This window comes from Veillonella sp. (assembly GCF_041333735.1).
Classification (GTDB): domain Bacteria; phylum Bacillota; class Negativicutes; order Veillonellales; family Veillonellaceae; genus Veillonella.
Genome location: NZ_JBGKFB010000001.1, coordinates 1,831,543 through 1,889,213, shown reverse-complemented (window position 1 = coordinate 1,889,213; position 57,671 = coordinate 1,831,543). Strand labels below are relative to the sequence as shown.

The window sequence follows — 57,671 nt, the reverse complement described above, 5'->3', positions numbered from 1 at the left end:
ATTACAGGAAGCTTATGAACATGCTCAAAAAATAGATAAGGCAATTGAAGCAAAATATCCCTATGCTTTTGATGAACGGTTTGGTTATTTAACGGCTTGCCCTACTAATGTAGGCACCGGTTTGAGGGTGTCTGTAATGTTACATTTGCCAGCATTGACCATATCTGGACGAATTACACGCCTTATTCGTAGCATTATTCAATTAGGCTATTCTGTACGCGGATTATATGGGGAAGGCTCCGAAGCGTTAGGAAATATTTACCAAATTTCTAATCAACGTACTATGGGTGTCAGTGAAGAGGATACCATCGAGCAATTGACGAAGATTGTAGAAGGTATTATTGCAGAAGAGAGAAAATCTCGTCAGTCATTATTACATAATGATAAAGAAGGCTTAGAAGATGTATTGTGGCGCTCCTATGGGGTCCTACAGAATGCACGCCGTGTAAATGGTAAAGAGGCCTTAACAAATCTTAGCGATATCCAATTAGGCGTTGACTTAGAGATTTTACCTTCTTGGGGTAAGGATTCATTTAATGAGTTAGTCGCCATAACTAGACCTAATTTTCTTTCTAAATATGCAGGAAATGATGATCTAACAGATATCGAGCGTGATAGCTATCGGGCAAAGGTAATCCGGCAAAAGCTTTCACATTAATATAAATTTGGAAAACCAATTACATATAATAAATTTACACATATAACTATGTGTTGATAATAGATGGCTTTAATCGGATCTGATTAAAGCCAATATAATATAATATATTCGAGTTGACTGTAGAATTTGTTTGTTTAGTTAATAGCTATTCCAATGGTATGTCCTACCATTGTTTACATATATTTGAAGAGAAATAATTACAATTTACATAGATAGATGAGGTGATATTATGATGCAACGATTTACAGACGATGCACAGCGTGTCCTTTCCTTTGCTCAAGAAGCAGCGCTAGAACTAGGGCATGACTATGTAGGCACTGAACATGTACTCATCGGACTTACAAAGGTTAAAAATGGTGTTGCTGCTAAGGCTTTAGAAGAGCTTGGTATTGTTACAGAAGATATTTTTGAAGCTGTAGAAGAACAAGTTGGTCGCGGTAATAAAAAAGCAACATCTATATATATGACTCCTCGTGTTAAGCATGTACTTGAGTTAGCTGTTCAAGTAGCTAATCGCATGAATCATAATTACGTTGGTACTGAGCATATTCTACTCGGTTTACTCAGCGACGGCGGTGGTGTTGCAGTTGGAATTTTACGGGCTATGAATATTCGTACCGACGATATAGTAGAAGCGATTCGTCATATTCTTGGCTCTAGTACTAATGGTGATGATGGTAGACAAGAAGGAGCGAATAACAATTGCGATTTAGGTGACTTAACCGATTTTGCTACAGATTTAAATGAGTCTGCGAAACAAGGGAAAATTGATCCTGTTATTGGTCGCGATACTGAAATTCAACGAGTTATTCAAATTCTTAGCCGTAGAACTAAAAATAACCCAGTGCTCATTGGTGAACCTGGTGTAGGTAAAACAGCCATTGCCGAAGGTTTGGCTCAACGTATTGTCAATGGTAATGTGCCAGAGATTTTGCGCAATAAACGCATTATTTCTCTAAGTATTAGCTCTATGTTAGCTGGTGCAAAATACCGTGGCGAATTTGAAGAACGATTAAAAAAAGCGATTGATGAAGTTCAACAACATGAGGATATGATTATCTTCATTGATGAAATTCATACATTAGTTGGAGCTGGTGCTACTGAAGGTGCTATGGATGCAGCAAACATCTTGAAACCGGCTTTGGCACGCGGTGAATTCCAAGTTATTGGTGCTACAACCCTTGATGAATATAAAAAACATATTGAAAAAGATGCTGCCTTAGAACGTCGTTTTCAACCAGTTCAAGTAGGTGAGCCGAACGAAGAAGATGCTCTTGAAATCTTGATAGGCTTACGAGATCGTTATGAGGCTTTTCATAAGGCGAAAATTACTGATGAAGCATTAAAAGCAGCTGTTACCTTATCTAGTAGATATATTACAGATCGATTTTTGCCTGATAAGGCTATCGATGTGGTTGATGAGGCTGCATCTAAGGTCCGCATGAAAGTATTTTCTGCAGCACCAGATGTTAAGGCCTTAGAAGACCGACTCAATACAGTAAAGAAAGAAAAAGAAGCTGCTGTTACATCACAAGATTTTGAGAAGGCTGCTAAACTTCGTGACGAGGAGCAATCTCTAGTTAAAGAAATTGATGATAAAAAAACTGTAGCTAAAGAAGAAAGTGATCAAAAACTAATAGTTACAGAGGAAGATATCGCTGCCGTAGTAGCTCAGTGGACTGGTATTCCTGTAGCTAAAATCGCAGAAGAAGAATCAGAAACCTTGCTTCATTTAGAAGATGAATTACATAAACGTGTCATCGGTCAAGATGATGCTGTTACAGCTGTAGCAAAAGCTGTGCGCCGTGCAAGGGCTGGATTAAAGGATCCAAAACGTCCAATTGGTTCCTTCTTGTTCCTTGGACCAACAGGGGTTGGTAAAACTGAGCTAGCAAGAGCGCTTGCATCCTCCTTGTTCGGCGATGAATCTGCTATGATTCGACTTGATATGTCTGAATATATGGAAAAACATACTGTTTCCCGTTTAGTTGGGGCACCTCCAGGATATGTAGGCTATGAAGAGGGAGGCCAATTGACTGATGCAGTTCGACGTAAACCATATAGCGTTATTTTACTCGACGAAGTAGAAAAGGCGCATGCAGATTTCTTTAATATTCTATTACAAGTTCTAGATGATGGCCGTCTTACAGATAGTCAAGGGCGAACCGTAGACTTTAGAAATACGGTTATTATCATGACTAGTAACTTAGGCGCTAAAGCATTACATAAGAACTCTACAGAATTAGGTTTCTTAGCACCGAAAAAAGCAGAATCTCATACTAATGATTCTAAAACCATAGATTTTAAAGAGGCTAAGAAATCTGTTATGGATGCTGTAAAGCGTCATTTCAGACCAGAGTTCTTAAATCGTATTGATGAGATGATTGTGTTCCATCCATTAACTGAAGAGGACTTAACAAAAATTGTGACTATTTTGATGAGTGATGTAATAAAGCGTCTTGAAGAACGTGATTTACATTTAGAAATTACATCTGAGGCTATGAAGTTACTCGTTAAAGAAGGTTCTGATTTTACTATGGGGGCTCGGCCTTTAAAACGTGCTATTCAACGTTTAATTGAGGACCCTGTATCCGATCTTATTTTGAAAGGAGAGGCGATAGGAGGAAAAACTATTAAAGTAGATGCAAAGGATAACGATATTGTTGTAACGATTTAATATAAATACAAAAATAAATAGTTAATGACTACCTTTCATATAAATTATATGGCTTAAATGGTATACTATAGAATAATGATAGTAACCATGTAGTAAAATTATGCATAAAAGGTCATGAATGGTTATCATTCATGACCTTTTTTATCTTTTATAACAGTTTTGAGGTATTATGGCAAAAGCAAAATCAGTATTCTTCTGTCAAAATTGTGGAGCGGAGTCTTCTAAGTGGATGGGACGTTGTCCACAATGTGGCGAATGGAATACATTAGTTGAAGAGATTATTAAAGAAACTAAACATAGCCGCACGCCTTCACGAGGTGTGGGAAATCAAACAACAAAACCAACAGCTTTACCAGATATTGAAATTTCATCTATCGCTCGTGTATCTACAACCTTTGGTGAAATTGACCGTGTATTAGGTGGTGGGATTGTTCCTGGGGCTCTTATGCTCTTAGGTGGTGATCCTGGTATAGGCAAGTCTACACTACTTCTTCAAGTATCTCAAAAGGTAGCCGATACGGTAGGTACTGTTCTCTATGCATCTGGAGAAGAGTCTCAATTACAGCTTAAACTTCGGGCAGAACGACTTCACATCAATAGTGAACGACTACAAGTTATTGCCGATACAGATTTAGATCATATCTTAGAGCAAGCTGATGCAATGATACCATCCTTACTAGTTATTGACTCCATTCAAACCATGTATACTGGAGATATTGATGCTGCTCCAGGTAGTGTAAGCCAAGTGCGAGAATGTACATCTCGACTCCTTCGCTTCTGTAAAGAACGAAATATCCCAACGGTAATTATTGGACATGTTACTAAGGAAGGTAATATTGCAGGGCCCCGTATGTTAGAACATATGGTGGATGTAGTACTTTACTTTGAAGGTGAACGGTCTTACCAATTCCGTATTTTGCGCTCTATTAAGAATCGTTTTGGCTCTACATCTGAAACAGGTATCTTTGCCATGGTTGAGGAAGGGTTACAAGAGTTATCTAATCCATCAGCTTCCTTATTGGCAGAACGATCTGATGAGGAAAGCGGCAGCGCAGTTATGATTTATCTTGAAGGAGTTCGGCCTATTCTTGTAGAGGTACAAAGCCTTGTTGTTACGACTGCTTTTGGTATGCCTAGAAGAACTGCAATCGGTTATGACCTTAATCGTTTAATAGTACTTTTGGCAGTATTAGAAAAACGTTGTGGTTTTACGTTAGGTAATAAGGACGTGTACGTTAACGTTATTGGTGGTCTCAAGGTAAATGAACCGGCTTGTGACTTGTCTATGGCCGTTGCTATCGTATCTAATTTAAAAAATCGTATTGTTCCTACCGATATGGTCATTTTAGGTGAAGTAGGGCTCACTGGTAATGTTCGTAGCATTCCACGTATTGAACAGCGTATCAATGAAGCTAAGAAATTAGGCTTTAAAAAGTTTATTATCCCTGAAGGCAATTACAAACAAATCAAGGATAATGATAGTTCTATCAAGATTAGAGGCGTTAAATCTATTCAAGAGGCAATGAAGTTGGTATTTTCTTAATTAGGAGGTGATGTAATGATTTATCGGATATTGCGCTATGTAATAGCTATTCTTGTGGGCACAGCGGCCTATGTTGGAATGGATAGCTTAGCACCTATTATCGACCCATATTTGGTTTCTCACTTTGAGTCCTTTGGGGATATGTCATTAACCATTGCACGTATTTCAGTATTGATTTTTGGTACTCTATTAGGCGTTATTATTGGGTATTTAATTTCTTCATTTATTTTAAAGCAAGGCTTAGTCATTGCTAAACGTTTAGAACGCATTCTTACTCATATTCCAAATCAAGAATTGATTGCAGGCACCATCGGTTTATTATTCGGTCTTATTATTGCAAATTTAATTGGTGTTGCATTCAATCAAGTACCTATTATAGGTCCATATATTCCTATTATATTGAGTGCTATCTTTGGATATAGTGGCCTTAAAATTATGGCTCGTAAAGGCCCTGAAATGTACAATAACTATGTACAACAATGGAGTGGAGATGGCACTAAAAAAACAAGTCGTTTTAAAATGTTCTCTACTCATAAATCTGATAAAACTACGAGCACACCAAAACTACTAGATACATCTGTTATTATTGATGGACGTATTAAGGAACTATGTAATACAGGATTTATTGAAGGCCCTCTAATGGTTCCCCTCTTTGTATTGAATGAGTTACAAATTATTTCTGACTCTGCTGATGCTACAAAGAGAAATCGCGGTCGTCGTGGCCTCGATATTTTGAAAGAGATGCAAGATGCTAACAAGGTAGCCATTGAAGTGATAGAAGATGATTATGATGATCTTACAGAAGTAGATTCTAAATTAATGCGTCTTGCTTTGGATAAGCAGTGGAAGTTGATGACTAATGACTTCAACTTAAATAAGGTGGCTCGAGTGCAAGGCATTGAGGTGCTTAATCTGAATGAACTAGCCAATGTACTGAAACCGGCCCTCATTGCAGGCGAATGGATTCGCGTGCAAATTATGAAAGAAGGCAAGGAAGTACACCAAGGTGTTGCTTATCTCGATGATGGTACCATGATTGTTGTTGAAGATGGTAAACCTTATGTGGGGCAAACTGTAGAGGTAATGGTTACATCCATATTACAAACTAGTGCAGGTCGCATGATCTTTGCTCGTGTAGATGGAGGACAAAATGGACAAGGTAATTAGTTGTATTGTTCTCGCCGCTGGTGCGGGGCGCCGCATGGGGTATAAAGAAAATAAGATATTTATCCCTTTAGGACGATTCTCTATCATTCAGCGTACATTGCAAAATGTGGCAAATATTGAAGGTTTGAAAGAGATTATTCTTGTTGTAGCCGAAGGCGAACAAGAATATATGACAAAACATATTCAAGAGTTGGATTTGACTGTTCCAGTTCATATAGTGCTAGGTGGAAAAGAGCGTCAAGATTCTGTAGCATGTGGACTCAAGGCTGTATCAGAGGATACTAATATAGTTCTTGTTCATGATGGGGCGCGACCTTTAGCTTCTACTAAGCTGTTTAGTGATGTAGCTGAGGCGGCTAATATCCATGGTGCAGCTACTGTAGGTGTTCCGGCTACGGATACCATTAAACGGGTTGATACAGATCATAATGTTTTGGAAACATTACATCGTAGTGAGTTATATCAAATTCAAACGCCACAAGGCTTTCAAAAAGACTTGTTTGTAGAGGCTCATCAAGCGGCTTATGAAACAAAGTATCTTGGCACAGATGATGTATCTTTAGTAGAGTATATAGGAAAGCCTGTACATATAGTTGAAGGAGACTATTGTAATATAAAGGTAACAACACCGAATGATATTGCAGTAGCTAAACGATATTTAGGAATTGAGGATACACGTATGCGCGTTGGATTTGGTTATGATATTCATCAATTAAAAGCAGGTCGCCCTTGTATTCTTGGCGGTGTTCATATCGAATCTGAACTTGGTCCTGATGGTCATTCCGATGCGGATGTTCTCATTCATGCATTGATGGATGCCATGTTAGGTGCTGCAGGTTTACGAGATATTGGATATTATTTCCCGCCTGAAGATGACCAGTATAAAGGGATTTCTAGTATGCTTTTACTAGAAAAGGTTAATTCCTTATTGAAAGAACGTGGGTTACAAGCCTATAATATAGATATTATGGTTATTTCGGAGACACCTAAATTAAAGCCGCACATCGATATGATGAAGGCGAATTTACAATCTGTTTTAGAAATACCATTAGAACGTATTAGTATTAAAGCGACAACAAACGAAATGCTGGGTGCTATTGGGCGCCGCGAAGGCATTGCTGCACAAGCTGTCGTTTCTGTATATGAAGGAGAGGTATAATCATGAGTTCCATGAAAGTTCGTTTTGCTCCAAGCCCTACGGGTCCATTCCATATTGGTGGTGCTCGTTCTGCTTTGTTTAACTGGCTATTAGCACGTAAGGAAAAAGGCACATTTGTATTGCGTATTGAAGATACAGATTTGGCTCGTTCCACACGTGAAAGTGAAGAAAATATCAAAGCTTCCTTACAATGGCTTGGCATGAACTGGGATGAAGGTATTGATGTAGGTGGCGACAATGGCCCTTACCGTCAAACAGAACGTCTCGATTTATATAAAGAAGTAACACAACGCTTATTAGACGAAGGCAAAGCTTATGAGTGCTACTGTACACCAGAAGAATTAGATGCTGTTCGTCAAGAACAAATGGATCGTGGCGAAACACCTAAATATAATGGTCATTGCCAACACTTAGACGAAGAAACTAAGGCTAAATATATTGCAGAAGGTCGTAAACCAACAATTCGCTTACGCGTTCCTTTGAATAAAACATATGCTTTCGACGATATGGTACGTGGCCATGTATCTTTTGAGTCCAACGGTGTAGGTGACTTCGTTATCGTTAAATCCGATGGTATTCCTGTATATAACTTTGCAGTAGTAATGGACGATCATATGATGGGCATTACTCACGTTATTCGTGCAGAGGAACATTTATCTAATACACCACGTCAAATGGCTATTTATGAAGCTTTAGGTTGGGAAGTACCTAAGTTTGGCCATATTTCCTTGATTCTTGGTAAAGATTACAAGAAAATGTCCAAACGTCATGGTGCTACTTCTGTTGAACAATACAAACAATTAGGCTACTTGCCAGAAGCACTTGTAAACTTCTTAGCGCTTCTAGGTTGGGCTCCAGAAGGGGAAGAAGAGTTCTTTACACAAGATGAATTGATTCAAGCCTTCTCTATGGATCGCGTAGCTAAGAACCCTGCCGTATTCGACATTGATAAATTGAACCATATCAACTTCCATTACATGAAAAACTTGAGCGATGAAGAGTTATTCCATCTTTGCTTACCTCATTTGAAAGAGGTTGGTTTGGCTCCAGATAGCTTAAATCAAGCGGATATTGATTGGTTGACATTGTTATGCTCTACATTCCGTGATCATATTAGCTATGGTGCCCAAATTAAAGATCATGTAGGCATGTTCATGGGTGAAACAGTTTTCCTTGAAGAAGGTCACGAAGAGGAATTGCGTGCTGTATTGAATGAAGAAACAGCACCAACAGTTCTAGGAGCATTCCGTAATGCATTGGCAGAACTTGATGAAATTACACCTGACGTTGTAAAAGCAACGATTAAAGCTGTTATGAAAGAAACTGCTTTGAAAGGTAAATTCGTATTCATGCCAATCCGTGTGGCTTTAACAGGTCAAATGCATGGTCCAGATTTGAATAATATCGTTACATTACTTGGTAAAGAAAAATGCTTACATCGCTTAGACAATGTTAGCGCTTTAACAAAATAGTAATATAGGTTAATATAAAAGCTCTCATAGCTGAGGTTATGGGAGCTTTTTTATGTATATTGAGATTATTCAATAGAAATGCTATAATAATCGGCGTCTTTTATTTTTATTTATTATGAAAGTGAGTGCTTTTATGAGTATTATTCGTTCTCTTAATCACTTATTCAATAGCTATCTTTCATGGATCGTGCTATTGATGGCAGTGTTAGCGTATTTATTACCAACTGTATTTTCTTGGATGACACCGTACATTGCGTACATGCTTCAATTTGTTATGTTTGCCATGGGGTTAACATTAACAGCACAAGTTTTCCTTGATGTATTTAAGCAACCAATGAAGGTTATTCTTGTATCTGTTATCCAATTCTTATGGATGCCATTGGCAGGTTTCTTGGTGGCTCTTATCTTTAATTTCCCGCCGGAAATTGGTATCGGCTTCATCTTGTTAGGTGCATGTCCTGGCGGGACAGCTTCTAATGTTATGACATTCCTTGCGAATGGTAATGTTCCTTTATCTGTATCTGCAACGACTGTTTCTACATTATTGGCTCCGATTTTGACACCTTTATTCGTTGTACTCTATGCAGGTGCTACATCTTCCATTGAAATTCAATTCATGCCGATGTTTATTTCTATCGTAAAAATCGTATTGGTACCAATCATCTTGGGTATCGTATTGAATTACTTCATCGGTTCTAAAATCGAACTTGTTAAATCTGTATGTCCTACAATTGCGGCTATTGCAGTATTGTTAATCTTGGCTGCTGTAACTGCAGTAAACCAAAAACAAATTGCTGAAACTGGTTTCATCATCTTCGTAGCTTGCTTGGTACAAAATGTGAGTGGTTACGTAGTAACGTACTTCATTTGTAAGGCCCTTAGCATCGATATTTCTTCCCGTCGTGCGATGCAAATTGAAGTGGCAATGCAAAACTCTGCATTATCCGTATCTTTAGCACTTAAACACTTTACACCCCAAGCAGCAGTAGCAGGTGCAGTGTTCTCTATCATCCATAACTTTACAGGCTCTATCTTTGCAGGTATTTGCCGTAAACATGATGATCAAGAAAAATTAGAAAATGCTTAATAGGTAATACTTCGTCCTCATCTTTCAAATTATATAGTCGAAATACGCATGTATCATAGGCTAGCAGGATATGTTGAAAGGTGAGGATTTTCTTGTTCTCATTGACATTCTATAGGATAATTGATACAATATTTACATATCTGAATATAGATGATTACTAATAGCTGAGACTGAAAGAAGTACTCTACAACTAACTTTTTAGCGAGAACCGATGGTGGGAGGGTTCAAGGATAGGTAGACGAAATGCATTCACGAGCTGACACTCCGATTATAGGTAGGTTTGTCCGGTGACGCGCCGTTATGCGATGAGTGGGTACTACATTGGTACCTAACAGAGTGGAACCGCGGACCATCGTCTCTGTATGAGATGAGGGGTCTTTTTTATTTTACGAACATGGAGGCATCGGTAACGATGAGAGAAATTACAGTTTATAATACTATGACGCGCCAAAAAGAGGTGTTTAATCCTGTAACACCAGGTGAGGCAAAGATGTACGTATGTGGTGTTACACCATATAACCATCCTCATATTGGCAATGCACGTCCATTCGTAACATGGGACGTAATTCGTCGCTATATGAAACATGTAGGCTATAAAGTAACATATGTACAAAACTTTACAGATGTAGATGATAAGATCATCAATACATCTAATGGTGAAGGTGTATCCTGGGATACTATTGCAAACCGTTATATTGATAGCTATTTTGAAGTAATGGATGCACTTGGTGTACAACGTGCTGATATTTATCCTCGTGTTTCTACACATATCGAAGACATTATCGCTATGATTTCTACATTGATTGAAAAAGGCTATGCTTATGAACTCGATGGCGATGTATATTATAGCGTTGATAAATTTGAACATTATGGTGAGTTATCTGGCCGTACATTAGATGATATGGAAGCCGGTGCTCGTATCGAAGTTGATGGCCGTAAGAAAAATCCTATGGATTTTGCATTATGGAAAGCAGCAAAACCAGGTGAACCATATTGGGAAAGTCCTTGGGGTAACGGTCGTCCAGGCTGGCATATTGAATGTTCTGCGATGAGCCAAAAATATTTAGGTACAGAATTTGACTTCCATGGTGGTGGTAGCGATTTGATCTTCCCTCATCATGAAAACGAAATTGCTCAATCTGAAGGTTGTTCTGGTCAACATCCATCTGTACGCTATTGGTTACACAATGGTTTTATTACTATTAATTCTGAAAAAATGTCTAAATCCTTGAATAACTTCTTCTTGGTAAAAGATATTTTAGAACAATATAGTCCAGATGCATTGCGCTACTTCTTGTTGAGTACACATTATCGTAGTCCATTAGATTTCTCTGATGAACGTTTAGAAGAAGCAAATAAATCTTTAGAACGATTAAGCACTGCTATTGAAAATCTATTGTACCTTGAAAAATGTGAACCAGGTCCATGTGATGAAGCGCAACACTTATTAGAAAAAGCTAAAGAGTATGAAGAAGAATTCGAAGCAGCTATGAGCGATGACTTCAATACTGCGTTAGCAACATCTAGCATGTTCGGTCTTGCTAAAGAGATCAACATTTACTATCAAGCTGTAACAGGTCGTGAAGGTGTTGTTTGCCAAGAAGCTATTGCTGAAGTAAAACGTATCTTCAAGTTCATGACAGAAGTAATTGGTATTCTTGAAAAAGCATGGGAAGGCAACACAGGTGCTAACGCTGCTGAATATGAAGAATTAATGCAAGTGATCTTGTCTGTACGTCAAGCATGTCGCGATCAAAAACAATGGGCATTAGCTGATTGTATCCGCGATCGTTTGGCTGAAATCGGTATTACCATTGAGGATTCCCCTCAAGGTGCACGGTGGAAAAAACGTGAAGTTTAAACAATTTCAATTCTTAAAGAATGAAGCAATAAAAAAGTTGACGGCTCTTGAACAAGAGCCGCTTCGTTTGCGTAAACGAACTATTGAGGAGTGCCTCAGTGCAGATGCAGTTATGCTTGCCTATATTGGCGATGCCGTATACTCCATGTATGTTCGTGAACGAGTAGTACAAATGAATATATCCAAGGTACAAGTGTTGCACACCATTGTTACTGAGTTTATTTGTGCTAAGTCACAAGCGAAGGTATTGCTTGAAATAGAGGATACTTTCACAGAACAAGAACAAGCTATTGCAAGACGTGCTAGAAATAGTAATGTAAATGTGCCTAAAAGTAGTTCTGTTCAAGAGTATCGTAGTAGTACAGCCTTTGAAGCCGTACTTGGATTTCTTTATGAAACGCGTCAAGATGAGCGCTTACAAGATGTTATGAAGCAAGCCTTTTCAATAACTCTACGAGGTATGTAGTATGGATAATTATATTGTAGGTCGCAATGCGGTTAAAGAGGCCCTTAAAAGTGGTCGTTCCATCCAGCGCATTATGGTCAGTGAAGATAAGGTTAAAACAGGTCTAGCTGATATTGTTGGCCTTGCTAAATCTCAAGGCATTGAAGTGCGTCCAACACCTATCAAACAAATGAATAAATATGATTTAGAGGTACCACACCAAGGTGTTATTGCTCTTGTTTCTGCTGTTCAATTTAAGGAACTCGGTGAAGTACTACAAGAGACGAATCATGATGTCCCTTTGCTTATCCTAACAGATGGTGTTGAGGATCCACATAACATGGGCGCAATTATCCGTACTGCGGAATGTGTAGGGGCTACGGCCGTACTCATTCCTAAGCGTCACAATGCTCCTATTAATGCTACCGTAGCTAAAACATCGGCAGGTGCTATTGAACAAATTCCACTTGTACAGGTTGGGAATGTAGCTCAAACTATTAAACAACTTCAAAAACAAGGTTTTTGGGTTATGGGCGCTCATATGGAAGGTGATCGTACCTTATACGAGGCGGATATGACAATTCCTACAGTTATCGTTATCGGTAATGAAGGTAAGGGCATTAGCCGCGTTGTGAAAGAGGCTTGTGATTTCCTCGTTACCATCCCTATGTATGGGAATTTAAATTCTTTGAATGCATCTGTTGCAGCCGCCGTTCTTATGTATGAAGCGGTTCGTCAACGACAAGCGAAATAATTATGTTAAAAGATATCTTAATTGTAGATGGATATAATGTGATATTCGCCTGGACTCATCTAAAGAAATTGGCTCATGAGTCATTAGAACATGCCCGTATGGAGCTTAGAGATAGATTGTTAAACTACGGAAAATTCAAGGGATACGAAGTTATCCTTGTGTTTGATGGTAAATATACAAAGTCTGGCGGTTCTGTAGAGGCTATTACGAGCGGATTTCTTGAAGTCTATACTGAGGATGGAGAGACGGCGGATTCCTTTATTGAACGAGAGGTATTTTTGCGGAAAGGCAAATATACCAATGTATATGTTGTAACCTCTGATGGAGCTGAACAAAATCAAATTCTCGGATCTGGTGGTTTACGGATTCCAGCTCGAGAATTACAAAATATGATTCGCATGGCTAAGGAAGAGGAACGACTACAATACGCTCATGAACATAGACGAGATCAATTTAGCTTGCGACGTAATGAAGTAGGAGGTTTATTATCTCCTGAAGTAGCTGAAAAGCTAGAGAAGTTACGCCGTGGCCATTGATAGTTGAAAATCACATATACTTCCAGTATAATGAATATATTGGTTTTTCTGCTCAATTGTAAGGAGGAGCATATGAACAGCATTCATACACGCAAGTCCGATTACAATTTCAAAGAAATGACTGATGAGCAAGTTGTGGTCATAGCTCAAGAAGAGCAAAATGAGTTTGCAATCGATTATATTGTTAATAAATATAAAAACTTTGTTCGTGCAAAGGCACGCTCTTACTTTTTAGTAGGCGCTGATCGTGAGGATATCATTCAAGAAGGAATGATTGGCCTCTATAAGGCTACGCGAGATTTTAAACATGATAAGCTAGCGTCCTTTAGAGCTTTTGCAGAGCTTTGTATAACTAGACAAATTATTACGGCTATTAAGTCGGCAACAAGACAAAAACATGCGCCTTTAAATTCCTATGTATCGTTAAATAAACCGGTATATACAGAGGAATCAGAGCGTACGTTGATCGAGATGCTATCCTCAGCAAAGGTTACCAATCCTGAGGATCTTATTATCAGCCAAGAGGAATTGGATGATATTGAGCGTAATATTGGTCATATTTTAAGTGAACTCGAGTGGGAGGTCTTGGAAGGATATCTAGACGGACGTTCTTACCAAGAAATGGCTGAGGTCACAGATCGCAGTGTCAAATCTATAGACAATGCGTTACAAAGGGTTAAACGTAAATTAGAGAAGTATTTAGAACATCGGGTTTTGGATTCTCCAAGAGCCACACAGGAAGGATGACAGTCGTGACAAATTTCTTAATGATTGTAGAAGTTATTGTATCTATCTTATTAATCGTAGTAGTTGTTGCACAGAATAGCAAAAACGCAGGCATGGGTGGTGCTGTTTCTGGTGCGGCAGACTCTTCTTTTGGTGGTAAGCAACGCGGTTTAGACGCTTTCTTATCTAAATGTACGATTATATTGGGGATTATCTTTGCTGTGTTGAGCTTAGTGTTAGGGGCAATGATTAATCAATTCTAATGATGAAAGCCTGCTTTGCAGGCTTTTTCTTTTTTCAGAATAAGGAGGTGAAGATTTGAAGAAGAAAGTATTAGACTTTTATAAATCTATACAACCACATGCATATCATATTGAAGATGCTGCTATGGATAATCACATTCGAGGTGGTAAGGATCTTGAGATGTTTATTCGTTCAGCCAAAATGCTTGCTCGAGAAGGGGTGCTAACATCTTCTCGACCTGATGTATATCAATATGCAGAACAACAACATGAAGAATATGAAGGTATTTATAAGGGCTATCGTAAGTCGTATGGCTTTGTGATCATGCCTGATGATGAAGATATATATGTAGCAGAACAAAATAAAGGGACTGCTATGCACAATGATAAGGTTCGAGTTCGCGTCGTACCTTCTAACTATACAAAGCATAAACGAGAAGGCGTCATCGTTGATGTTATTGAACGAGCTAATAAAACGATTGTAGGTACCTATGACCGACAACAACATTTTGGCTTTGTTATCCCTGATGATGAGCGTATAGGGACCGATATCTTTGTAGATTTAAAATATACATTAGATGCACGTAGTGGCGCAAAGGTACTAGTCAAAATTACAAAATGGCCGGAAGGTGATAAAAAGCCAGAAGGTATTATTACTGAAATTCTTGGCTATAAAGGTGATGTAGGCCTCGATATTAACTGCATCATGGCGAATCATAAGATTCCATTTAATTTCCCAGACGATGTCATTAAAGCTAGCAAAAAAATTGATACTGTGATTCATGAGGATCCTGATCGTTGGGACCTTCGTGATGTACAAATGGTTACTATCGATGGGGAAGACGCAAAGGATTTAGATGATGCTGTGAGTGGTCGTAAATTGCCAAATGGTAATTATGAATTAGGTGTACATATTGCAGATGTTAGTCATTATGTAACATCTGGGCAACCTATTGATAATGAGGCTTACAAACGTGGTACATCTGTATATTTAGTTGATAGAGTAGTACCGATGTTACCAGAGGTTTTATCCAATGGCATTTGTAGTTTAAATGCTCATGAAGACCGTTATGCCATGACGTGTATGATGGAAATTGATCATACTGGTAAGGTTGTACATTATCGTATTCGACCATCTATTATCCATGTAGGCCGTCGTTGTAGCTATAAAGAAGTGTATAAGGCGTTGGAAGAAAATATTATTCCTGACGATTTACAAGACTTTATGCCTATGCTTCGCGATTTAGCAGAAATCTCTAAAATTCTTAATGCAATGCGTCGTCGTAGAGGTGCATTGGACTTTGATTTTCCTGAGTACAAGGTATTACTTGATCATGATGGTACACCGTTGCGCATCGTAAAACGAGATCGCACCATGGCAGAACGACTTATCGAAGAATGTATGCTCATTGCCAATGAAACAGTGGCTACACATTTAGAGCATACACACCGTACATCGGTATATCGTATTCATGAGAATCCTAGTGAGGAAAAACTAGATTTATTCCAAAAGGTGCTTAATTATTTAGGTCAAAACCTAGTTCTAAGTACTGATGGTGTGACACCACGAGATTTCCAAAAAATCTTAGATGTAGTAAAAGGGCAAGATATTGAGCAAGTAGCTCAAATTATGACCTTGCGTTCCATGCAGCAAGCTAAATATAGTACCAACAATGTGGGTCATTTTGGCTTGGCATCTACATGTTATACGCATTTCACATCTCCTATTAGACGATATCCTGACTTAATGGTTCACCGCCTTTTAAAAGCGGATATGCATTGGAAAAATGACTATTCTAAACGCGATGTAGATGAAGCCTTCTTGGTGGGGGCTGTAGAACATTCTTCTTTACAAGAACAAGTTGCTACAGAGGCCGAACGAGATACGGTAGATCTTAAAAAGACGCAATATATGGTTCCATTTGTGGGAGAAGTCTTTGAAGGAACTATTTCTAGCATTACATCCTTTGGGATGTTTGTAGAGCTAGAAAATGGTATCGATGGTCTTGTGCATATGAGCATGATGAACGATGATTACTATTTCTTCGATGAAGAACATTTTGTGCTTGTAGGCAAGAGAACAGGTAAAACCTATCATTTAGGTGAAAAGGTAACTGTTACATTAGTAAAAGCCGATGTAGAAAAGAAACAAATCGACTTTGTACTAGGTGAAGTCAATAATCTAATGGCTATACAAGAACAATTGCGCAATGGTTCTGACTATGCAACTAGTCGCGATAGCTTTGGTAGTCGTAAAGATCGTAAATCTTCAGGCAAATCCAGTAAAAAATCTTCACGACGTGATAGTAATAAATCTGGTCATTCTAGATACGATGCTTTCAGTAAAAAATCTAGTAAAGGTAAATCAAGTCGTAAGAAGTCTACTAAAACGACTAAGCGTAGTCAATCTAAGAAATCTAAAAGTAAACGTAAACGATAGAGGTATATATGGCAAAACAATCTAGTCCATCTCTTATTGCTGATAATCGTAAGGCCCGTCATGATTTTAATATTCATGAAACTTATGAAGCAGGCATTGCTTTGACAGGTACTGAAATTAAATCCATACGCCAAGGTAAACTGAACTTAAAGGATAGCTTTTGTCGTATTGATAAAGGCGAGCTTTTGTTGTATGGCGTTCATATCAGCCCATACGAACAGGGAAATCGTTTTAATCATGAACCTGAACGAACTCGCAAATTGTTGATGCATAAATCTGAAATCAATAAACTGCATGCTCAGGTTAAGGAGAAAGGATTCTCTTTAGTGCCGCTCAATTTCCATTTCAGTCATGGTTATGTAAAGGTAACCGTTGGTCTTGTAACTGGTAAAAAGCTGTATGATAAGCGTCAAGATATGGCAGAACGCGATGCTAAGCGAGATATTGCTAAGAGACTTAAAGAACAACAAAAATATTAAAATAAAGAAATCGAGTCATAATGGCTCGATTTTTTTTTGTGATATTTGTCAACTTACTCTGTATTTTTAGTTGATAAATATGTATATTGAATTTATAATGTAAACAAAGAGTCGTGTTTGTGGTTGACATTTTCTAAGTAGAGGAGAAACATCATGAATCAGAACATTCGGTACATTACTGAGGTCGCTATTTTAACTGCTATGATTACTGTATTAGGGGCTATTAAAATACCTAATGTCATTCCAGGTATAGAGTTTCAATTATCGGCCCCGTTGGCGGTAGCAATATGTGCTGTATTCGGATTTAAGAAGTATATTATTAGTGGATGTCTATCTAGTTTAATCGGCTTAGCGCTAGGTACTCAAACTATATTAAATGTTATGATTGCTATGCAATTCCGTCTTATTGTAGGTTTAATCCTTTGGATGTGCCATAATCACTTAATCGGTATTATGATTTCAGGTCCAATTGCATCTGCCTTAGCGCGGTTAACCTTGTCCGTATATATTGGTAAAGCCGCATTACCTATGGTTGCATTAGCAGTACCTGGCATGATTTTTACAGTCATTATGGCTCCAGTATTTGTAAAAGTATTCCGTAAAATTCACAGCCATGCACATCAAAATAATATTATAAAAGGTAAGGTATCATAATGAATGAATTATATAGTGTACGCATGCGTGCAGCGCAAGGTGGTCCCCATGAAAAAGGGGGCCACCATATTTCTGGTGCAGAGCGTATCGTAAAATTAGAGGAAGTTGGAGCTATAGCACAATCCTTAGCTGAACGTGCACTGCATCACAGCAAAGGAACTGCTGATTTTATAAATATTACAGTAGATTTAATTCCACAGGAGAAGATTTCCTATATAGACTGTCTAAGGGTAGAGGAACATAAAACTGGTAGCATTCCTGAATCCCATCAATTGGCAACGGAACTTTTACAAGGTACCACTATTACTGAAACTGCTGTTAGAAAAGCTATCGGTATGTTAAAAAATTTAGATAGATCCATGCGCGGCGCTATGTTAGTGGATGCTATTTCGGGTGAACGCTTAGATGAAGGCAATCGCGGTGTACGTGTGAGTCATATGGACTCCTTTGACTCTCATGCATTAGGTGACAATGAACATATGAGGGAGGCTTTAGTATTGGCCTCTAAGGTTCAATCCGCAGAGGGTGTTGTTGGTGAATTATGTTGGTCTGATGATCCAGATTATACAGTAGGCTATGTGGCTTGTAATGGTGTATATCATCGAATTCCTCATATGAAAGAATTAGGGTCTAATATAGGGGGACGGGTTTTCTTTGTACGGTCTGATATAGATAGTGAAAGTGTAATCGAGTATTTGGAGAGTGCTCCTGTACTTGTTCAACGGAGATAACATGTACGAATTTTTTAAAGAGCAATTAGATGCTAAGGAACAGAATCATAATTTACGAACCTTAAAAGAATATTGTCCTATAGATGCAGTGCGAGTTAAACGAGATGATAAAGAATATTTAATGATGGCTTCAAATAATTATTTAGGCCTTACCTTTGACTCCCGTGTAATAGAAGGGGCTCTGAAAGGAGCTCAACAATATGGTACAGGGTCTGGTGGATCGCGCCTCGTATCTGGTACGTTTCCATTATTTACTGATCTTGAAAATGAATTAGCAAAATTTAAGAATACTGAAAAAGCCCTCGTATTTAATACAGGTTATATGGCCAATGTAGGAACTATTTCTGCTATAGCTGATAAACATACCATCATTTTTAGCGATGCTTTAAATCACGCTAGTATTATTGATGGGTGTAGATTGAGTAGAGGAGCAGTAAAGGCTTATAGCCATTGTGATGTAGACGAACTAAAGTATTTATTAAAGCAAGTAGATCGTAATGCAAGAAAGCTTATTGTCACAGATGGTGTATTTAGCATGGATGGGGATATTGCACCGCTTGATAAACTATATGAATTAAGCCGTGACTATAATGCATTGCTCATGGTAGATGATGCTCATGCAACAGGAACAATTGGTAATGGTCATGGTACGGCTGCTTATTTTAATTTAGAGAAAGAGATAGATATTCAACTCGGTACATTGAGTAAATCCTTAGGATCTGTTGGTGGTTATATAGCTGCAAATAGCACTATCATAGATTATCTCGTTAATACGAGTCGTAGCTTTATATTCTCCACCGCATTATCTCCTGCAGATATAGGAGCGGCCCTGGCTGCATTACATATTCTTGAGACAGATGCATCTGTTTTAGGGCGTTTACAAGAAAATGTAAACTATATGGCAGATAAATTAACTTCTATGGGAATTGATGCGACCAATGAAACGCCAATTTTCCCAATTCTAATCGGAAGTAATGAAGATACACTGGCAGTATCTGATTATCTATATGAGTCTGGAATTATTGGAACAGCTATTCGTCCACCTACTGTACCTATTGGTGAAAGTAGAATTCGATTGACCGTTACAGCAGCTCATAATAAAGAACAAATTGATTATGTATGTCATACATTGCATAAAGCGATGAAACAATTAAATTTATGATAGTACATAATATATCTAAAAAAGATAGTATTAAAAGAATTCCATTTGATTGCTTAAGTAGTCAATATTAGATAAGTTGAGTAGTCTAACAATAGTGAATATATCTGAACTGTGAAGGTCTCATATAATTGACAGTAATACTAAATAGGCTTATAATTATTAGACCAACGCACGGGGATGTAAAGGTTTCGACAGGGGTGCGTGTGGTATAGATAGCGAGTCGGCGTTCCATGAGGCCGTTAAACGGTGGGAAAACATTTAAACGCAGAAGAAAATTTTGCATTAGCTGCATAAGCTACGTCCCTCATACTTGTGCCTACCAAGTGTGAATGGACGTCAAACCGTAGGCTGGCTTAATTCAGTTGTTCATATGAATTAGGCGAGACAATATGAACTGGGGTTGTGTAGCTTGTCTGTGAGCGGTAGCAACCTGAGATCTAAATCATAGACTGTGCTCGGAGAAGTCTATATGGCAACACTTTTGGACAGGGGTTCGACTCCCCTCATCTCCACCAAATATTAAAGCTAAAGCTAGAAGAGGCGTGATTACTGTACAAACGCAGTAGTTACCTAATCTTCTAGCTTTTTTTAGTGTTCCTATATGTTTGCTTAAATACGTATTTATTCGCTTGAAATTTCCCCTTTATTTCCCCTTTATTTCCCCTTGATTTCCCCACGGAGCACAGATATTTAATTAGAAAATGTGTACACAAAGAATCTAAAATGTCAATAATTTTTATCGTTTTGATTGTGCACAATGAATATGAATTTGATCAGATTTTATCTATGTTTTATAAAGGTGTAAGGGTATCGAAAAAATTGACTTTGTCTATAGAATCCTGTAAAATATATAAAGATATATATGTAATTATGACACATAGATGATTAGTTTCGTGTAAAGGAGTACAGATAATGAAGTTCCGTTATTCCCGTATGTTAGCGGCTCTCGTTGTATCCGCTGTAATGGTTGCTGGTTGTGGCAGTAATCAACAGCAAGCAGGCGACGTGAGTGTCAATGCATACAAAATTACTGCAAGTGATGCACAGGTAAATCAAACCTATGCTGGTACAGTAGTTGCAGAAAACTCTGTAGCTGTACATGCTCGTGTATCTGGTTACGTAGTTGAAAAATTTGTTAAAGGCGGGGAGCAAGTTGTAGCTGGCCAGCCATTATATCGTATCGATTCTCGTCAATACGAAGCTACTCTTGCTAATGCAGAAGCACAAGCTGCTCAAGCTAATGCAAACTATAAAAATGCTGAAGTAGACCTTAATCGTTATGAAACATTAGCTCAACAAGATGCTATTGCGCAACAACGTGTAGATACACAACGCAGTACTGTAGAACAAGCTAAGGCCGCTTATGAAGCATACGAAGCATCCGTAAAAATTGCTCAAGATAACTATGGCGATACAATGGTATATGCACCATACTCTGGTACATTACGTATGGATGATATCGATATGGGTACATTTGTACAAGCAGGTTCTACAACATTAGTAACTATTGATTCTATCGATCCTATCTTTGTTGAATTTAGTATGACAGAGCAAGAATATCTTGACTTCATGAAAAATCCAACTGGCGATGATTCCAATGGTCCAAATATTCAATTAAAACTTGCTGATGGTGACACTTATAACCAATTTGGTACTATTGTTCAAGCCGCAAAAAGCCTCGACCAATCTACAGGTAAGCTTGTGTTGAAAGCGTCCTTCCCAAATCCTGATCATTTGTTGTTGCCAAATATGTTTGCTACAGTAATTTCTCCTGGTCAAAAACTTAAAAATGCTATTCTTGTTCCTAGTCGCGCTATTCTTCAAATTATGGATAAAAACTTTATCTTTGTTGTAAATGCTGATGGTGTAGTAGAACAAAAAAGTGTTGAAGTTGGCGGTACAAGTGGTAGTGATACAATTATTAAAGCCGGTTTAGCACCTGGAGATACAATCATCGTTGATGGTTTAACTAAGGTTAAAAACGGTGCGAAGGTTAATGCTAAATTGCTTTCAAAAGAACAATTAAAAGCTACAAAATAGAAGGGGGCTAGATCGTGTCGAAATTCTTTATTAATCGACCTATCTTTGCCATTGTAATAGCCATTGTTATTACCTTGGTAGGTCTCATTTCTATGATGAGCCTTCCGATAGCTCGATATCCACAAATTTCTCCACCTACAGTTCGTGTAAACACTGCTTATACAGGTGCAACGGCTCAAGTTGTTAATGATACGGTAGCCAGTGTTATTGAAACACAAATCGTAGGCGTACAAGATATGGACTACATGACATCTAGTAGTTCTAGTAACGGTAGCTACTCTTTGACAGTTCAGTTCAATCAAGGTACAGATGCTGATATGGATACGGTTAATACTCAAAACCGTGTTCAAGCAGCACTTGCTCAATTGCCTGCAGAGGTACAAGCAGTTGGTGTTACAACTACTAAATCTTCTGGTGATATGGCGATGGTATTCTCCTTAAGCTCACCTAATGGTACGTATGATTCTACATTCTTAAAGAACTATGGTACCAACTATATGATGGATACCATCAAAGCTATTAAGGGTGTAGGTTCTGTACAAGAGTTCGGTTCTGACTATGCTATGCGCATTTGGTTGGATCCTGCCAAAATGCAAAACCTTGGTGTTACTATTTCTGAAGTAACGACAGCTATTAAGGGGCAAAACTTACAAGCTGCAGCCGGTACGGTAGGTCAAAATCCTACTAATGGGGAACAAGCATTCCAATATCCTATCAAAATTGAAGGTCGTCTTGTGACACCTGAACAATTTGGTAACATTGCTATTAAAAGTTCCAATGGTAAGGTGTTGCATCTAAAGGATGTTGCACGCATTCAAATTGGCGCTAAAGGGTATGACTTTATTGCTAAGTCAGCTCATAAAGAGGTAGCAGGTTTTGCTATTTCCCTTCAAAATGATGCCAATGCATTAGAAACTATTGCTAATGTTAAGAAGGTATTGGATGAACAATCTAAATCCTTCCCACCAGATATGCAATATAACGTAGTTGTAGATAATACAAAATTCGTTAGTGCCTCTATCAATGAGGTAGAGCATACATTTGTAGAAGCATTGCTACTCGTTCTTATTGTAGTGTATGTGTTCTTGCAATCTTGGCGCTCTACAATTATTCCTATGATTGCTGTGCCAGTATCCTTGCTAGGTACATTTGGGGCGTTCGTATTATTAAATTTCTCTATTAATACATTGACACTCTTTGCGATGGTACTAGCTATCGGCCTCGTAGTTGACGATGCTATCGTAGTAGTAGAGGCTGTTGAATACGAATTAAAATATAATGGCTTACCTCCTAAAGAGGCGGCTATTAAAGCGATGGAAAATGTACAAGGACCTGTAATTGGTATCGCCTTTGTATTGGTAGCGGTATTCGTACCGGTTGCCTTCATGGGTGGTATGACAGGTATCCTTTACAAACAGTTTGCTTTAACAATCGCTGTATCTGTTGTTATTTCTGCGATTGTCGCTCTTGTTTTGACACCAGCTCTATGTGCTACGATGTTAAAACCTCACACACCAAAAGAACGTGAAGACTGGGTACATCGTCAGTTAAACAAATTTAATGCAGCTTTAGAGCGTTTTAGCAATTGGTATGGTATCCAATTGGCTCGTTTAAGCCATCGTTTGAGCTTAACTGTTATTGCATTATTAATCTTTGCTGGTGGTACAGGTTTAGTATTCCACTTCTTACCAACATCCTTTGTACCTGCAGAGGATAGTGGTTACTACATGATTGCTGTTAATGAGCCACCTGGTGCTACATCTGAACGTACTATGGCGACCCTTGAAAAAATTGCCTCTTTCTTAGAAGGTAAAAATGATCCTGAAAAGCCTAAAGATGAGCAATTATTCCAAGAGGTATTTACTGTAGCAGGCTTTGACCTTTTAGGGAATGGTCAAAAATCTAGTGCTGGTGTAATCTTTGCTACTATGTCTGACTGGAAGTATCGTACAACTCAAGCAACATCTATTAATGCAATGGTTGGTCAAACATTTGGCTTTGCTGCTAAAGGCGTACCAGAAGCAACTGTAGTTGCTTTGAATCCACCATCTATTCCAGGTTTAGGGGCTACAGGTGGTTTCAGCATGTACCTTATTAACAAAGCTGGTGACAGCCCACAAGTTATGGCGGAACATGCTAATGAATTCTTAGCAGAAGCACGTAAGAGTCCAGCAATTCAATCTATTTACACTACATTTGAAACATCTACACCATCCTTACAATTTGATGTGAATCGTGAAAAAGCGGCTCAAGATGGTGTGGCATTAGCTGATATCTTTACTACATTGCAAGGTTTCTATGGTAGTATTCAAGTCAATGACTTCACTACATATGGTAAAAACTATAAAGTAGTAGTTCAAGCTGAAGACGCTTACCGTCAAAATGCAGAACAGCTTAATATGCTAGCTGTTCGTAATAGCAAGGGCCTTATGGTTCCAGTATCTAACTATATTACGAAGGAACAAACTGGCACACCATCTAGTATTACTCGTTTTGATAATGCAATGGCTGTACAAATCGGTGGTTCTCAAGCGAATGGTTATTCCTCTGGTGATGCTATTAATGCATTGAAAGAGGCGGCAGCTAAAACTTTACCAGCCGGTTATACATATGACTGGGCCGGTCAATCTCGTGAAGAGTTGAAAGCTGGTTCTCAAACCATCATGATTCTTGGTTTAGGTCTAGTATTTGTATTCTTAATCTTGGCCGCCTTGTATGAATCTTGGAAGGTTCCATTTGCCGTATTGTTCTCTGTACCATCTGGTATGATTGGTGCTTCTTTAGTTCCATTCTTGTTGAACTTTACAGGTAGATATTCCTTAGCTAACGATATTTATATGCAGATTGGTCTTTTAACCTTAGTAGGTTTGGCTGCGAAAAATGCGATTTTGATCATTGAGTATGCTAAGATTCGTGTTGACGAACGTGGCATGAACGTTGTTGATGCTGCTATCGAAGCTGCAAAAATTCGTTTGCGTCCAATCTTGATGACATCCTTTGCATTTATCCTTGGTGTATTGCCATTGGCAGTATCTTCTGGTGCTGGTTCTGGTGCTCGTACATCCATGGGTATTACTGTAGTAGCAGGGATGACAACAGCAACATTGTTTGGTATCTTTATCATTCCAATGCTGTTCATCATCATTGAAACACTTGGACCTGGTTTGTTTACAAACCGCAAAAAAAATCACGACTAATCATTTACATTAGATAATTTTGTAGAATGACAAAAACACGTCACTACTTAGTAGTGGCGTGTTTTTTTATATAATTTATGATATAATAATATAGTTAAAAATCGGATTGACGTAAGTCGATATTAAGTATGAAATTTATATAAAAGAGGTATATTATGAGTGATGTAAAAACATATGTAGCAGGTCATAAAAGCCCTGATACAGATTCTATTTGTTCTGCTATTTCCTTTGCTAATTTCTTAACACAAATGGGTACACCAGCTACTCCAGTATGTGCAGGTGAAGGAAATAAAGAAACAACATATGTATTGAATCATTTTGGTTTTGAACACCCACAAATCGTTAAGAATTGGGAAGAGTTTGCTCCAGAAGGTGGCAACTTATATTTAACAGACCATAACGAATCCAAACAAATCATCGATGGTTATAAATCCATGAATATGTGTGGTGTTGTAGATCATCACCGCATTGGTGATTTTGAAACTGATGGTCCTGTATTCATGCGTTTAGAACCAGTAGGTTGCTCCAATACAATCATTACTAAATTGTACATGGAAAACAATCAAGAAATTCCTAAAGATATTGCTGGCTTGATGTTATCTGCTATCATTTCTGATACTGTATTATTCCGTTCTCCAACATGCACAGAAACAGATAAAGAAATGGCCCATAAATTGGCTGAAATCGCTGGCGTTGACATCGAGTCTTATGGTCTTGATATGTTAAAAGCTGGTGCTGATATTTCTGATTTGACTAACGATGATATCGTTCGTACAGATATGAAAGAATTCTCCGAAGCAGGTAAAACGATTTCTATCGGTCAAATTTCTGTAATGGATACAACAGATGTATTGGCTAAACAAGCTGAGCTTGTAGCTGCACTAGAGGCTCTTCGTACTGCGAATAACTACGATGCATCTTACATCATGGTTACAAACATTCTTGATGAAAGTACTACATTGTTATTCAGCGGTGATGTAGAAGCTGTAGTAACAAAAGCATTTGAAAAAGAAGTTAAAGACAATGGCGTATTCTTGCCAAATACTATGTCTCGTAAAAAACAAATCGTACCACCAATTCTTGGTGCTATGAAATAGTATAGTAGTATACAAAGGGAAAAGAACGTTGCTTGCAACGTTCTTCTTCTCTATTTATATGATTATGAAATTATAGTATATGTAAGGGCGATAGGGGTGTTCCGATGAATTCATTATTAACAGGTTTAAATAAAGAGCAACAACAAGCCGTTCAACATACGGAAGGCCCTTTATTGATTTTAGCCGGTGCCGGATCTGGTAAAACAAAGGTTTTAACAGTTCGTATTGCACATTTATTGGCTCAAGGTGTCAATCCTTATGAAATCTTGGCGATTACTTTCACCAATAAAGCGGCAAAAGAAATGAAAAGTCGTGTAGAAGGCTTAGTAGGCGATGTAGCTAATCGAATTTGGCTCAGCACATTCCATAGCTTCTGTGCGAAATTCTTGCGTTTTGAGCTAGATAACTTCTTAGGTTATAACAGTAACTTTACAATTTATGATACATCTGACTCTCAAGCGGTTATCAAGGCTGCATTAAAGGCATTAAACCTCGATGATAAATATTATCCTGTAGGTGCTATGATCGCTGCTATCTCAGATGCAAAGAATAAATTGCTATTTGCCTCTGATTTTAGAAAGCAAGCACGGGACTTTTACCAACAAAAGGTAGCCGATGTATATGAATATTATGAACGGGAATTACGCAAAAATAATGCCTTAGACTTTGATGACCTTTTGCTGGTGGCAGTAAAATTATTACAATCTAATGAAGCTGTTCTAGATAAGTATAGTAAGCGTTTTCGTTATGTCATGATCGACGAATATCAAGATACGAACCATGCCCAATATTTATTGGCTAAATTATTAGCATCTCATTGGAAAAATATTGCCGTTGTAGGTGATGCTGATCAAAGTATTTACGCTTGGCGTGGTGCAGATATTCAAAATATCTTAGACTTTGAAAAGGATTATCCGAACTGTACATCTATTAAGTTGGAACAAAACTACCGTTCTACAAAGATTATTCTTGATGCAGCCAATGCAGTAATTGAAAATAACGAAGGTCGTCCTAAGAAAAATTTATGGACAGATAAGACAGAAGGGACTAAAATTCAGCATTTTACGGCTCAGTCTGAACATGAAGAAGCTGCTTTCATTGGCGATACTATCGCTAAAAAGCACGATATTCATGGTGTATCATATGGTGATATGGCTATTTTGTACCGTACAAATGCTCAATCTCGTGTGCTTGAAGAAGCACTCATCAAACGGGCTCTGCCATATACGATGGTAGGGGGCACAAAGTTCTACGATCGTAAAGAAATTAAGGACGTTTTGGCATATCTACGTGTGTTATATAATCCATTCGATGATTTGAGCTTATTGCGCATCATCAATGTACCTAAGCGTAGTATTGGTGCTACTACTGTAGCTAAACTACAAGACTATGCTCGTGCAAACGGCACATCCTTGTTCATGACATTAACACAATTGCATCTAGTAGATACGATTAAGGGTAAAACAAAGGAAAAGTTAGAAGAGTTTGGCATTCTTATCTTTACTCTTGTAGCTGAAATGGAAGATAAAACGGTACTCGATATTTTAGAGGCTATTCTAGATAGAACTGGTTACTTGGCTCAGTTGGAAGAAAGTACAGATCCACAAGATCAGGCTCGCGCTGAGAATATTGGTGAACTTTTATCTGTAGCTAAAGACTTCCAAGATACAAATCCAACGGGGACTGTTGAGGATTTCTTAGAGCAAGTAGCCCTCGTTAATGATGTTGACTCCTTCGAGCAAGAAGAGTCTAAAGTGACCTTAATGACATTACATGCTGCGAAAGGTTTGGAGTTCCCAATCGTATTCTTAGGAGGCTTGGAGGAAGGTTTATTCCCACATAGCCGCACCTTGATGAACCCTGAGGAAATCGAAGAGGAACGTCGTCTTGCCTATGTAGGTATTACTCGTGCTGAAAAGGAATTATATATTTCTAATGCTACTACGCGTACCGTATTTGGACGTACTAGTAGTTATTTGCCATCTCGCTTTATTGATGAAATTCCTGAAGAATTAGTAGATGGTTTACGTGCTAAACGAAAAGTTCCTGATGATATTAAGCGCCATGTACCACAACATATGAGTGTTACTAGCCGCCCTGTCACAAAACCAATTGTTCGCAATGAGGTGATTGCAGACTGGAAAGTTGGCGATACAGCTATTCATAGTAAGTGGGGCAATGGGAAAGTAATCAATGTTGCTGGCGAAGGGGCTGGCATGAAGCTAACTATTGAGTTTCCAACCCAAGGTGTACGTGTGGTAATGGCTAAATTTGCACCTGTTAAAAAGGGGTAATTGTTTTCTGTATAAAAGGATAGAAGATGAATCCGAAAGATAGAATTAAAGAGTTACAACAAGAGCTGACTCATGCGCAGTATTTATACTATGTAAAAGATGCTCCTACAATGAGTGACTTTGAATACGATAAAAAATATCGAGAGCTCGTTGATTTAGAAACAGCTCATCCTGAATATATTGTGCCATCTTCCCCAACACAACGGGTAGGCATGAAGGTGGAAGGCTCCTTTGAAAAGGTCGTTCATGGCCGCCCTATGTTGAGCTTATCTAATGTATTCAGTGCTGATGAAGTGCGTGCGTTCGCGAATCGTGTAGAAAAGGAATTGGGTCATAAGCCTTCTGCTTATGTAGTAGAGCTTAAAATCGATGGCTTAGCTGTCAATTTGCATTATGAAAATGGCATGTTTGTACGTGCTGTAACACGTGGTGATGGTCGCGTTGGCGAAGATGTTACAGCCAATGTGCGGACTATTAAATCCATTCCTTTATACCTCGAAAATGCACCTGAATTTATCGAGGTTCGCGGTGAAGCCTACATGCCTCATAGCGAATTTAAACGCATTAATGAAGAACGTGATGAAGAGGGCTTACCAACCTTTGTAAATCCTCGCAATGCAGCAGCAGGTTCTTTACGTCAACAAGATCCAGCGATTACGGCTAGTCGTAATTTAGCATTCTTTGCCTACGCAATCGGTTCTGAAGTGGGTGCCAATATTCATAGCCAAGAGGAATTATTACAAAGCTTAGAAACGTTTAAGTTTTCTGTAAATCCTCATTATCGCGTTTGTGTAACAATTGACGAGGTAATCGAGGCTATTAATTATTGGGGTGAAAAGCGTCATGAGTTGCCTTACGACACAGACGGTATGGTAATTAAGGTTAATAGTTTTGATGATCAAGAGGTACTTGGCAGTACTGCTAAGGACCCTAAATGGGCAACAGCGTACAAATATCCTCCAGAAGAGGTGGAAACCGTTCTTAAGGATATCACTATCAATGTAGGGCGTACAGGTGTTCTTACGCCAACAGGCGAGTTGGAATCCGTATTTGTATCCGGTACGAATGTAAGTCGTGTTACATTACATAATCAAGACTTCATCAATGAAAAAGATATTCGTATTGGTGACCATGTCATCATTCACAAGGCAGCCGAGATTATTCCAGAGGTTATCCGCGTAGTCCCAGAAAAACGAACTGGTTCTGAAGTGCCTTTCACAATTCCTAATACATGTCCTGTATGCGAATCGCCTACAGTTCGACGTGAAGGTGAAGCCGCTGTTCGTTGTACGAATAAACATTGTCCTGCCATTGAAAAGGAACAAATTATTCATTTTGCATCTCGCGATGCTATGAATATCGATGGTCTCGGGCCTAGCATTGTAGAAAACCTAATCAATAACAAATTAATCACCAATGTTGTTGATTTATATCATTTAACAGTAGATCAATTAGTTACTATGGATCGGATGGGTAAGAAATCTGCAGAGAATTTGGTGAAAGCCATCGCAGACTCTAAAACTCGTGGATTAGACCGCGTATTGTATGGCCTCGGTATTCGCCTAATTGGATCTAAGGCAGCCGGAACAATTGCAAGTGTTGTGAAATCTATGGAACGATTCATGACTATTACTAAGGAAGAACTCGTTGCAGTAGAAGAGATTGGTCCTACAATGGCAGATAGTATCGTTGAATACCGTCAAGATCCTGCTCATGTAGAGATCATTGAAGGTTTAACAGCGGCAGGACTTAAGATGACTGTAGATGTTGTTGAAGCAGCAGGCAACCAAATGGAAGGCGAAATCGTCGTTCTCACAGGTAAACTTGAAGTTATGGGCCGCAGTGAAGCTGGTAAGATTCTTGAAGCTCATGGGGCTAAGGTGACAGGTTCCGTCTCTAAGAAAACAACCCTTGTTATTGCTGGCGAAGACAGTGGTAGTAAGCTTACTAAAGCAAATGAATTGGGTATACGAGTTATGAACGAAGAAGAGTTTGTAGAACTCTTACGCGAACTGGGTGAAGATATTTAATTTTTTGATGGGGCCCTGTTATATTAGTGTTAACTAGTAAAAAAGAAATTACTATACCTGCTTGCTCCGTCCTACGTAATGTCGCTGCACAGGTATAGTAATTTCTTTTTATTACATTTGGTATAAAGTAGTCCCATCAAAAAATTAATTTCCTTATAAAAAGAAACCCCAATAATCATGATATTTTGATCACGATTATTGGGAAACATAATTAGAACTTTTGATGTTTATCTGGTGGATTAAAGTATTCATTATATGAATTATAAAATGAGAACATAGCAGCTGTATATGCTGGAGATAAAAGAGCTGGAGTTGTTATATTTCCAGAATAAGGTGTTGTGGATAATACGTTACCAGAAAAATCATATGTTGGCATAGAATTAATCTTATGTTTTATACCTGCATATTTTAAGATTCTATTAGTAAACTCTGCTTTGTTCTTACTTTTTTCTAAAGTTGAAGTTACATTCTGGCTGTAGTCGAAGAAATAAGTACTATTTATTTGTGCTATTGCACTTTTGCTATAATCAACTAAATATAGAGATGAGTTTATGACATAATATGGAGGTGCATATCTTATAACATTGATACTACTAATATCTACGTATCCATCTCCTCTATTATCTGCATAGATGTATTTGAATCTTGTTGGATTATCCCTTATTTCTTGAAGTGAAATGGCATTAGTGGTGATAGGAAATAGTATTAATAATATATAGAAAAAGATTTTAATCATAGGATTAATACACTCCTTATAAGTTATTAGAATTTTTGAATTTTTGATGGAATATTAAAATAAGTATTATAAGATTTATAAAACGAATACATAGCGGATTCATATGCAGGCGATAATATTTTTGGAATCTTTGCCGATTCATTTCTTAAAATTGGACCTTGATATACCTCCCCGTTATAATTAAATATAGTTATTTTATTGGTTTTATATTTGATACCAGCGTATTGTGTGACTTGACTACCAAACTCTTGCTCTGAGTGCGTTTTTTCAAGTAAAGTTGATATGTTATTGTTATAATCATAAAAATATGTATTATGCAATTCGGATAGAACATTATATTCATAAGATACTAAATATGATGTAGAGCTTATGACATAGTACGGTGGTGCATATCTAATAACATTAATAGTATCATTATCAACATATTGATCACCTGAACTATCTGAGTATACAAGTTTATATTTGGTAGGATTATTTCTTAATTCGTTTAATGATATAGCATTTGACGTAAGTGGTATTAGAATAAATAGTACTAATAATAAAAGTTTAGTCATGTATATTACCTCTTAAGCAAAGTTGTATTATATGTCTATATATTATTACTTTAATGATATATATACTAATGTAAAAATACAAGCAAAAGAACTGACAAATTTTGTTTATAATATTTATAGTTTAACATTAAGCATAGATATGTTAATTTCTTTGAAAATAACACATCTATGCTTTATAATAAGTAATTATGAAAGGATGTGTTCCGATGAAAATCAGCCAAGAGGAAATTAAAAAGATCGCCTTACTTTCACGATTGGAAGTTAAGGAAGAACATATGGCACATGTAGAAAAAGAGTTATCCGATATCTTGACTTATGTTGCTGAACTAGATGCATTAGAGCTTAATGATGTAGAACCAATGGCTCATGCAGTACCATTGAACAATGTATTTAGAGAGGATGAAACAAAACCATCCTTAGACCATGATTTAGCTTTGTCCAATGCTCCAGAAGCAGAGGATGGGTACTTTAAAGTACCTCGCGTTGTACAAGAATAGGAGGTTTCGCTGTGGCAACAATTCATGAATTACACAAGAAACTAGTGAATAAAGAAATCAGTGCCGTTGAATTGACGAATGCTGTTATTGCACATAAAGCGAAAGTGGAACCGACTGTACATGCGTACTTATCCGATTCTCATGATCGTGCTTTAGCTACAGCTAAGCTTGTAGATGAAGCAATTGCTAAAGGTGAAGCTATTTCTCCATTGGCAGGTATCCCTGGTGCAATTAAAGATAATATTTGTATTAAAGATGAACCTGCAACATGTGCATCTAAAATGTTAGAGAACTTTGTACCTCCATACAATGCGTCTGTTATTGAACGTTTACAAGATAATCAATTTGTAAGTCTTGGTAAACTTAACATGGACGAATTTGCTATGGGTGGTTCCACAGAGAACTCTGCATTAGCAAAAACGACTAACCCTTGGAATGCAGATTGCGTACCAGGTGGTTCTTCTGGTGGTAGTGCTGCAGCTGTATCTAGTGGCTCTGCAATTTGGGCTCTTGGCTCTGATACTGGTGGTTCTATTCGTCAACCAGCGTCCTTCTGTGGCGTTGTAGGTTTAAAACCAACATACGGTAATGTATCTCGTTATGGTTTAATCGCCTTTGCATCCTCTTTGGACCAAATTGGACCTATTACTCGTGATGTAACAGATGCTGCTTTAGTATTAAATGCAATCTCTGGTCATGATGCGAAAGACTCCACATCCATTCCAGGTGCTCGTGTAGACTACACTACAGCTCTTGTAAATGATGTAAAAAATCTTAAAATCGGTGTGCCAAAAGAATTCTTTGGCGAAGGTCTCAATAGCGAAGTTCGTAAAGCTATGGAAGAGGCTATCGAAACATATAAAAAATTAGGTGCTGAAATCGTTGAGGTTTCCTTGCCTAACTCTAAATATGCGTTGTCTGCATACTATATCATCGCATTGGCAGAAGCTAGTTCCAACTTGGCTCGTTATGACGGTGTAAGCTATGGAATGCGCGTATCTGCAGATAATCTTGTAGATATGTCTACTAAAACTCGTACAGAAGGTTTTGGCCCTGAAGTACAACGCCGTATCTTGTTAGGTACCTATGTATTGAGTGCTGGTTACTATGATGCTTATTATTTGAAAGCATTGAAAGTTCGTCGCCTTATTAAAAACGAATTTGACGAAGCATTCTCCAAGGTGGATTTGATTTTGACACCAACTGCACCTAATACATCCTACAAATTTGGTGAAAAAGCTAATGATCCATTGGCAATGTACTTAGAAGATATCTGTACAGTACCAGCAAACCTTGCAGGTATTCCAGGTATTAGCATTCCAGCAGGTATGAGTAGCAGCAATTTGCCAATCGGCTTACAATTGCTCGGTCCTGCTATGGGTGAAGAAACATTGTTACGTGCCGCTTTCACATTTGAACAAGCACGTCCAGACTGTCAATTAGTAGCACCAACTGGGGAGGTTTCTCTATGAGTAGTAAATACGAAACAGTCGTTGGTTTAGAGGTTCATACAGAGCTTAAGACTAAGTCTAAAATCTTCTGTGGTTGTACCACTGAATTCGGCGGCGATCAAAATACACATGTATGCCCAGTATGCTTAGGCTTACCTGGTGCTATGCCTGTGTTAAATAAACAAGTAGTAGAATTTGCTATCAAAGTAGGTTTAGCATTGAACTGTGAAATTCTAAACTTTAACAAATTTGACCGTAAAAACTACTACTATCCAGATTTGCCTAAAAACTATCAAACATCTCAATACGATTTGCCAATTTGCTTGAATGGTCATTTAGACATCGAAGTAAATGGTGAAACTAAACGCATTGGTATTACGCGTATTCACATGGAAGAAGATGCTGGTAAACTCGTTCATAGTGGTAACACTATTTCCGATTCTAAATCTTCTAATGTTGACTATAACCGTACTGGTGTACCTCTTCTTGAAATCGTATCCGAACCAGATATTCGTTCCGGCGCAGAAGCGAGAGCCTATGTTGAAAAACTACGTTCTATCTTGCAATACTTAGAAGTATCTGACGGTCGTATGGAAGAAGGTTCCTTACGTGGTGACTGTAACGTATCCGTACGTTTGCGCGGTACTAAAGAGTTTGGTACACGTACAGAAACTAAGAACGTTAACTCTTTAACAGCTATCCAAAAGGTTGTTGAATATGAAGCATTGCGCCAAGCTAAGTTGATCGAAGCTGGCGGCAAAGTAGATCAAGAAACACGTACTTGGGATGATGCTCAAGGCATTACTATTGGTATGCGTAAAAAAGACGAAGAAAACGATTACCGTTACTTCCCTGAACCTGACTTGGTACCAATTGTAATTACAGACGAAAAAATTGAAGAAGTACGTCGTGCGTTACCAGAATTACAAGATGCTAAGATTGAACGCTTTGTATCTGAATATGGCTTGTCTCGTGAAGATGCTACAACCCTTACTGTATCCCGTAAAACAGCAGATTTCTTGGATGCTACTGTAAAAGCAGGTGCCGATGCTAAGATTGTTGCTAACTGGATGCTTGGTGATTTGTCTAAGATGATTAATGAAAGTGGCTTAACATTTGCTGAATCCAAAGTAAGCCCTGAAAACTTGGCTGGTATGATTGCTCTTATCGATAAAGGTACAATCTCTGGTAAAATTGCGAAAAAGGTTATTGTATCCATGTGGGAATCCGGCAAGGATGCAGATACTATCGTAAAAGAAGAAGGTCTTGTTCAAATCACTGATACTGGTGCTATCGAAGAAATCGTTAAGCAAGTTATTGCTAACAATCCACAACCAGTGGCAGACTTCAAAGGTGGCAATGGCAAAGCTATTGGCTTCTTAGTAGGTCAAGTTATGAAGGAATCTAAAGGCCGTGCTAACCCTGGTATGGTAAATGAATTGCTTCAAAAATACTTGAAAGACTAATTTGTCCGTTAGTATATAGTCGCATAAGCAATACAAATAAAAATATCCCCTAGAGATATATGAATTTATATCTATAGGGGATATTTATTTGCATTTTTATCATAGAAATATGGTATAATAAGTTGTATAAAATTAATTATTATTTTGGTCATATAAAGGACGTAACGATGTCTGATCAACACAATACAAATAACAATCAAAATACATATAGAAATAATGAACGTAGCGATAGCTTTGGTAGTAATGCTCACTTCGGAGAGCCAAATACACGGGTATTATCTGATGATGAACGCCGTGACTTTGATGGTGTAACCATTGAAGAGGTAGGAGACTCTGTTCATGTGGACTCTACACCTAGTAATATGAACGAAGAGTATCAACGCGGTGAAGAGTACAATCAATATGGCCCTCATGTTAAGGTGTATAGCTTTAATAGTACGAGTTGGCTAAGTCGTATTGTTTTAATTATCATTCTAGCAATTGTATTAGCAGCTGTAGTATTTTTTGGTGGCATTATCCTATCTGTTGTAGGGGTTGTCATTTTAGTGGGAGCTATTGTTTCCTTTATCTTTGGCCTCTTTTAATGGTATAATATATATATTATGACTAGACGGTGGCTGAGCCATTCGATGATATAAAGGGGACCTATGAACGTAGTTTTATCCACATTAAACTCAAAATTTATACATTCCTCCCTGGCTTTGCGATATCTCAAAGCCTACGGGCAGGCTCACGGACAGGCATACGATATAGTAGAATATACTATTAATATGCCTGTTTTACATATTCTTAGCGATATTACAGAGCGCAATATAGATGTATTGGGCTTTGCTTGCTATATCTGGAACATTGAAATGACCTTACATGTGGTGGACATGGTGAAAGCAGTTCGACCAGATATTAAAATTATCTTAGGCGGTCCGGAGGTATCTTTCACTGCCGATGAAATTCTAAATCGTTGCCATGCTGTAGATTATGTTGTACAAGGCGAAGGGGAAGAAGCCTTTTATAAACTCATTAGCGCACTAACAAATGGCAAGGATGGCCTTACAGAGGAAATTGCTGGCGTTCGTGGGCGCCATATTACAGGTCAACTTATGGGATCCACTGAGGCCGTAGAGGTTAAAGATCTTAGCACTATTCCATTTCCATATGTAGAAGAGGATATGATTGATTTAGAACATAAAATTATCTACTATGAGTCCTCTCGTGGTTGTCCGTTCTCTTGTCAGTATTGCTTATCTGGCAATAAGAATACAGTGCGATTCTTCCCACAAGAGCGAACTTTTAAAGAATTACAATGGTTTATCGACCATAAGGTAAAGCAAGTTAAGTTTGTAGATAGAACATTTAACTGTGCACCACATCATCATCGTCCATTGATGGAATTTATGCGAGATGCCAATACAGAGACGAACTTCCATTTAGAAATGGAACCTGAGCTCATGACAGAATGGGAAACAAATATTCTCTGTGAAACACCACCAGGGCGTATTCAAATCGAAGTGGGCGTACAAAGTACACATAAGAAAACTTTAGATGCTATTAACCGATATAATGATTGGCCGTACATTCAAAAGGCAATTCGCCCTATTATTGAGGCGGGACGCACACATGTACATATGGATTTAATTGTAGGCTTACCTTACGAAAATAAAGCACGATTTGGATTATCCTTCAATGATTTATTTAGCTTACAACCTCATGCGCTACAAATAGGATTCTTGAAACTATTAAAAGGATCTGGTGTACGCCGCATGGAGGCATACCAATATATTAGTGATCCGTTAGCGCCATATGAGGTTTTGAGCACTCATGTATTACCATATAATGATGTACGCTTCTTAAAGCACTTTGAAGATGTATTTGAACGCTTCTATAATAGTGAGCGTTTTAGAACTGTCTTTGCCTATATTGGTAGCAAGCTTATTAAGGAACATACTGATACATCCATAACTGGTGAAGCTATAGTAACAAATCATGTACCACCAATGAAAAAGTATGATCTCACAAAAGTGGAGCCTAAAAAAGACGCTTTTTCTTATTTCTGTGAAATGACACAAGCTTGGCTCGATGCAGGTAATCACAAGATTAACTTGAAAGATATCGACCAAATAGAGTTCTTATATAATTTCTTCTTGGCTAAAGGCGACAATGTAGCGGCCGAATTACTACAGTACGATACACTTGTTAGCTATCGTGGTAAGGTTCGAAGTGAAGCCGTAGGTTTGCCTAAGCAGACAAAGGAACTTTTACAAGAAGGGGAAGCATTCTGGCGAAACGAAGAGATCGCATCTCAGTATATTCCAAACTATACATTTAAAGAATGGCGTAAGATTCGCCAACAATATGTAGAAATGCCTATGTCCAAAGATACTGCATATGTATTGGGCATAGATAATGTACCTAGTACACCATTTACAGTTGTAATTGACGTTAATAAAGAGGTTAAACCATTTATACGTCCTGAAATAGAGGCTTGTTAGTAATATAAAAATAATTTATCTAATTTTGATAGTTGAAATATTACATAACAAGTGATGATTGGTTAGTTAAATAGGAGTGTTATGACCGATACAACGAGACCAAAACGATACCGCATGGTATCTAAATACTATAAAGAAACCTATGGGGAAAAGGTTTATAAGCTGCCTGTTGCCTTACCGCTAACGTGTCCAAATCGAGACGGTTCAGCCGGCGTAGGAGGCTGTACCTTCTGCGGTGAAATCGGTGCGGGCTATGAAAATCGTCCTGCTTGGATGACAGTACGCATGCAATTAGAAGAAAACATTGCTCACATAGGTCCTAAATATAAGGCGAAAAAATTTATACCTTATTATCAAAACTTTAGTAATACCTATTTGGGTCTTGATGATTTTAATAGCTATATGGAACAAGGCTGTATCGATGAAGCTGTAGGCATTGCTATTGCGACGCGACCAGATTGTATTGCCGATGAATATTTAGACATATTAGCTGATATTAGAGATCGTTTTCAAAAGGATATTTATATTGAATTAGGATTGCAAACGGTCAATTATGATACCCTTGAGAAGATTAATCGTGGCCATGATTTAGCTCAGTTTATTGATGCTGTATTACGCATTAAGAGATACGGATTTAATGTCACAACCCATATGATTGTCAATTTACCTTGGGATACAATGCAGGATACCATCGAAGGGGCCCGTATTTTGTCAGCCCTTGGCGTAGATCAAGTAAAATTGCATGCTTTATATATCGTCAAAAATACGTTGATGGCCAAGTGGTATCAAGAGGGGCAATTTACCTTAATTAGTGCCGAAGAATATGCTGATCGGGTTGTGAATTTTGTACGTCATTTACATCCAGATATTGTCTTACAACGTCTTGTCGGGAGAGCACCTGAAGATAATACGTTATTTACGAACTGGTCCATGGGGTGGTGGCGCGTTCAAGATTTAATTGATGATAAATTAGACGAACTAGATGCTCATCAAGGTGATTTATGTGATTATTTAAACGGCAAAGCCGTTCGTAAGTTTATAGATTAGGAGGTTATATGAGCGAACAAGTTTTTACATTTCCTACATATGACCTAGCACAATCCATACTAGGTCAACATAATCGATATCTGCATATGATGCTTGAAGTCATCTCTGCAGATGTAGTGGCACGCGGTGATACTGTTGTTATCAAGGGCGATGAAAAACAAGTAGAGGCCCTGTATCGCACGCTAGAAGAACTAGTATTCCTATACCGTGAAGGCAGTACTATTACTGAGTCGCAAGTTCGTATTGCAGCCAAACTCGTAGCTAATGGCAAAGCTGATGCTGTACATACTATGTTTGAAGATACCTTATCCGTTAACATGCGCGGTAAAAATATTACGCCTAAAACGGAAGGTCAGAAATACTATGTAGATAGCATTCGTAAAAATACCATTACCTTTGGTATAGGCCCTGCTGGTACAGGTAAAACATTCTTAGCCGTAGCGTTAGCTGCATTCTATTTAAAAAACCGCAATGTAGATAAAATCATTTTGACTCGTCCTGCTGTAGAGGCTGGTGAACGATTAGGCTTCCTACCTGGTGAATTACAAGATAAGGTAGATCCTTATTTGCGACCTCTTTATGATGCATTACATGAAATGTTTGGCATCGAGCAAGTACAACGCTTTATGGAACGTGGTACTATCGAGGTAGCACCACTAGCGTATATGCGTGGTCGTACCTTAGAAAACGCCTTCGTTATTCTAGACGAAGCTCAAAATACGACGGCTGAACAGATGAAGATGTTCTTAACCCGTCTAGGTAACAACTCTAAAATGGTAGTCAACGGTGATAAGACACAAATTGACTTGCCACCACGTGTTGTGTCTGGTCTTGGCGAGGCTGAAAAGGTATTGCGTCATGTACCTGGTATTCATATGGTTTACTTTAGCGATCAAGACGTTGTGCGTCACGATTTAGTAGGTCGCATTGTAAAAGCTTACGATCAGTATCATGAACGTAAATTAGCTGGTGAGACTGCGGAAACTAACGCAGCATCTAAAGAGCATGTAGCGAAAGGATAAGCATGTATATACATATTAGCTATGATGAAGGAATTCAAGAGGATTCCAATATTGAGGCCGTTATCCGTAAAGTTTGTGATGAAGTAAGTCGCGTATATGGCCTTGAAGAAGATGAAATGAGTATTTTACTCTGCGATAATGCTAAAATTCACGAGCTTAATAAGGAATATCGCGGTATCGATAGACCTACTGATGTATTGTCATTTGCCCTTAATGAAGGGGATGATTATGAAGGCAGTGAAGAGGAACATCACTTACTTGGTGATATGATTATTTCTTTAGAGCGCACTCGTGAACAGGCTATTGAATATGGACATAGCTTTGAACGAGAATTAGCGTATTTAACGACTCACAGTTGCTTACATATCTTAGGCTATGACCATATGAACGAAGAAGATAAAAAAGAGATGCGCACTGAAGAAGAATTTATCTTAGGTAATCTCGGTTATGTGCGGGAGGATGCACCATATAATGAATAAGAACGAATATTTTAAATCTGGCTTTGTTGCCGTTGTAGGACGCCCTAATGTTGGTAAATCTACATTAATTAATGCCCTTATTGGCGACAAAATCGCTATCGTATCCGATAAGGCTCAAACAACGCGTAACCGTATTATCTGTGTATATACAGATGAGGCAAAACAAATCGTTTTCATGGATACACCAGGTGTACATAAGCCAAAACATAAATTAGGTGAATTCATGGTAGATGCTGCCATTGAGTCCTTGAAAGAAACGGAAGCTGTTTTATTTGTAGTAGCAGGCAATGAAAAACGCGGCCCTGGTGATAACTTTATTATAGAGCAATTAAAACGTGTAAAAGTGCCTGTTTTCTTAGTCGTTAACAAGATTGATACTCTAAAAAAAGAGGAGCTTTTAGAAGCCATCGTGTCTTATCAAGATGCATATCCATTTGCAGGGGTTATTCCTATTTCTGCAAAGGATAAAGAGAACCTAAATGAAGTTCTAAATGTATTAGAAGAAACATTACCGGAAGGTCCACAATACTTCCCAGAGGATATGATTACGGACCAACCAGAACGTCTTATCATATCTGATATTGTTCGTGAAAAAATCCTATTGGCTACACGTGATGAAATCCCTCATGCTATCGCTGTAGATGTAGATGAAATGAAAACGCGTGATGATGGTACAACCTATATCCGTGCTACTATTTACTGTGAACGAGACTCTCAAAAGGGCATTATCATCGGTAAGAAAGGTGCCTTGTTGAAACAACTCGGTGCTGAAGCGCGTGCAGATATTCAAAAACTATTGGCTACAAAGGTGTACTTAGACCTTTGGGTTAAGGTTAAAAAGGATTGGCGTAATAAATCCGGTATGTTATCTGAACTTGGTTATAGAAAATAATTTTTGCTATAATAAAAACTAACTTGTTTTCCCTATTGTATGAAAGGAATTAAGATGGATAGTGTAGATGGCCTGTTACCCATAGGGTTTGGTCTTGTATGTATATTTTTAATTAACTTTTTTGTGGTCGCAAAGTTCTCCTTTGCTCGTCTTCGTAAAGAGCATGTTGAGGATATGGATATCCTTTTAGAGAAGGATCGAGAGTTTTTATTAAAACTCTATCAAAACCCTGAGTATTTTTTAAATACGACGCAGTTTTTGATTTTATTCTTTATTTTGGCTCTTGCTGGTACAGGCACCTATGTATTTGATAACATCGTAGATCAACTTGTAGCAGTATTTAATGTGCATAGTACATGGATGCACTTCGTACTAGATATACTTTTATTGTTATTAATTAGCTTAATCGTTTTAATCTTTGGTGAAATCGTACCTAAAGCATTGGGCTTATCGTTCCCAACGAAGTATGTAAATACTTATAGCCGTATCGTAGTAGCGGCTGGTCGTTTGGTATATCCGTTCATTTGGATTGCTAGCAAAATTTCCACCGTTATTTTGGACTTTTACAAAACAAAATATTTAACAGAGCTAGATCTTGTGTACTCTGAAGAAGAGATTCGTATGATGATCTCTCGAAGCCATGAAGAAGGTCAACTAGACCAAGTGGAATCAGAGTTGATTGACAATGTTTTTAACTTTGTAGACCGTAGAGCTAAAGAGGTTATGGTACCGCGTCAAGATGTGGATTGTATTTTCGTTGAAGACGGTTACGATGAAGCGATGAAATTTATTCGCTCTAAAGCACATACCCGTTACCCTCTATGTGTGGAGGATAAGGATCATATCATTGGTCTAGTTCATATTAAGGACCTCATGGAACGTCCTAACCAAGCGCGTAAGGATTTGCGTAATGTAAAACGAGATATCTTAACTGTGCCAGAGGTAATGAAGTTATCTACACTGCTACAATATATGAGAACTCGTCGTATCTATCAAGCTATCGTTGTAGATGAATACGGTGGTATGGTTGGTCTTGTAGGTCTTGAAGATATTATCGAAGAGCTCGTTGGGGATATTCAAGACGAACATGAACCACACTTACCAGCTAAAATTGCTTATGCAGATGGATCCTTCGAATTTGATGGCAAGGTCCTTGTAGACGAAGTAGAAGAAATGATGGACGTTGAAATCGACGATTCCGATTCTGATACAATCGGGGGCTATGTATTTGGTCTCTTAGAACGGACGCCAATCGTTGGTGATACGGTCGATGCATTGGGATATACCTTTGAAGTAACACAAATGCAAGGGTATCGCGTATCCCGTATTAAAGTAACACCTTTACCTGAAGAGGAAACAATGGAAGAAGAACATGAAGAAGCTTAATGGTGGTTTTAATACACCTGCCATCGTCATTAGTCGAAAAAAACATAAGCTATACTCTGTATTTACTTTTATCACACCTAGCTTAGGGATTATACGTGCATCTATACCGCATAAGCGTATGATGACCATGCGTAACAGTTCCTATTTACGTCCCTTTAGTGCCATGTATATAACGGTCGTACCTGATGGTGAATATGTAAATGTTACACAAATTGATGGTTCCTATGTGGTAGAATCTTTAGATGTGAATTTAGATAATATTGCTTATGCTGCAGTGGCTAGTGAGCTTATTCAAGAACTTTTTGCTATGTATGATGTAGATCGCAAGGTATTTGATACCGTTGTAAACTATTCCAAGCAAATACGACGCCGCAATGTACAGCTAGGAACGATAATGCTAGGATGGCAATTACTATCCCTTGCAGGGGTTGTGCCTAGTGCTAATGCTTTTTCACATCAAGATGGTATTGAGCCATTCTGGATACAGTTGAAAGAAACGACAAATCTTAGCATTTCTCGTTCTGTGAAAGCTGGATTACCACAAATTCTTGGTTATCAGTGGGGCGAAGACACGCCTATAGAACTTCCAAAAACAATTTGGAAAGAACTTGAAAAGCTACTATTTGCATACTGCGAACAAGAAATCGGTAAACCATTACAAAGCGTTAAGTTTTTAAATTCCATAATTTAAAGATAGTAAAAGGCAGTTTGAGAAATCAAACTGCCTTTTGTTGATTCCAGCATGTATGTCTGAATGGGCCATTTATTATGATGAACAAGATCAAAGGTTTCATAAAGTGAAACCGTCAATGATAGAAAATATTGTTATTGAGGTAATTGACGCTGAAAAAGGTATTTATATGATTGAAAAAAGATAATGCAAATAGACAAATGTACATCTGTAATTGACACTTTTGATAACAATTATTTATAATATAACAATGTTATATTATATGTTTTTATAGGAGGTCATTATGCAGCTTTTGGGAAATCTCAAAATACATTTTCTAGCGCTCGTATTAACCGTAGTCGCTGAATTTATAGGCATAAAAAAACTAGGTCCTGTTGTATTATTGCCATTATTGTACACATTGATTCTAGGTTTATTAATTTCTATTCCTAAATTTAAAATCCTAACCATTAAACAGATGGAAAAATCTGCAGATTATATCGGTATTGCCGTTATGATCTTGATGGTAAAAGTAGGCTTAGGCATTGGTCCAAATCTTGGTATTCTTACAAGTGCTGGCTGGGCATTGTTATTACAAGAGCTGGGCCACTTCTTTGGTACTATTGTATTCGGTTTACCTGTAGCTTTATTAGTAGGTATGCGTCGCGAAGCAGTAGGTGCTTGTTACTCTGTAGACCGTGAGCCGAACGTAGCGATTATTATCGACAAATTTGGCTTTAGCTCTCCAGAGGGCCGTGGTGTTATGGGCATGTACATTTGTGGCGTTCTTATTGGCGCTATGTGGTCCTCCGTTTTGGCGGGTATGTTGGCACAATCTGGTTGGTTCCATCCATTGGCATTAGCTATGGGCGCTGGCGTAGGTAGTGCTAGTATGATGGCTGCCGCTACAGCTCCAATCATTGCAGTATATCCTGATTATGAACAACAAATTATGGCTCTTGCTGGGGCAGCAAACTTGTTAACTACTGTTCTAGGCGTATACTTTGGTCTATTTGTTTCTTTACCAGTTATGGAAAAAACATACAATTTCTTTACAGGTCGTACACGTGAACAAGATTTAGCAGAGGAGGCAGCAAATCATGAGTAAAAGCGAAAAATTAACACAATTTGTCATCGTTATCTGTATTGCTGCTATCATCACTGCAGTAGGTAATGTAATGGATGGCAAACATCTATTTAGCGATAGTTTAGTTGGCGTAGCTATTTTGGCAGTCCTAGCTACAATTGGTGCTTTGATCTCTAATTTGCCATATGCTAATAAATTGCCTATGGTATTCTGGGTATCTTTAGTTGGTGTTATTGCATCCTTACCAGGTATGCCTGGCCAAGAATGGATTATTGCTAAAACTAGCCAAGTTACATTCCTTGCAACAACAACACCTGTACTTGCTTATGCAGGTTTATCCTTAGGTAAAGACCTTGGTGCATTCCGTCGATTATCTTGGCGTATTATTCCTGTTGCACTAGCTGTAACAGCTGGTACTTTCATCTGTGCAACAGCATTAGCACAATTAGTACTTCATTTAGAAGGTTTAATTTAATACTAAATCATAATGTTAGATGTCAAAACTATGTTAAGATATAATTATAGATTTATATTTTATAAGATATCTATACATTATGATTCCATGATCGACCGTATTTTATACGGTCGATTTTATAAAGGAGATATTATGAGCCGTATGACAAAGGAAGAAGTTAAAGAACGTGTTTGTAAAGCTATTGTTGATGCACAACCACGTTTACGAGAATTAGTAGAATCTATTATGGCTGAACCTGAATTAGGTTTTAAAGAGGTAAAAACATCTAAAAAGGTTCAAGCTATGTTTGATGAACTTGGCATTTCTTATACTACAGGTCATGCACTGACAGGTGTAAAAGGTAGAATGAAAGGCCGAGATAGTAAATATACGGTTGCCATGGTTGGGGAATTAGATGCCATTCTCTGTCCTCGTCATCCTCGTGCTGATGATTTAACAGGTGCTGCCCATTGCTGTGGTCATAATGTACAAATTACCAATATGTTTGCTGTAGCTATAGGCTTACAAGCGGTGATGGACGAATTAGCAGGCGATGTTGTATTATTTGCTGTTCCTGCAGAGGAAATGATTGAAATTGATTACCGCAATAAATTGCGTGAACAAGGTAAGCTTAAGTATATGGGTGGCAAGCAACAGCTCATCTATGAAGGTGCTTTTGACGATATCGATATGGCTATGCAAATGCATGTGGAAACAGCCAAAACTCCAGCTGGTGAAATGGGGCTAGGCAGTACATCTAATGGTTTTGTATCTAAACTGATTGAATATCACGGTAAGGTGGCTCATGCGGCTCAAGCACCTCATGAAGGTATCAATGCTCTTAATGCTGCTTTGATGGGGGTTATGGGGGTTAACTCCATTCGTGAAACTTTCAAAGAAAGCGATTATTTCAGATTCCATCCCATCATTAATCAAGGCGGTACATTGGTAAACTGTGTGCCTGATTATGTTCAAGTTGAAAGTTACGTACGTGCTTCTAATATTGAAGCTATTGTAGATGGGAACCATCGTGTTAACAGAGCCTTAAAAGCCGGTGGTGATGCAGTAGGGGCTACATGTATTATTAATGACCTACCAGGCTATTTACCGATGCGTAATGATGAACGTATGAATGCTTTATTACGTGAAAATTCCAATCCTATCTTTGGTGAGGCCAATGTATACCAAGGCCCACATATTACAGCTAGTACAGACATGGGGGACATATCTCACTTGATGCCGGTTATCCATCCATGGGTTGGCTGTATCAGTGGTGTACTACACAGTGCAGAATATGAAATCTCTGTACCTGATGTAGCGTACATTAAAACAGCACAAGCCTTGGCTATGACCATCGTAGATTTACTATACGATGACGCAGCAGGCGCTAAAGATGTATTAGACAACTTTACACCAGCATTAAACAAAGAAACCTATATTGAACTCTTAGATCGTATTGCTAAGGGGGAATAAAATAAACCACCTATCGAAGATGAATTGATTATCTTCGGTAGGTGGTTTACAATTTATTTATATAACTATCATGATTTATTTAATTCTATGTTCTCATATATTATATTGGTATATTTAGTATATTTTAGAGGCGATTATGAAAGAGAATATTGCTTTACTACTAGCCATCTTGTATCTAATTTATAGATATAAGACTTATAAGAAAGTTAATAAAACAATAGAAGATAGAATAGAAAAGGTTCATAAGCCATTCTTTAAACGAGTACAGGATGCTTTGCAGTGCTCTGAAGAAGCGGCCGAGAAGGTCGGATTAACATTAGACAAATATTTTGTACCCTTAGAAAGTAAATTCTATAAAATTGATGATAGTACTTACTCATTTGTTGATGCAGGCGGCCTTAAAGGAACATTTTCAATAGATCAAAACTATAATTTATTGACTTTAGTTTATAACGATGTTGATTTACTAACTTTGGAGCAAATATAAAAATCAATAATTAGTGAAAATGTTTTTATGTATGTTAAATTAATACATTCCTATATAACACTATATGGAGTAAAGATAGTATTTTTAAATTTGTTCTGTTTACTTGTTAGGTAAAATTAAAATGACTACTATAAAAAAATTATTTTTCTATGCATTTGCATTATTTTCATTGACTTCAATTATATATGGAATGGCGTATGATTATATGAATGGTGCTGAAATCCACTATGATTTTTTTGGTGCTGGATTTGTTAGTTGGTTAATATTCTTTGGCATATTGAAGGCAATTTTAGGCATATAAATAGTGTAAGTTCAGAAAAAACTTTACAATATAAAGTAATTAATATACCTTTCGTATTTACATTAGAAGAATTAAGGAGTTTTTATGCCCATTAAAAAGCTCATAAAGATAACTTGTACAGTAGTTTTATCGTTACTAGTAATTATTCTACTTTTTATTGGAATTAGAATATACGAATATCAAATATTTATAAACTCTCTTGTAGATTATGGCAAACAAACAGGGCTCAATAAAAATATGACTGGTTTTGCTACAGATTTTCCCTATATATATTCTAATGGTGATTTTGGTATAGTTGTTGTTAACGTATTACCCTATGGTACAGTACGTATCATTCCAAATCATAAAGGTTTTAGTAAAATATTTGTATCTCCAGAAGATAGTAATTTAGAGTCTTTGCAAAGAGCATATGGTGATGAACTTATAATCTTAGAGAGTATTGATCAATTTTCAGAAGATGAAAGAAAGATTATATCTGAGATAACTAAGAAGGACTCCAAACCAAGATATGATCGTGATACTTGGGTTACTAGATCCTACTGACTTATGGAACGTAAATTTTATAAATAAGTGAATTTGGATAATAGTATATGAAGATTAGAATAGTTAAGTTATTAAATTTAATAAGGTTTAGAATAATTGGAACAATTTTTTTAGCAATTACTATAACAGGTAATGCTATTGAGGCGACTGCACCGAATGTAGACTATAGGTTTATTATCCCTATATTAGTTATGGGTGGCGTGTTATTAACACCATTAATTCGTGGACGTCGTATTGTTAAGCGTATATATAGAAGAGGGATAAATCAGTATAATTCGAGATTAATTGTATGTATATTATTTATTTTAGGGTTTCACAATAAATTAGTTGGTATACCTATAGCGAAAAAGAGTATTTATGGTTGGTTATTTTTGGGATTTTGGGTTGTAGGTTCTATTATTACTTTTGTATGGATGTATTCAAATAATGTTCCTATATGGATATTATGCATTTCTATGATTATAGCTATTTATAAAATACTAAAGTCATTATATAGTTAGGATTTTGTCAATTTATTTGAATAGAACATTCTATATTTTAATATGATTTAACATGACTGTTATTTTATAAAAGAGTTATTTAAAGCTAGTTAGGAGATAAGTCTGCTAAATGATAAATAAGTTTGATTATACTTTTGGAGTAGTATTATTTATTTTGGTTTGGGATCTTCGTGCGTATTATAAAAATGTATTACAACGGAATTTAACTCGTAAGCAGCAAGAATGGGTAAATAATATGCGATACCTACATTTATATAAATTTACAAATTTAGTAAGTATAGTGGCTGGAATTGTTTTTTTAATATTCTATATGTTCTTTAATTTTGGATATGCTTATTTTTATCTATTAGGTGCAGTCCTAGTAATTCATTTTTTAAAGATTTCATTAGAAATATCCAGAAAAAGGAATCTAGTACATATAAAGATGGACGTAATGAAAATTATATATACATAGTTGGAATCATTTTTATCTTATGGATAATATTTCATTAATTTAATAATGCTATTAAATTAAACTTTTATTCTATGGTTGTAATATCTCCTTAGAAAGCAGACGAATGGAAAAACAAATAGCAGCTATATTTTCTCTCTTAAGTTTTAACTATCTTATAATTAAATATTGGGGTACATGGAAAGTAACTCTTTTAGCATTAATTGGAAACTATTTCTTTATATGTATTTTAATAAAATCATATTTTGGTTTACCTGAATTTATTGAGGACTTCAATGTAATTTTTGTATTCATAATATGTGTTTTCGGTGCTTATAATTTATGGCGAAAAAGTAAAGCAGGAACACTAACTGAGTATGAAAAAAGAGGATGGTTTTTGATGCGTATTTTCTCATCATTATTTATCTTAGCTGTATTAGTATTCGCTTTAATATTTATATTTATGGAGTATATTTATGGGATATATATCTAGAACTTGATTTATTGCTTTTAATAACTTTTGGTCAAACAATTATATCTTCTGAAAGATTGACATTCGTCCCCCTATATTGCTACAATGTTGTGTATAATATATGCGATGAAGCAGAGTAGTAAACCTCTCTAGCGAGTGAGGATGGTGTAAGCTCACATTTGGTTGAAGGCGCTGTAGAGCATTGGCAGGAACGCAGGTATCTGTTAGTAAAGGCCAACATAGAAAAAAGAGGGCGCAAGCCAAATAGGGTGGAACCGCGGGTATACTCGTCCCTGTAACGTTTTTCGTTACAGGGACTTTTTTGTTTGTAACGAAATGGTTGATTTTATGTCGGTTGTGTAAAGTGGAGGCAGCAATGACATTTCAAGAGATTATTTTAAATCTACAAAAATTCTGGAGCGATCAAGGTTGTATCGTTCAAAATCCATATGACATCGAAAAGGGTGCAGGTACAATGAACCCTGCTACATTCTTGCATGCTATTGGTCCTGAACCATGGGCTGTATGTTATGTAGAGCCTTCTCGTCGCCCAGCAGACGGTCGTTATGGTGATAACCCTAACCGTTTGTTCCAACATCATCAATTCCAAGTTATCGTGAAACCATCTCCAGATAATATCCAAGAATTATATTTACAATCCTTAGCAACTCTTGGTATTCATGCTGAAGATCACGATATCCGTTTCGTAGAGGATAACTGGGAATCTCCAACATTGGGTGCTTGGGGCCTTGGCTGGGAAGTATGGCTCGATGGTATGGAAGTAACTCAATTCACATATTTCCAACAAGTTGGTTCCATCGACTGTAAACCAGTTTCCGTAGAAATTACATACGGTTTAGAACGTTTGGCTATGTACATTCAAGGTGTAGAAAATGTTTATGACCTTAAATGGAATGAGAACGTTACATACGGTGACGTTTGGCATGCTAACGAAGTTGAACAATCCGTATATAACTTTGAATTAGCAGATACAGATATGCTTTTCAAATTGTTTGATATGTACGAAGCAGAAGCAAAACGCGTTTGTACAGCTGGCTATGTATTACCAGCTTACGATTATGTATTGAAATGTTCCCACACATTCAACTTGCTCGATTCTCGTGGTGCTATTTCCATCAGCGAACGTACTGCTTTCATTGGCCGCGTACGTGCATTAGCTCGTATTTGTGCACAACAATACCTCGCTAAACGCGAAGAATTAGGTTTCCCACTTTTGAAAGGAGATAAATAAGATGGCAAAGGATTTATTATTTGAAATCGGTGCAGAAGAAATTCCTGCCGGCTTTATGCCAAATATCTTAGGTCAATTGAAACAATTGGCTGAAACAAAATTAAATGATGCCCATCTTCCTTTTGAAAGCATCGCAACATACGGCACACCACGTCGTTTGGCTCTTATCGTGAAAGGTCTTGCTGACACATCTGCTGAAATCAGCGAACGTCATAAAGGTCCTTCTGCATCTATCGCATATGATGCTGACGGTAAGGCTACAAAAGCTGCTATCGGTTTCGCTCGTGGTAAAGGTCTTGATGTAGCTGATCTCGTTGTAGAAGACGGCTATATCTATGCTGAAACTAAAACAGCAGGCGTACCTGCAAAAGATATTGTAACTGACATGTTGCCACAATTGATTACAGGTCTTAACTTCCCTAAATCCATGCATTGGGGCAATTTAGATGCTAAGTTTGTGCGTCCTGTACGTTGGCTTGTAGCATTACTTGATGAAGAGGTAATCCCTGTAGAATTTGCTACTGTAAAATCTGGTAATGTAACACGCGGTCATCGCTTCTTAGGTGCTGATGAAATCACTATCAAAAATGCAGCATCCTATGTAGACACATTAAAAGAAAACTTTGTTATGGTTGATCAAAATGCACGTCGTGAATTGATCTCCAAACAATTACATGATATTGCAGCTTCTAAAAATGCATCCATCGTTTGGGATGATGATTTATTAGAAGAAATTAACTATCTTGTTGAATGGCCTACAGCATTATGTGGTGGCTTTGAAGAGTCCTACTTGGCACTTCCAGATGCAGCTATCATTACACCTATGAAAGATCATCAACGCTACTTCCCATTAGTTGACCAAGAGGGCAAATTGTTACCAATGTTCTTAACAGTTCGTAACGGCTCCGATCATTCCATCGAAGTAGTTCAAGCTGGTAACGAACGTGTATTGCGCGCCCGTCTTGATGATGCTAAATTCTTCTTCAACGAAGATCGCAAGAAACCTCTTATCGACCGTCAAGATGGTTTGACTAAAATCGTATTCCAAGAAGGTCTTGGTAACTTAGCAGATAAAACTGAACGTTTGCTTAAATTGGGCCGTGTATTCGGTGAAGAATGTGGCTTGCACGAAGATGCAGCTGTTGTATTAGAACGTGCTACAGAGCTTGCTAAAACTGACCTTACAACAGGTATGGTTACAGAGTTCACTGAATTACAAGGTGTAATGGGTAAAGAATACGCTTTACTTGATGGTGAGTCCGAAGAGGTAGCAGAAGCTATTTTTGAACAATATTTGCCACGTTTCGCAGGCGATGTATTGCCTCAAACTGAAGCAGGTAAAGTATTGTCCATCATCGATAAAGTAGATAATATCGTTGCTACTTTCAGCCGTGGTTTAATCCCTACAGGCTCTCAAGATCCATATGCATTGCGTCGTCAAACAATTGGTATCTTGAACATCTTACTTGGTAGTGAGTGGAATATCAGCTTGCGTCCAATCTTCAAAGCATCTATGGAATTGCTTAATGTACCAACTGAAAAACAAGACGAATTGCTTAGCCAAGTAGAAGAGTTCTTCACACTTCGTTTGAAAAATATCTTCCTTGATCGCGAAGTTCCTCATCATGTAATCGACTTGTTGTTGTCCAACAACGAATTGTCCGTTGCTGATGCTGAAGGCCTTGTAAATGCATTGTTAGCAAACCGCATCGATGAAAATGTTGAGCTTGTTCAAGCGTATACTCGTATGTACAATCTTGTAAAAGATGTGGAATATACAGGGGTTAATACCGACTTGTTGAAAGAAGATGCTGAAAAAGCATTGTTCGAAGCTGCTTCTAAAGCATCCGAAGCAAGTCTTGCTGCATGGGAAGCTAATGATTACGCTGCAGTTGTAGCTGTTCCAGCTACTTTGGTTCCAGCAATCAACAAATTCTTTGAAGATGTAATGGTTATGGATAAAGACGAAGCTATTAAAGCTAACCGTTTACAACTCGTTCGCTTAGCTTACAGTGTAATGGCTATTATCGGCGATATTAGTGCATTAAAATAATATATTTTGTATTAGATACATTAAACTTTTACAGAAATATATGAAAGAAGAGGTACCATTTGGTACCTCTTTTTGCTTTTACGAAGAATATACATATTTTATGCAGGATTTTTTGATATCATGGCGAATATCTTATAATATACAAAGTTGTATGAGGAGATAACAGTCATGAATCATGATGAATTATATAAAGCCTTATGTAAGGTGCCAAACGGTAAAGAAAAGTCTCGTGATAAAATAATTATAGAATTATATATGCGATCTCAAGGAGCATCTCAAAAACAATTAGTAGATGCTCTTAATATGCGTCCTGCCACAGTATCAGAGCAGACGGATATACTCATTGAATTAGGGTATGTAACAAAGCATATTGATTACATGGATAAACGAATTTCTGTAGTAGGACTTACGGAAGAGGGGAAGCGACTAGGTAAATCATTACTACATTCGTATGACCAATTTCTTAATGTACTATTTTCTGATTTTTCTGATGATGAAAAAGATGATTTATATCGCTTGTTAGGTAAGTTAAAGCGCCCAATCTTAAGCAAATAATTAGTTTCTCAAAATTATATAGAAAATACTTGCGAACAGTACGTGATTTATGATACTATATTGCTGTTAATTTGAGACAGTCCGCTGCCTATAAGGTGTAGGTATTGAATGTCTGCAAACAGGAGGAAACAATGAACATTATTAACGTACTTGAACAAGAACAACTTCGTACAGACATCCCTACTTTCCGCGCTGGTGACACAGTTCGCGTACACGTAAAAGTAGTGGAAGGTTCTCGTGAACGTATCCAAGTATTCGAAGGTTTGGTAATTAAACGTCAAAACGGTGGCGTACGTGAAACTTTCACAGTTCGTCGTATTGCATCCGGTGTAGGTGTAGAACGTACATTCCCACTTCACAGCCCACGCTTAGCTAAAATCGAAGTTATGCGCCGTGGTGTTGTTCGTCGTGCTAAATTGTACTACTTACGTAACCTTACTGGTAAAGCTGCTCGTATTCGCGAAAAACGCTAATGTTCATAAAAGGCTGCCGTTGGCAGCCTTTTATTTTTGCTAAAATTTAGATGTAGAAAGGAAATACTATGGCAGATTCACCTATCGTACATTGGTTCCCTGGGCATATGGCGAAAGCCACACGTATGATTACGGAGTATATCAAAAAGGTAGACGTAGTTATCGAGTTACTCGATGCGCGTATTCCTCGTTCTAGTGCCAATCCTGTAATCACTGAACTCGTTGGTCAGAAACCTCATATCGTATTGTTAAATAAAGTAGATTTAGCAGATCCTAAAGCCACAAAGGAATGGACTGAATTCTTTACTAAACAAGGCATCACGGTATTGGCTATCGATTCTAAGTCTGGCAAGGGTAATAAGAAATTAATATCTACTGTAGAGCGTTTGAGCAAGCCTATTATTGACCGTTGGGTCGCAAAAGGCATTCGCAGTCGTTCTGTACGTACCATCATCTTAGGTATTCCTAATGTGGGTAAATCTACGTTGATTAACTCCTTAGCTGGTTCTGCAGCAACGCGTACAGCTAACAAAGCAGGTCATACACGTGGTCAACAATGGGTTAAAATTGGTAAAAACCTTGAATTGCTTGATACACCAGGTGTATTATGGCCTAAATTAGAAGATCAACGCGCTGCAGCTCGCCTTGCTATGACTGGTGCTGTTTCTGATGATGTGTATGATTTAGAACATGTTATTAAACAATTAATTAATCACTTGTTGACGAATACACCTAATATTTTGGTGGAGCGATATAAATTAAAAGAAGAAGAGATGACGGATGTAGATACGATTCTTGAAAGTATCGGCCGTCGTCGTGGTTGCCTCGTAAGTGGTGGCATAGTAGATTTTGATAAAGCACGCCGCATCATCTTGCAAGATTATCGTAATACTAAACTTGGTACAATTACACTCGACAAAGTAGATGAAGAACCATATTATCCTGAAGATGGTGAGGAAACACAAAATGGATAAGGATGTTTTTTCTAAATTAAAGGTTGCAGAAATAAAGGCTCTCTTTGAAACTGAACAAGCCTTAGAAATTTTGCCATTGGCTCAAGAGGACGATCGTAGCTCGGTACAAAAATTAGCTGTTTCTTATATTAAACGTCAAGAAAAAGAGTTAAAAGAACAGCAACGTCTCATGGGCATGTATGACTATGAAGGCATGTTCTATGATCAAGGTATCTATCATGTGGCCGGTGTCGATGAGGTAGGCCGAGGTCCTATTGCGGGGCCTGTAACGGTAGCTGCTGTTATCTTGCCGCCTATGACCTTAATTCCAGGCCTTAATGACTCTAAAAAGCTAACAGAAGAAAAGCGTGAGGCCCTCTACGATATCATCATGGACGAAGCCGTAGCAGTTAGCTGCATTTCGTACGGCCCAGAAAAGATTGATGAGCTCAATATCTATGAAGCAACGAGACAAGCGATGTATGAAGCGATTCGCACGCTCAGCGTACCAGCTGAAGCAGTAGTAGCTGATGCTATGAAATTGCCTGATCTGACGATTCCTGTTGAATCTATTATTAAGGGCGATAGTAAAAGCGCTAATATTGCTGCCGCATCAATCATTGCAAAGGTTACGCGAGATCGATATATGAAGAGCCTCGATGAAGAATACCCTGGTTATGGATTCGGCATTCATAAAGGCTATTATACTGAGTTACATAAAGAAGCTGTTGAACAGCAAGGTGTAACACCACTACATCGCAAGAGCTTTGAGCCTATTAAATCTATCGTTCGTTGGGTTAAACCTGAGTGATTATATTAAATTAGATTTATCATACAAATTGTGTATAGTTTATAACCGTAAAGAGGTTCCTATTGGTCACCGATGTGACTATTAGGAACCTCTTTTCTATTTACTTTCAGAGTCTCCATATTTTACGCTACAAGTAAGTATTACCTGTTGAATGTTTAAAGATGATTTGGATAAACATGTGAGTCATTGTAACTGGTACTGTAACATAGGAGGTACATATGAAAACGATTAGTACAGGTAAAGCATTTAATGAATTGGATTCAAAGGAGCTTGGTAAATGGGGCGAGCGGTTGGCCATTAAATATATTGAAAAGATAGGTCTTACCGTAGTAGATACAAATTATAGAACCCGGTTAGGCGAAATAGATATCATTGCTAAAAAAGACTTAATCTATCATTTTATTGAAATTAAAGCCCGCCGTGGAATGCAGCATGGATTGGCTCGAGAGGCAGTGACAAAGAAGAAGCAAAAGCATATAAAACGAGCCGCTATGTTGTTTCTATATGATCTTCATCAGAAAAGACGGAGGTGGAAAGAGTTATCCTTTGATGTAATCGAAGTGTACTTACATGAAGACTTTCAAAGTTCTATTCATTATTTGCCACAGTGCTTTTAGAGAGGTTGCCTATGTATGCAAAACTATATGGAGCCACTTTACATGGCATAGATGGATGTATTATTACGGTGGAAGTTGATATATCTCAAGGCTTACCTGTCTTTGACATTGTAGGACTACCTAATCAATCTGTTAAGGAGGCTCGTGAACGTGTGAGGGCCGCCATCAAAAATAGTGGCTATGAATTCCCTATGAGACGTATTGTAGTGAATCTAGCACCTGCTACGATTCGTAAAAGTAGTGCAGGACTCGATTTAGCTATTGCATTGGGTGTTCTCATTGCATCGGGACAGATAAAGGGGCGCAAAGCTAGTATTTCAGCTTTATTAAAAAACAGTTTATTTATGGGGGAGCTAGCTTTGGATGGCTCACTACTACCAACCTTTGGAACCTTGGCTATGTCCCTTGCAGGCTTGGTTTCTAATTATTCCACTATATTTACAAGTGTTGAAAATGGTCATAATTTAAAAGCCATACCAAAGCTTTCCATTTATGGGGAATCTTCATTACTACATATTATTTCTATTTTAGAGAAACTAGTTAAATCAAAGACCGTTAAAGGAAATAAAGGGACTATCAACAAATCTACAAGTTCGGCAAATCAAATCCATAATCAATCAACGGAATTGTTAGAGTCATATGATCCTGTAGATTATATTGATAAAAATAATTGTGCAGATACAGAATCTAATCAAACATATACAGTTGATTTTAGTGATGTACAGGGGCAAGAGCTTGGTAAAAGGGCTATGCTCATCAGTGCTGCAGGTCATCATCATTGTATTATGATAGGTCCACCAGGTGGTGGTAAAACGATGATGGCTGAGAGATTGCCGACCATATTACCACCTATGACATGGAATGAAATCATTGAAGTGAGTCGTATACAAGATGTAATAGGATTATTAGGAGATACAGGATTGGTTACAACTCGTCCTTTTAGACATCCCCATCATACTGCAACTTTAGCGAGTATGGTAGGCGGCGGTATTCAAGGTCGACCTGGTGAGGTAACCCTTGCTCACGGAGGTGTGCTGTTTATGGATGAGGCACCTGAATTTCAACGTCAAGTTATCGATGCGCTTAGGCAACCTTTAGAATCACGTACAATTACCATCAATCGCTCTCAAGGTAATTACATATATCCTGCCGATTTTATTTGTATCTTAGCGGCTAATCCATGTCCTTGTGGCTATTATCATGATCCGTATAAAGAGTGTGTATGTACGGAAACAATGGTTAAAAATTATCAGCAACGATTATCTGGACCTATTATGGATCGCATCGATTTGCACATACCTGTTGAAAGGCCCACATTAGAGCAATTATTAGATACTTCGTCTTCAACGATGACTAGTGAAAGTATGAGAGAACAAGTTGTTATGGCGACTTCTATGCAACAGAAACGGTATGAAGGCCTAGATTTTAGCTCTAATGGAGCCGTACCGCATAAGGCTATAGGTGAGCTTTGCCATATTACCGATAAGGCCTGGAGTATACTCGGTAATATATTTGACCATTTCCATTTAAGTGGACGTGCTTTTGATCGCATATTAAAGGTCGGTCGCACCATAGCAGACCTTGAGGGAAATCCACAAGTGGAACCACATCATATTTCTGAAGCTATGCTATTTAGAACAGGTAATAGGTAATGATATGACAAGATATGACGATACTATTTATATTGCAGGCCTACAGAGTTTATATAATGTAGGAGCTACGTATGTAAGACGATTCATAGAAGATTTTGGTTCTCCTTATGAAGCATGGAACGCTGTTAAAAATGTGGAGAATTTAAAAGGGTATACATATATTTCTATAGCTGACAAACGTGCTATTGCAGCATCGGCTAGGGATGAAAAACTTGATTATATAATTCAAAAGTTAGACGAATATCAGATGGATGTTACTACCTTTCTAGATAAAGATTTTCCATCTATGTTAAACCAAATCTATAATCCACCAGCTATATTGTTTATGCGAGGTAATCGAGCCTTATTAGATAAAAGGTTAAACCGTATTGCCATTGTAGGGGCTCGACGGTGTTCATTATATGGGCGGAATGTGGCGAGA

The 57,671-nt window shown here is 37.8% G+C and carries 52 protein-coding genes, 1 other RNA gene and 1 other annotated feature (2 of these 54 only partly in view); of the genes, 51 read left to right on the top strand and 2 right to left on the bottom strand.

What is annotated here, in order from left to right; translation table 11 throughout:
• The 24 genes from ACDF53_RS08720 to ligA all read left to right on the top strand — a co-directional run.
• Nucleotides 1-658, top strand: partial view of a protein arginine kinase gene (locus ACDF53_RS08720; protein WP_370816056.1) — the 3' portion only. It extends 404 nt beyond the left edge of the window; 658 of the gene's 1,062 nt are visible here — the last part of the coding sequence; its start codon lies off the left edge, out of view; it ends in the stop codon at nucleotides 656-658.
• A gap of 229 nt (nucleotides 659-887) precedes the next feature.
• Nucleotides 888-3,335, top strand: a complete 2,448-nt coding sequence (locus ACDF53_RS08715) for an ATP-dependent Clp protease ATP-binding subunit (RefSeq protein WP_370816054.1) — start codon at nucleotides 888-890, stop codon at nucleotides 3,333-3,335.
• 169 nt (nucleotides 3,336-3,504) lie between these two features.
• Nucleotides 3,505-4,878, top strand: a complete 1,374-nt coding sequence (gene radA / locus ACDF53_RS08710; protein ID WP_370816052.1) for a DNA repair protein RadA — start codon at nucleotides 3,505-3,507, stop codon at nucleotides 4,876-4,878.
• A gap of 15 nt (nucleotides 4,879-4,893) precedes the next feature.
• The gene (locus ACDF53_RS08705; RefSeq protein ID WP_298697337.1) at nucleotides 4,894-6,045 is read left to right on the top strand and encodes a PIN/TRAM domain-containing protein; all 1,152 of its coding nucleotides are present in this window, start codon (nucleotides 4,894-4,896) and stop codon (nucleotides 6,043-6,045) included.
• A complete protein-coding gene (ispD, locus tag ACDF53_RS08700) occupies nucleotides 6,029-7,204 on the top strand; it encodes a 2-C-methyl-D-erythritol 4-phosphate cytidylyltransferase (RefSeq protein WP_370816051.1) in 1,176 nt (391 codons plus the stop codon). Before ACDF53_RS08705 ends, ispD begins: the two co-directional genes overlap by 17 nt.
• 2 nt (nucleotides 7,205-7,206) lie before the next feature.
• Nucleotides 7,207-8,676, top strand: a complete 1,470-nt coding sequence (gene gltX / locus ACDF53_RS08695; protein ID WP_295216793.1) for a glutamate--tRNA ligase — start codon at nucleotides 7,207-7,209, stop codon at nucleotides 8,674-8,676.
• Nucleotides 8,677-8,809: 133 nt separating this feature from the next.
• Nucleotides 8,810-9,763 carry a bile acid:sodium symporter family protein gene (locus ACDF53_RS08690; protein WP_370816049.1) on the top strand — a complete coding sequence of 318 codons (954 nt, stop codon included), beginning with the start codon at nucleotides 8,810-8,812 and terminating at the stop codon, nucleotides 9,761-9,763.
• A 157-nt stretch (nucleotides 9,764-9,920) separates the two neighbouring features.
• Nucleotides 9,921-10,126, top strand: a binding site (T-box leader).
• Between the two features lie 49 nt (nucleotides 10,127-10,175).
• Nucleotides 10,176-11,624 (top strand): cysteine--tRNA ligase, encoded by a 1,449-nt coding sequence (gene cysS, locus ACDF53_RS08685; RefSeq protein ID WP_060924285.1) that lies wholly within the window; start codon nucleotides 10,176-10,178, stop codon nucleotides 11,622-11,624.
• Nucleotides 11,614-12,090 (top strand): Mini-ribonuclease 3, encoded by a 477-nt coding sequence (locus tag ACDF53_RS08680; RefSeq protein ID WP_105089262.1) that lies wholly within the window; start codon nucleotides 11,614-11,616, stop codon nucleotides 12,088-12,090. Before cysS ends, ACDF53_RS08680 begins: the two co-directional genes overlap by 11 nt.
• A 1-nt stretch (nucleotide 12,091) precedes the next feature.
• Nucleotides 12,092-12,823 carry a 23S rRNA (guanosine(2251)-2'-O)-methyltransferase RlmB gene (gene rlmB, locus ACDF53_RS08675; RefSeq protein ID WP_004697367.1) on the top strand — a complete coding sequence of 244 codons (732 nt, stop codon included), beginning with the start codon at nucleotides 12,092-12,094 and terminating at the stop codon, nucleotides 12,821-12,823.
• Between the two features lie 2 nt (nucleotides 12,824-12,825).
• Complete coding sequence (locus ACDF53_RS08670; protein WP_156718951.1) at nucleotides 12,826-13,359, top strand: NYN domain-containing protein; 534 nt, start codon at nucleotides 12,826-12,828, stop codon at nucleotides 13,357-13,359.
• A 72-nt stretch (nucleotides 13,360-13,431) separates the two neighbouring features.
• Nucleotides 13,432-14,106: an RNA polymerase sporulation sigma factor SigH gene (gene sigH / locus ACDF53_RS08665; RefSeq protein ID WP_105089260.1), complete on the top strand. Its 675-nt coding sequence runs from the start codon at nucleotides 13,432-13,434 to the stop codon at nucleotides 14,104-14,106.
• 5 nt (nucleotides 14,107-14,111) lie between these two features.
• Nucleotides 14,112-14,348: a preprotein translocase subunit SecG gene (gene secG, locus ACDF53_RS08660; RefSeq protein ID WP_004695991.1), complete on the top strand. Its 237-nt coding sequence runs from the start codon at nucleotides 14,112-14,114 to the stop codon at nucleotides 14,346-14,348.
• A 55-nt stretch (nucleotides 14,349-14,403) separates the two neighbouring features.
• A complete protein-coding gene (gene rnr, locus ACDF53_RS08655; protein ID WP_370816046.1) occupies nucleotides 14,404-16,767 on the top strand; it encodes a ribonuclease R in 2,364 nt (787 codons plus the stop codon).
• A gap of 8 nt (nucleotides 16,768-16,775) precedes the next feature.
• Nucleotides 16,776-17,246, top strand: coding sequence for an SsrA-binding protein SmpB (gene smpB, locus ACDF53_RS08650; protein WP_004697155.1), 471 nt, complete (start codon nucleotides 16,776-16,778; stop codon nucleotides 17,244-17,246).
• Nucleotides 17,247-17,399: 153 nt separating this feature from the next.
• Nucleotides 17,400-17,900 (top strand): hypothetical protein, encoded by a 501-nt coding sequence (locus tag ACDF53_RS08645; RefSeq protein WP_370816044.1) that lies wholly within the window; start codon nucleotides 17,400-17,402, stop codon nucleotides 17,898-17,900.
• On the top strand, nucleotides 17,900-18,631 hold the full coding sequence (locus ACDF53_RS08640; RefSeq protein WP_370816043.1) for a 6-carboxyhexanoate--CoA ligase: 732 nt from the start codon (nucleotides 17,900-17,902) through the stop codon (nucleotides 18,629-18,631). The genes ACDF53_RS08645 and ACDF53_RS08640 overlap by 1 nt, the downstream gene beginning before the upstream one ends.
• A gap of 1 nt (nucleotide 18,632) precedes the next feature.
• Nucleotides 18,633-19,793 carry an 8-amino-7-oxononanoate synthase gene (gene bioF, locus ACDF53_RS08635; RefSeq protein ID WP_370816041.1) on the top strand — a complete coding sequence of 387 codons (1,161 nt, stop codon included), beginning with the start codon at nucleotides 18,633-18,635 and terminating at the stop codon, nucleotides 19,791-19,793.
• Nucleotides 19,794-19,966: 173 nt separating this feature from the next.
• Nucleotides 19,967-20,308, top strand: a transfer-messenger RNA (tmRNA) gene (gene ssrA, locus ACDF53_RS08630).
• Between the two features lie 397 nt (nucleotides 20,309-20,705).
• A complete protein-coding gene (locus ACDF53_RS08625; RefSeq protein ID WP_370816040.1) occupies nucleotides 20,706-21,833 on the top strand; it encodes an efflux RND transporter periplasmic adaptor subunit in 1,128 nt (375 codons plus the stop codon).
• 14 nt (nucleotides 21,834-21,847) lie between these two features.
• Nucleotides 21,848-25,030: an efflux RND transporter permease subunit gene (locus ACDF53_RS08620; RefSeq protein WP_370816039.1), complete on the top strand. Its 3,183-nt coding sequence runs from the start codon at nucleotides 21,848-21,850 to the stop codon at nucleotides 25,028-25,030.
• A gap of 155 nt (nucleotides 25,031-25,185) precedes the next feature.
• Nucleotides 25,186-26,127 (top strand): manganese-dependent inorganic pyrophosphatase, encoded by a 942-nt coding sequence (locus ACDF53_RS08615; protein ID WP_370816038.1) that lies wholly within the window; start codon nucleotides 25,186-25,188, stop codon nucleotides 26,125-26,127.
• 104 nt (nucleotides 26,128-26,231) lie between these two features.
• Nucleotides 26,232-28,421 (top strand): DNA helicase PcrA, encoded by a 2,190-nt coding sequence (pcrA, locus tag ACDF53_RS08610; protein WP_370816037.1) that lies wholly within the window; start codon nucleotides 26,232-26,234, stop codon nucleotides 28,419-28,421.
• Between the two features lie 26 nt (nucleotides 28,422-28,447).
• A complete protein-coding gene (gene ligA / locus ACDF53_RS08605) occupies nucleotides 28,448-30,451 on the top strand; it encodes an NAD-dependent DNA ligase LigA (protein WP_370816035.1) in 2,004 nt (667 codons plus the stop codon).
• A 211-nt stretch (nucleotides 30,452-30,662) separates the two neighbouring features.
• Here ligA and ACDF53_RS08600 read toward each other — a convergent pair whose 3' ends face one another.
• On the bottom strand, nucleotides 30,663-31,187 hold the full coding sequence (locus ACDF53_RS08600) for a hypothetical protein (RefSeq protein ID WP_370816034.1): 525 nt from the start codon (nucleotides 31,185-31,187) through the stop codon (nucleotides 30,663-30,665).
• A 26-nt stretch (nucleotides 31,188-31,213) separates the two neighbouring features.
• Entirely contained in the window at nucleotides 31,214-31,741 is a 528-nt protein-coding gene (locus tag ACDF53_RS08595; protein WP_227720394.1) for a hypothetical protein, read from the bottom strand.
• A 206-nt stretch (nucleotides 31,742-31,947) separates the two neighbouring features.
• On the opposite strand from ACDF53_RS08595, the gene gatC reads away from it, so the two are divergent.
• The 27 genes from gatC to dprA form a co-directional block, all read left to right on the top strand.
• Nucleotides 31,948-32,238, top strand: a complete 291-nt coding sequence (gene gatC / locus ACDF53_RS08590) for an Asp-tRNA(Asn)/Glu-tRNA(Gln) amidotransferase subunit GatC (RefSeq protein WP_295216830.1) — start codon at nucleotides 31,948-31,950, stop codon at nucleotides 32,236-32,238.
• An 11-nt stretch (nucleotides 32,239-32,249) separates the two neighbouring features.
• Nucleotides 32,250-33,710 (top strand): Asp-tRNA(Asn)/Glu-tRNA(Gln) amidotransferase subunit GatA, encoded by a 1,461-nt coding sequence (gene gatA / locus ACDF53_RS08585; RefSeq protein WP_370816032.1) that lies wholly within the window; start codon nucleotides 32,250-32,252, stop codon nucleotides 33,708-33,710.
• Nucleotides 33,707-35,155 carry an Asp-tRNA(Asn)/Glu-tRNA(Gln) amidotransferase subunit GatB gene (gene gatB / locus ACDF53_RS08580; protein ID WP_370816031.1) on the top strand — a complete coding sequence of 483 codons (1,449 nt, stop codon included), beginning with the start codon at nucleotides 33,707-33,709 and terminating at the stop codon, nucleotides 35,153-35,155. Before gatA ends, gatB begins: the two co-directional genes overlap by 4 nt.
• Nucleotides 35,156-35,322: 167 nt before the next feature.
• Nucleotides 35,323-35,739, top strand: a complete 417-nt coding sequence (locus ACDF53_RS08575; RefSeq protein ID WP_287540043.1) for a DUF4229 domain-containing protein — start codon at nucleotides 35,323-35,325, stop codon at nucleotides 35,737-35,739.
• 63 nt (nucleotides 35,740-35,802) lie between these two features.
• Nucleotides 35,803-37,641, top strand: a complete 1,839-nt coding sequence (locus ACDF53_RS08570; protein WP_370816030.1) for a DUF4080 domain-containing protein — start codon at nucleotides 35,803-35,805, stop codon at nucleotides 37,639-37,641.
• Nucleotides 37,642-37,722: 81 nt separating this feature from the next.
• Nucleotides 37,723-38,688: a TIGR01212 family radical SAM protein gene (locus ACDF53_RS08565; protein WP_370816028.1), complete on the top strand. Its 966-nt coding sequence runs from the start codon at nucleotides 37,723-37,725 to the stop codon at nucleotides 38,686-38,688.
• Between the two features lie 8 nt (nucleotides 38,689-38,696).
• Nucleotides 38,697-39,710 (top strand): PhoH family protein, encoded by a 1,014-nt coding sequence (locus ACDF53_RS08560; protein WP_370816026.1) that lies wholly within the window; start codon nucleotides 38,697-38,699, stop codon nucleotides 39,708-39,710.
• Between the two features lie 2 nt (nucleotides 39,711-39,712).
• Nucleotides 39,713-40,189: an rRNA maturation RNase YbeY gene (gene ybeY, locus ACDF53_RS08555; protein WP_370816025.1), complete on the top strand. Its 477-nt coding sequence runs from the start codon at nucleotides 39,713-39,715 to the stop codon at nucleotides 40,187-40,189.
• Nucleotides 40,182-41,081, top strand: a complete 900-nt coding sequence (gene era, locus ACDF53_RS08550; protein ID WP_370816023.1) for a GTPase Era — start codon at nucleotides 40,182-40,184, stop codon at nucleotides 41,079-41,081. The genes ybeY and era overlap by 8 nt, the downstream gene beginning before the upstream one ends.
• Before the next feature lie 54 nt (nucleotides 41,082-41,135).
• Nucleotides 41,136-42,467, top strand: a complete 1,332-nt coding sequence (locus tag ACDF53_RS08545) for a hemolysin family protein (protein ID WP_156718937.1) — start codon at nucleotides 41,136-41,138, stop codon at nucleotides 42,465-42,467.
• Nucleotides 42,454-43,158, top strand: coding sequence for a DNA repair protein RecO (locus ACDF53_RS08540; RefSeq protein ID WP_370816021.1), 705 nt, complete (start codon nucleotides 42,454-42,456; stop codon nucleotides 43,156-43,158). Before ACDF53_RS08545 ends, ACDF53_RS08540 begins: the two co-directional genes overlap by 14 nt.
• Nucleotides 43,159-43,441: 283 nt before the next feature.
• Nucleotides 43,442-44,245: a DUF3100 domain-containing protein gene (locus tag ACDF53_RS08535; RefSeq protein WP_119208065.1), complete on the top strand. Its 804-nt coding sequence runs from the start codon at nucleotides 43,442-43,444 to the stop codon at nucleotides 44,243-44,245.
• Complete coding sequence (locus tag ACDF53_RS08530) at nucleotides 44,238-44,699, top strand: hypothetical protein (RefSeq protein ID WP_004695934.1); 462 nt, start codon at nucleotides 44,238-44,240, stop codon at nucleotides 44,697-44,699. The genes ACDF53_RS08535 and ACDF53_RS08530 overlap by 8 nt, the downstream gene beginning before the upstream one ends.
• Nucleotides 44,700-44,831: 132 nt before the next feature.
• The gene (locus ACDF53_RS08525) at nucleotides 44,832-46,151 is read left to right on the top strand and encodes an amidohydrolase (protein ID WP_370816019.1); all 1,320 of its coding nucleotides are present in this window, start codon (nucleotides 44,832-44,834) and stop codon (nucleotides 46,149-46,151) included.
• Nucleotides 46,152-46,287: 136 nt separating this feature from the next.
• On the top strand, nucleotides 46,288-46,638 hold the full coding sequence (locus ACDF53_RS08520) for a hypothetical protein (RefSeq protein WP_370816018.1): 351 nt from the start codon (nucleotides 46,288-46,290) through the stop codon (nucleotides 46,636-46,638).
• Between the two features lie 385 nt (nucleotides 46,639-47,023).
• Complete coding sequence (locus tag ACDF53_RS08515) at nucleotides 47,024-47,482, top strand: hypothetical protein (RefSeq protein WP_370816017.1); 459 nt, start codon at nucleotides 47,024-47,026, stop codon at nucleotides 47,480-47,482.
• Nucleotides 47,483-47,529: 47 nt separating this feature from the next.
• Nucleotides 47,530-47,982: a hypothetical protein gene (locus ACDF53_RS08510; RefSeq protein WP_370816016.1), complete on the top strand. Its 453-nt coding sequence runs from the start codon at nucleotides 47,530-47,532 to the stop codon at nucleotides 47,980-47,982.
• Nucleotides 47,983-48,539: 557 nt separating this feature from the next.
• Nucleotides 48,540-48,905 (top strand): hypothetical protein, encoded by a 366-nt coding sequence (locus tag ACDF53_RS08505; protein WP_295824834.1) that lies wholly within the window; start codon nucleotides 48,540-48,542, stop codon nucleotides 48,903-48,905.
• Nucleotides 48,906-49,260: 355 nt separating this feature from the next.
• Entirely contained in the window at nucleotides 49,261-50,136 is an 876-nt protein-coding gene (gene glyQ / locus ACDF53_RS08500) for a glycine--tRNA ligase subunit alpha (RefSeq protein WP_295826488.1), read from the top strand.
• A gap of 1 nt (nucleotide 50,137) precedes the next feature.
• Nucleotides 50,138-52,189 carry a glycine--tRNA ligase subunit beta gene (gene glyS, locus ACDF53_RS08495; protein WP_370816014.1) on the top strand — a complete coding sequence of 684 codons (2,052 nt, stop codon included), beginning with the start codon at nucleotides 50,138-50,140 and terminating at the stop codon, nucleotides 52,187-52,189.
• Between the two features lie 168 nt (nucleotides 52,190-52,357).
• Nucleotides 52,358-52,744 carry a MarR family winged helix-turn-helix transcriptional regulator gene (locus ACDF53_RS08490; protein ID WP_119206700.1) on the top strand — a complete coding sequence of 129 codons (387 nt, stop codon included), beginning with the start codon at nucleotides 52,358-52,360 and terminating at the stop codon, nucleotides 52,742-52,744.
• A 131-nt stretch (nucleotides 52,745-52,875) separates the two neighbouring features.
• Complete coding sequence (rplS, locus tag ACDF53_RS08485) at nucleotides 52,876-53,217, top strand: 50S ribosomal protein L19 (RefSeq protein WP_005377523.1); 342 nt, start codon at nucleotides 52,876-52,878, stop codon at nucleotides 53,215-53,217.
• Between the two features lie 68 nt (nucleotides 53,218-53,285).
• Complete coding sequence (gene ylqF, locus ACDF53_RS08480) at nucleotides 53,286-54,191, top strand: ribosome biogenesis GTPase YlqF (protein WP_295825193.1); 906 nt, start codon at nucleotides 53,286-53,288, stop codon at nucleotides 54,189-54,191.
• A complete protein-coding gene (locus ACDF53_RS08475; protein WP_295825191.1) occupies nucleotides 54,184-54,981 on the top strand; it encodes a ribonuclease HII in 798 nt (265 codons plus the stop codon). The genes ylqF and ACDF53_RS08475 overlap by 8 nt, the downstream gene beginning before the upstream one ends.
• A 218-nt stretch (nucleotides 54,982-55,199) precedes the next feature.
• Complete coding sequence (locus ACDF53_RS08470) at nucleotides 55,200-55,598, top strand: YraN family protein (RefSeq protein WP_295825189.1); 399 nt, start codon at nucleotides 55,200-55,202, stop codon at nucleotides 55,596-55,598.
• An 11-nt stretch (nucleotides 55,599-55,609) separates the two neighbouring features.
• On the top strand, nucleotides 55,610-57,250 hold the full coding sequence (locus ACDF53_RS08465) for a YifB family Mg chelatase-like AAA ATPase (protein WP_295825187.1): 1,641 nt from the start codon (nucleotides 55,610-55,612) through the stop codon (nucleotides 57,248-57,250).
• 4 nt (nucleotides 57,251-57,254) lie between these two features.
• A protein-coding gene (gene dprA, locus ACDF53_RS08460) for a DNA-processing protein DprA (protein WP_295825184.1) crosses the window boundary here: on the top strand, nucleotides 57,255-57,671 show its 5' end (the start). Its footprint extends 831 nt past the window's final position; 417 of the gene's 1,248 nt are visible here — the first part of the coding sequence; its start codon is at nucleotides 57,255-57,257; its stop codon lies beyond the right edge, outside the window.

What these genes read in the sequence shown, in the direction of transcription:
- ACDF53_RS08705 (WP_298697337.1), top strand. Translation starts at nt 4,894, where the DNA reads ATGATTTATCGGATATTGCGCTATGTAATAGCTATTCTTGTGGGCACA.
- ACDF53_RS08625 (WP_370816040.1), top strand. Translation starts at nt 20,706, where the DNA reads ATGAAGTTCCGTTATTCCCGTATGTTAGCGGCTCTCGTTGTATCCGCT.
- ACDF53_RS08505 (WP_295824834.1), top strand. Translation starts at nt 48,540, where the DNA reads ATGGAAAAACAAATAGCAGCTATATTTTCTCTCTTAAGTTTTAACTAT.
- ACDF53_RS08530 (WP_004695934.1), top strand. Translation starts at nt 44,238, where the DNA reads ATGAGTAAAAGCGAAAAATTAACACAATTTGTCATCGTTATCTGTATT.
- sigH (WP_105089260.1), top strand. Translation starts at nt 13,432, where the DNA reads ATGAACAGCATTCATACACGCAAGTCCGATTACAATTTCAAAGAAATG.
- pcrA (WP_370816037.1), top strand. Translation starts at nt 26,232, where the DNA reads ATGAATTCATTATTAACAGGTTTAAATAAAGAGCAACAACAAGCCGTT.
- ACDF53_RS08640 (WP_370816043.1), top strand. Translation starts at nt 17,900, where the DNA reads ATGAATGAATTATATAGTGTACGCATGCGTGCAGCGCAAGGTGGTCCC.
- rplS (WP_005377523.1), top strand. Translation starts at nt 52,876, where the DNA reads ATGAACATTATTAACGTACTTGAACAAGAACAACTTCGTACAGACATC.
- ACDF53_RS08545 (WP_156718937.1), top strand. Translation starts at nt 41,136, where the DNA reads ATGGATAGTGTAGATGGCCTGTTACCCATAGGGTTTGGTCTTGTATGT.
- ACDF53_RS08540 (WP_370816021.1), top strand. Translation starts at nt 42,454, where the DNA reads ATGAAGAAGCTTAATGGTGGTTTTAATACACCTGCCATCGTCATTAGT.
- ACDF53_RS08510 (WP_370816016.1), top strand. Translation starts at nt 47,530, where the DNA reads ATGAAGATTAGAATAGTTAAGTTATTAAATTTAATAAGGTTTAGAATA.
- cysS (WP_060924285.1), top strand. Translation starts at nt 10,176, where the DNA reads ATGAGAGAAATTACAGTTTATAATACTATGACGCGCCAAAAAGAGGTG.
- ACDF53_RS08595 (WP_227720394.1), bottom strand. Translation starts at nt 31,741, where the DNA reads ATGACTAAACTTTTATTATTAGTACTATTTATTCTAATACCACTTACG.
- ACDF53_RS08615 (WP_370816038.1), top strand. Translation starts at nt 25,186, where the DNA reads ATGAGTGATGTAAAAACATATGTAGCAGGTCATAAAAGCCCTGATACA.
- ylqF (WP_295825193.1), top strand. Translation starts at nt 53,286, where the DNA reads ATGGCAGATTCACCTATCGTACATTGGTTCCCTGGGCATATGGCGAAA.
- ACDF53_RS08490 (WP_119206700.1), top strand. Translation starts at nt 52,358, where the DNA reads ATGAATCATGATGAATTATATAAAGCCTTATGTAAGGTGCCAAACGGT.
- ACDF53_RS08470 (WP_295825189.1), top strand. Translation starts at nt 55,200, where the DNA reads ATGAAAACGATTAGTACAGGTAAAGCATTTAATGAATTGGATTCAAAG.
- ACDF53_RS08670 (WP_156718951.1), top strand. Translation starts at nt 12,826, where the DNA reads ATGTTAAAAGATATCTTAATTGTAGATGGATATAATGTGATATTCGCC.
- smpB (WP_004697155.1), top strand. Translation starts at nt 16,776, where the DNA reads ATGGCAAAACAATCTAGTCCATCTCTTATTGCTGATAATCGTAAGGCC.
- ACDF53_RS08690 (WP_370816049.1), top strand. Translation starts at nt 8,810, where the DNA reads ATGAGTATTATTCGTTCTCTTAATCACTTATTCAATAGCTATCTTTCA.
- ybeY (WP_370816025.1), top strand. Translation starts at nt 39,713, where the DNA reads ATGTATATACATATTAGCTATGATGAAGGAATTCAAGAGGATTCCAAT.
- ACDF53_RS08570 (WP_370816030.1), top strand. Translation starts at nt 35,803, where the DNA reads ATGAACGTAGTTTTATCCACATTAAACTCAAAATTTATACATTCCTCC.
- ispD (WP_370816051.1), top strand. Translation starts at nt 6,029, where the DNA reads ATGGACAAGGTAATTAGTTGTATTGTTCTCGCCGCTGGTGCGGGGCGC.
- ACDF53_RS08475 (WP_295825191.1), top strand. Translation starts at nt 54,184, where the DNA reads ATGGATAAGGATGTTTTTTCTAAATTAAAGGTTGCAGAAATAAAGGCT.
- era (WP_370816023.1), top strand. Translation starts at nt 40,182, where the DNA reads ATGAATAAGAACGAATATTTTAAATCTGGCTTTGTTGCCGTTGTAGGA.
- gltX (WP_295216793.1), top strand. Translation starts at nt 7,207, where the DNA reads ATGAGTTCCATGAAAGTTCGTTTTGCTCCAAGCCCTACGGGTCCATTC.
- ACDF53_RS08560 (WP_370816026.1), top strand. Translation starts at nt 38,697, where the DNA reads ATGAGCGAACAAGTTTTTACATTTCCTACATATGACCTAGCACAATCC.
- ACDF53_RS08715 (WP_370816054.1), top strand. Translation starts at nt 888, where the DNA reads ATGATGCAACGATTTACAGACGATGCACAGCGTGTCCTTTCCTTTGCT.
- ACDF53_RS08645 (WP_370816044.1), top strand. Translation starts at nt 17,400, where the DNA reads ATGAATCAGAACATTCGGTACATTACTGAGGTCGCTATTTTAACTGCT.
- radA (WP_370816052.1), top strand. Translation starts at nt 3,505, where the DNA reads ATGGCAAAAGCAAAATCAGTATTCTTCTGTCAAAATTGTGGAGCGGAG.
- ACDF53_RS08575 (WP_287540043.1), top strand. Translation starts at nt 35,323, where the DNA reads ATGTCTGATCAACACAATACAAATAACAATCAAAATACATATAGAAAT.
- glyS (WP_370816014.1), top strand. Translation starts at nt 50,138, where the DNA reads ATGGCAAAGGATTTATTATTTGAAATCGGTGCAGAAGAAATTCCTGCC.
- gatB (WP_370816031.1), top strand. Translation starts at nt 33,707, where the DNA reads ATGAGTAGTAAATACGAAACAGTCGTTGGTTTAGAGGTTCATACAGAG.
- ACDF53_RS08535 (WP_119208065.1), top strand. Translation starts at nt 43,442, where the DNA reads ATGCAGCTTTTGGGAAATCTCAAAATACATTTTCTAGCGCTCGTATTA.
- gatC (WP_295216830.1), top strand. Translation starts at nt 31,948, where the DNA reads ATGAAAATCAGCCAAGAGGAAATTAAAAAGATCGCCTTACTTTCACGA.
- ACDF53_RS08565 (WP_370816028.1), top strand. Translation starts at nt 37,723, where the DNA reads ATGACCGATACAACGAGACCAAAACGATACCGCATGGTATCTAAATAC.
- ACDF53_RS08515 (WP_370816017.1), top strand. Translation starts at nt 47,024, where the DNA reads ATGCCCATTAAAAAGCTCATAAAGATAACTTGTACAGTAGTTTTATCG.
- ACDF53_RS08600 (WP_370816034.1), bottom strand. Translation starts at nt 31,187, where the DNA reads ATGATTAAAATCTTTTTCTATATATTATTAATACTATTTCCTATCACC.
- ACDF53_RS08525 (WP_370816019.1), top strand. Translation starts at nt 44,832, where the DNA reads ATGAGCCGTATGACAAAGGAAGAAGTTAAAGAACGTGTTTGTAAAGCT.
- rlmB (WP_004697367.1), top strand. Translation starts at nt 12,092, where the DNA reads ATGGATAATTATATTGTAGGTCGCAATGCGGTTAAAGAGGCCCTTAAA.
- bioF (WP_370816041.1), top strand. Translation starts at nt 18,633, where the DNA reads ATGTACGAATTTTTTAAAGAGCAATTAGATGCTAAGGAACAGAATCAT.
- ACDF53_RS08520 (WP_370816018.1), top strand. Translation starts at nt 46,288, where the DNA reads ATGAAAGAGAATATTGCTTTACTACTAGCCATCTTGTATCTAATTTAT.
- glyQ (WP_295826488.1), top strand. Translation starts at nt 49,261, where the DNA reads ATGACATTTCAAGAGATTATTTTAAATCTACAAAAATTCTGGAGCGAT.
- ligA (WP_370816035.1), top strand. Translation starts at nt 28,448, where the DNA reads ATGAATCCGAAAGATAGAATTAAAGAGTTACAACAAGAGCTGACTCAT.
- ACDF53_RS08465 (WP_295825187.1), top strand. Translation starts at nt 55,610, where the DNA reads ATGTATGCAAAACTATATGGAGCCACTTTACATGGCATAGATGGATGT.